This window comes from Streptomyces sp. NPDC040405 (assembly GCF_055595765.1).
On sequence record NZ_JBVIVI010000003.1, the window covers coordinates 818,900 to 875,249 of the forward strand.

General features: G+C 72.8%; 49 protein-coding genes (2 of these 49 cut by a window edge). 28 read left to right on the top strand and 21 right to left on the bottom strand.

Annotated elements, in window-relative coordinates; all coding sequences use genetic code 11:
* Together ACZ59A_RS17195 and ACZ59A_RS17200 are read left to right on the top strand one after the other, a co-directional pair.
* On the top strand, positions 1-454 hold the end of the coding sequence (locus ACZ59A_RS17195) for an NAD(P)/FAD-dependent oxidoreductase (protein ID WP_470959391.1). It extends 929 nt beyond the left edge of the window; only the last 454 of its 1,383 coding nucleotides appear in the window; its start codon lies beyond the left edge, outside the window; the stop codon is at positions 452-454.
* A 97-nt stretch (positions 455-551) separates the two neighbouring features.
* Positions 552-2,138, top strand: coding sequence for a PucR family transcriptional regulator (locus tag ACZ59A_RS17200; protein WP_470959394.1), 1,587 nt, complete (start codon positions 552-554; stop codon positions 2,136-2,138).
* Between the two features lie 12 nt (positions 2,139-2,150).
* Here the strand turns inward: ACZ59A_RS17200 and ACZ59A_RS17205 are convergent, their stop codons facing one another.
* Positions 2,151-3,116, bottom strand: a complete 966-nt coding sequence (locus tag ACZ59A_RS17205; RefSeq protein ID WP_470959397.1) for a D-2-hydroxyacid dehydrogenase family protein — start codon at positions 3,114-3,116, stop codon at positions 2,151-2,153.
* A gap of 73 nt (positions 3,117-3,189) precedes the next feature.
* On the opposite strand from ACZ59A_RS17205, the gene ACZ59A_RS17210 reads away from it, so the two are divergent.
* Positions 3,190-4,209 carry a ketopantoate reductase family protein gene (locus ACZ59A_RS17210; protein WP_470959400.1) on the top strand — a complete coding sequence of 340 codons (1,020 nt, stop codon included), beginning with the start codon at positions 3,190-3,192 and terminating at the stop codon, positions 4,207-4,209.
* Here the strand turns inward: ACZ59A_RS17210 and ACZ59A_RS17215 are convergent.
* Positions 4,172-5,014 (bottom strand): alpha/beta fold hydrolase, encoded by an 843-nt coding sequence (locus tag ACZ59A_RS17215; RefSeq protein WP_470959403.1) that lies wholly within the window; start codon positions 5,012-5,014, stop codon positions 4,172-4,174. The two genes, ACZ59A_RS17210 and ACZ59A_RS17215, sit on opposite strands and share 38 nt — an antisense overlap.
* Before the next feature lie 273 nt (positions 5,015-5,287).
* Here ACZ59A_RS17215 and ACZ59A_RS17220 point away from each other — a divergent pair, with 273 nt between their 5' ends.
* Positions 5,288-6,103, top strand: coding sequence for a prephenate dehydrogenase (locus ACZ59A_RS17220; protein WP_470959406.1), 816 nt, complete (start codon positions 5,288-5,290; stop codon positions 6,101-6,103).
* 182 nt (positions 6,104-6,285) lie between these two features.
* Here ACZ59A_RS17220 and ACZ59A_RS17225 read toward each other — a convergent pair whose 3' ends face one another.
* Entirely contained in the window at positions 6,286-7,440 is a 1,155-nt protein-coding gene (locus ACZ59A_RS17225) for an MGDG synthase family glycosyltransferase (protein ID WP_470959409.1), read from the bottom strand.
* Between the two features lie 134 nt (positions 7,441-7,574).
* On the opposite strand from ACZ59A_RS17225, the gene ACZ59A_RS17230 reads away from it, so the two are divergent.
* The 4 genes from ACZ59A_RS17230 to ACZ59A_RS17245 all read left to right on the top strand — a co-directional run bounded on the left by ACZ59A_RS17230 (position 7,575) and on the right by ACZ59A_RS17245 (position 12,895).
* A complete protein-coding gene (locus ACZ59A_RS17230) occupies positions 7,575-8,393 on the top strand; it encodes an SDR family NAD(P)-dependent oxidoreductase (RefSeq protein WP_470959412.1) in 819 nt (272 codons plus the stop codon).
* A gap of 13 nt (positions 8,394-8,406) precedes the next feature.
* Positions 8,407-9,351: a DMT family transporter gene (locus ACZ59A_RS17235; RefSeq protein ID WP_470959415.1), complete on the top strand. Its 945-nt coding sequence runs from the start codon at positions 8,407-8,409 to the stop codon at positions 9,349-9,351.
* Positions 9,348-10,097 (top strand): polysaccharide deacetylase family protein, encoded by a 750-nt coding sequence (locus ACZ59A_RS17240; RefSeq protein WP_470959418.1) that lies wholly within the window; start codon positions 9,348-9,350, stop codon positions 10,095-10,097. The genes ACZ59A_RS17235 and ACZ59A_RS17240 overlap by 4 nt, the downstream gene beginning before the upstream one ends.
* Positions 10,098-10,375: 278 nt before the next feature.
* On the top strand, positions 10,376-12,895 hold the full coding sequence (locus ACZ59A_RS17245; protein WP_470959698.1) for a YfhO family protein: 2,520 nt from the start codon (positions 10,376-10,378) through the stop codon (positions 12,893-12,895).
* 15 nt (positions 12,896-12,910) lie between these two features.
* Here the strand turns inward: ACZ59A_RS17245 and ACZ59A_RS17250 are convergent, their stop codons facing one another.
* A complete protein-coding gene (locus tag ACZ59A_RS17250) occupies positions 12,911-13,861 on the bottom strand; it encodes an anti-sigma factor RsbA family regulatory protein (RefSeq protein WP_470959421.1) in 951 nt (316 codons plus the stop codon).
* A gap of 150 nt (positions 13,862-14,011) precedes the next feature.
* On the opposite strand from ACZ59A_RS17250, the gene ACZ59A_RS17255 reads away from it, so the two are divergent.
* The 3 genes from ACZ59A_RS17255 (at position 14,012) to ACZ59A_RS17265 (ending at position 16,223) form a co-directional block, all read left to right on the top strand.
* Positions 14,012-14,893 (top strand): alpha/beta fold hydrolase, encoded by an 882-nt coding sequence (locus ACZ59A_RS17255; RefSeq protein ID WP_470959424.1) that lies wholly within the window; start codon positions 14,012-14,014, stop codon positions 14,891-14,893.
* Positions 14,894-15,010: 117 nt separating this feature from the next.
* The gene (locus ACZ59A_RS17260; protein ID WP_470959427.1) at positions 15,011-15,334 is read left to right on the top strand and encodes a hypothetical protein; all 324 of its coding nucleotides are present in this window, start codon (positions 15,011-15,013) and stop codon (positions 15,332-15,334) included.
* Positions 15,335-15,386: 52 nt separating this feature from the next.
* Positions 15,387-16,223 (top strand): SAM-dependent methyltransferase, encoded by an 837-nt coding sequence (locus ACZ59A_RS17265; RefSeq protein ID WP_470959430.1) that lies wholly within the window; start codon positions 15,387-15,389, stop codon positions 16,221-16,223.
* Between the two features lie 84 nt (positions 16,224-16,307).
* Here the strand turns inward: ACZ59A_RS17265 and ACZ59A_RS17270 are convergent, their stop codons facing one another.
* Both ACZ59A_RS17270 and ACZ59A_RS17275 read right to left on the bottom strand, forming a co-directional pair.
* Complete coding sequence (locus tag ACZ59A_RS17270; protein WP_470959432.1) at positions 16,308-19,082, bottom strand: AfsR/SARP family transcriptional regulator; 2,775 nt, start codon at positions 19,080-19,082, stop codon at positions 16,308-16,310.
* A gap of 230 nt (positions 19,083-19,312) precedes the next feature.
* Positions 19,313-20,254, bottom strand: coding sequence for a TauD/TfdA dioxygenase family protein (locus ACZ59A_RS17275; protein ID WP_470959700.1), 942 nt, complete (start codon positions 20,252-20,254; stop codon positions 19,313-19,315).
* Between the two features lie 415 nt (positions 20,255-20,669).
* On the opposite strand from ACZ59A_RS17275, the gene ACZ59A_RS17280 reads away from it, so the two are divergent.
* A complete protein-coding gene (locus ACZ59A_RS17280) occupies positions 20,670-21,338 on the top strand; it encodes a GNAT family N-acetyltransferase (protein WP_470959435.1) in 669 nt (222 codons plus the stop codon).
* A gap of 9 nt (positions 21,339-21,347) precedes the next feature.
* Here ACZ59A_RS17280 and ACZ59A_RS17285 read toward each other — a convergent pair whose 3' ends face one another.
* Positions 21,348-22,265: a LysR family transcriptional regulator gene (locus tag ACZ59A_RS17285; RefSeq protein ID WP_470959438.1), complete on the bottom strand. Its 918-nt coding sequence runs from the start codon at positions 22,263-22,265 to the stop codon at positions 21,348-21,350.
* Between the two features lie 118 nt (positions 22,266-22,383).
* Here ACZ59A_RS17285 and ACZ59A_RS17290 point away from each other — a divergent pair, with 118 nt between their 5' ends.
* Together ACZ59A_RS17290 and ACZ59A_RS17295 are read left to right on the top strand one after the other, a co-directional pair.
* Positions 22,384-22,767: a YybH family protein gene (locus ACZ59A_RS17290; protein ID WP_470959441.1), complete on the top strand. Its 384-nt coding sequence runs from the start codon at positions 22,384-22,386 to the stop codon at positions 22,765-22,767.
* Positions 22,764-23,957: an FAD-dependent monooxygenase gene (locus ACZ59A_RS17295; RefSeq protein WP_470959444.1), complete on the top strand. Its 1,194-nt coding sequence runs from the start codon at positions 22,764-22,766 to the stop codon at positions 23,955-23,957. Before ACZ59A_RS17290 ends, ACZ59A_RS17295 begins: the two co-directional genes overlap by 4 nt.
* 3 nt (positions 23,958-23,960) lie before the next feature.
* On the opposite strand, the gene ACZ59A_RS17300 is transcribed toward ACZ59A_RS17295, so the two are convergent.
* Both ACZ59A_RS17300 and ACZ59A_RS17305 read right to left on the bottom strand, forming a co-directional pair.
* Positions 23,961-24,620 (bottom strand): response regulator, encoded by a 660-nt coding sequence (locus ACZ59A_RS17300; protein WP_470959447.1) that lies wholly within the window; start codon positions 24,618-24,620, stop codon positions 23,961-23,963.
* A complete protein-coding gene (locus ACZ59A_RS17305) occupies positions 24,596-25,756 on the bottom strand; it encodes a sensor histidine kinase (RefSeq protein WP_470959450.1) in 1,161 nt (386 codons plus the stop codon). Before ACZ59A_RS17305 ends, ACZ59A_RS17300 begins: the two co-directional genes overlap by 25 nt.
* A gap of 110 nt (positions 25,757-25,866) precedes the next feature.
* On the opposite strand from ACZ59A_RS17305, the gene ACZ59A_RS17310 reads away from it, so the two are divergent.
* From ACZ59A_RS17310 to ACZ59A_RS17335, 6 genes are all read left to right on the top strand, one after another.
* Positions 25,867-26,625, top strand: a complete 759-nt coding sequence (locus tag ACZ59A_RS17310) for an ABC transporter ATP-binding protein (protein WP_470959453.1) — start codon at positions 25,867-25,869, stop codon at positions 26,623-26,625.
* A complete protein-coding gene (locus ACZ59A_RS17315) occupies positions 26,622-29,021 on the top strand; it encodes an ABC transporter permease (RefSeq protein ID WP_470959456.1) in 2,400 nt (799 codons plus the stop codon). Before ACZ59A_RS17310 ends, ACZ59A_RS17315 begins: the two co-directional genes overlap by 4 nt.
* Before the next feature lie 71 nt (positions 29,022-29,092).
* Complete coding sequence (locus tag ACZ59A_RS17320) at positions 29,093-30,235, top strand: inorganic phosphate transporter (RefSeq protein ID WP_470959459.1); 1,143 nt, start codon at positions 29,093-29,095, stop codon at positions 30,233-30,235.
* Between the two features lie 34 nt (positions 30,236-30,269).
* Complete coding sequence (locus ACZ59A_RS17325; protein WP_470959462.1) at positions 30,270-30,518, top strand: hypothetical protein; 249 nt, start codon at positions 30,270-30,272, stop codon at positions 30,516-30,518.
* Positions 30,519-30,607: 89 nt separating this feature from the next.
* Positions 30,608-31,453 carry a pentapeptide repeat-containing protein gene (locus tag ACZ59A_RS17330; RefSeq protein ID WP_470959465.1) on the top strand — a complete coding sequence of 282 codons (846 nt, stop codon included), beginning with the start codon at positions 30,608-30,610 and terminating at the stop codon, positions 31,451-31,453.
* A 54-nt stretch (positions 31,454-31,507) separates the two neighbouring features.
* A complete protein-coding gene (locus ACZ59A_RS17335) occupies positions 31,508-32,677 on the top strand; it encodes a damage-control phosphatase ARMT1 family protein (RefSeq protein ID WP_470959468.1) in 1,170 nt (389 codons plus the stop codon).
* A gap of 6 nt (positions 32,678-32,683) precedes the next feature.
* Here the strand turns inward: ACZ59A_RS17335 and ACZ59A_RS17340 are convergent, their stop codons facing one another.
* From ACZ59A_RS17340 to ACZ59A_RS17355, 4 genes are read right to left on the bottom strand one after another with little or no spacing between them, the layout of a single operon-like run.
* Positions 32,684-33,952 carry an alpha-L-fucosidase gene (locus tag ACZ59A_RS17340; protein ID WP_470959471.1) on the bottom strand — a complete coding sequence of 423 codons (1,269 nt, stop codon included), beginning with the start codon at positions 33,950-33,952 and terminating at the stop codon, positions 32,684-32,686.
* Positions 33,953-33,957: 5 nt separating this feature from the next.
* A complete protein-coding gene (locus ACZ59A_RS17345) occupies positions 33,958-37,062 on the bottom strand; it encodes an alpha-mannosidase (protein WP_470959474.1) in 3,105 nt (1,034 codons plus the stop codon).
* Between the two features lie 11 nt (positions 37,063-37,073).
* Positions 37,074-38,420 (bottom strand): 6-phospho-beta-glucosidase, encoded by a 1,347-nt coding sequence (locus ACZ59A_RS17350; RefSeq protein ID WP_470959477.1) that lies wholly within the window; start codon positions 38,418-38,420, stop codon positions 37,074-37,076.
* Positions 38,417-39,181: a DeoR/GlpR family DNA-binding transcription regulator gene (locus ACZ59A_RS17355; RefSeq protein ID WP_470959702.1), complete on the bottom strand. Its 765-nt coding sequence runs from the start codon at positions 39,179-39,181 to the stop codon at positions 38,417-38,419. Before ACZ59A_RS17355 ends, ACZ59A_RS17350 begins: the two co-directional genes overlap by 4 nt.
* Before the next feature lie 127 nt (positions 39,182-39,308).
* On the opposite strand from ACZ59A_RS17355, the gene ACZ59A_RS17360 reads away from it, so the two are divergent.
* Genes ACZ59A_RS17360 through ACZ59A_RS17375 form a run of 4 tightly spaced genes read left to right on the top strand, consistent with a single transcriptional unit; the run spans position 39,309 to position 45,388 of the window.
* Complete coding sequence (locus ACZ59A_RS17360) at positions 39,309-40,592, top strand: ABC transporter substrate-binding protein (protein ID WP_470959480.1); 1,284 nt, start codon at positions 39,309-39,311, stop codon at positions 40,590-40,592.
* Positions 40,589-41,560 (top strand): carbohydrate ABC transporter permease, encoded by a 972-nt coding sequence (locus ACZ59A_RS17365; protein WP_470959484.1) that lies wholly within the window; start codon positions 40,589-40,591, stop codon positions 41,558-41,560. The genes ACZ59A_RS17360 and ACZ59A_RS17365 overlap by 4 nt, the downstream gene beginning before the upstream one ends.
* A gap of 19 nt (positions 41,561-41,579) precedes the next feature.
* Positions 41,580-42,425: a carbohydrate ABC transporter permease gene (locus ACZ59A_RS17370; RefSeq protein ID WP_470959704.1), complete on the top strand. Its 846-nt coding sequence runs from the start codon at positions 41,580-41,582 to the stop codon at positions 42,423-42,425.
* Entirely contained in the window at positions 42,425-45,388 is a 2,964-nt protein-coding gene (locus ACZ59A_RS17375) for a glycoside hydrolase family 2 TIM barrel-domain containing protein (RefSeq protein WP_470959487.1), read from the top strand. Before ACZ59A_RS17370 ends, ACZ59A_RS17375 begins: the two co-directional genes overlap by 1 nt.
* A 63-nt stretch (positions 45,389-45,451) precedes the next feature.
* Here the strand turns inward: ACZ59A_RS17375 and ACZ59A_RS17380 are convergent, their stop codons facing one another.
* From ACZ59A_RS17380 to ACZ59A_RS17400, 5 genes are all read right to left on the bottom strand, one after another.
* Positions 45,452-46,420 carry a hypothetical protein gene (locus ACZ59A_RS17380; protein WP_470959489.1) on the bottom strand — a complete coding sequence of 323 codons (969 nt, stop codon included), beginning with the start codon at positions 46,418-46,420 and terminating at the stop codon, positions 45,452-45,454.
* A 105-nt stretch (positions 46,421-46,525) separates the two neighbouring features.
* On the bottom strand, positions 46,526-47,353 hold the full coding sequence (locus ACZ59A_RS17385; RefSeq protein WP_470959492.1) for a carbohydrate ABC transporter permease: 828 nt from the start codon (positions 47,351-47,353) through the stop codon (positions 46,526-46,528).
* Complete coding sequence (locus ACZ59A_RS17390; protein WP_468045726.1) at positions 47,350-48,252, bottom strand: carbohydrate ABC transporter permease; 903 nt, start codon at positions 48,250-48,252, stop codon at positions 47,350-47,352. Before ACZ59A_RS17390 ends, ACZ59A_RS17385 begins: the two co-directional genes overlap by 4 nt.
* A 10-nt stretch (positions 48,253-48,262) precedes the next feature.
* On the bottom strand, positions 48,263-49,543 hold the full coding sequence (locus ACZ59A_RS17395; protein WP_470959495.1) for an ABC transporter substrate-binding protein: 1,281 nt from the start codon (positions 49,541-49,543) through the stop codon (positions 48,263-48,265).
* Positions 49,544-49,567: 24 nt separating this feature from the next.
* Entirely contained in the window at positions 49,568-50,620 is a 1,053-nt protein-coding gene (locus ACZ59A_RS17400) for a LacI family DNA-binding transcriptional regulator (protein WP_470959498.1), read from the bottom strand.
* 191 nt (positions 50,621-50,811) lie between these two features.
* Here ACZ59A_RS17400 and ACZ59A_RS17405 point away from each other — a divergent pair, with 191 nt between their 5' ends.
* Both ACZ59A_RS17405 and ACZ59A_RS17410 read left to right on the top strand, forming a co-directional pair.
* Positions 50,812-51,513, top strand: a complete 702-nt coding sequence (locus tag ACZ59A_RS17405) for a pentapeptide repeat-containing protein (protein WP_470959501.1) — start codon at positions 50,812-50,814, stop codon at positions 51,511-51,513.
* A gap of 8 nt (positions 51,514-51,521) precedes the next feature.
* Positions 51,522-52,772, top strand: coding sequence for an MFS transporter (locus ACZ59A_RS17410; RefSeq protein ID WP_470959503.1), 1,251 nt, complete (start codon positions 51,522-51,524; stop codon positions 52,770-52,772).
* A gap of 60 nt (positions 52,773-52,832) precedes the next feature.
* On the opposite strand, the gene ACZ59A_RS17415 is transcribed toward ACZ59A_RS17410, so the two are convergent.
* On the bottom strand, positions 52,833-53,594 hold the full coding sequence (locus tag ACZ59A_RS17415; RefSeq protein ID WP_470959706.1) for an ArsR/SmtB family transcription factor: 762 nt from the start codon (positions 53,592-53,594) through the stop codon (positions 52,833-52,835).
* A gap of 96 nt (positions 53,595-53,690) precedes the next feature.
* A complete protein-coding gene (locus tag ACZ59A_RS17420) occupies positions 53,691-54,197 on the bottom strand; it encodes a mycothiol transferase (protein WP_470959505.1) in 507 nt (168 codons plus the stop codon).
* A 68-nt stretch (positions 54,198-54,265) separates the two neighbouring features.
* On the opposite strand from ACZ59A_RS17420, the gene ACZ59A_RS17425 reads away from it, so the two are divergent.
* Positions 54,266-55,027, top strand: coding sequence for a hypothetical protein (locus ACZ59A_RS17425; protein ID WP_470959507.1), 762 nt, complete (start codon positions 54,266-54,268; stop codon positions 55,025-55,027).
* Positions 55,028-55,108: 81 nt separating this feature from the next.
* On the opposite strand, the gene ACZ59A_RS17430 is transcribed toward ACZ59A_RS17425, so the two are convergent.
* The gene (locus tag ACZ59A_RS17430; RefSeq protein ID WP_470959509.1) at positions 55,109-55,909 is read right to left on the bottom strand and encodes a maleylpyruvate isomerase family mycothiol-dependent enzyme; all 801 of its coding nucleotides are present in this window, start codon (positions 55,907-55,909) and stop codon (positions 55,109-55,111) included.
* 215 nt (positions 55,910-56,124) lie between these two features.
* Here ACZ59A_RS17430 and ACZ59A_RS17435 point away from each other — a divergent pair, with 215 nt between their 5' ends.
* Positions 56,125-56,350: the 5' portion of a LysR family transcriptional regulator gene (locus ACZ59A_RS17435; protein WP_470959511.1), read on the top strand. The gene runs 710 nt beyond the window's last position; only the first 226 of its 936 coding nucleotides appear in the window; the start codon lies at positions 56,125-56,127; its stop codon lies off the right edge, out of view.

A 56,350-nucleotide genomic window follows, 5' to 3' on the forward strand; every position in this document is an offset into this window, starting at 1 on the left:
CGGCTCCCGCACCGACGACTCGGGCCGGGTCAGCGACCGTACGATCGGCGAGCTCACCCAGACCCTCCAGCGGATGCTGCCGCAGACCGCCGGTGTCCGGGTCGACCACGCCTGGTGCGGGGTCCTCGCCGTCCCCCGCGACTGGTCGGCCACCGTCGGCCTCGACCGGGCCACCGGGATCGGCTGGGCAGGCGGCTACGTCGGCCACGGCGTGACCTCCACCAACCTGGCCGCCCGCACCCTCACCGACCTGGTGCTGAAGCGGGACACCCGGCTGACCCGGCTGCCGTGGACCGGCCACCGCCCGGGCACCTGGGAGCCGGAGCCGTTCCGCTGGCTCGGGGTCCGCGGACTGTACGTCGCCTACCGGCTGGCGGACCGGCACGAGGCGGGCGGCCGCACCCGTACGTCGCCCATCGCCACCGTCGCCGACCTCATTGCCCGGCGACCCTGAGATCCTGGAGTCCCGGCGCCCCGCCTCCCCGCGCGCCGCCGGGGCTCCAGAGATCCGCCCGCCACGGCGGGCACAGTGCAGGGAGGAACCGGGCCGGATGGCATCGCTCACCGTCGCCGACGTACTGCGGCTGCCCGTCATCGCCGCGGGACTGCCCCGGGTCATGGCGGGCGAGGACCGGCTGAACCGTCCCGTCCGCTGGGTCCACGTCACCGAGCTGCTGGACCCGGCGTCGTTCCTCGAGGGCGGCGAGCTGGTGCTCACCACCGGCATGCCCCAGCCCAACGACCCCACCCGGCTGCGCGGCTACGCCGACCAGCTCGCCGACGTCGGCGCGGCCGGTCTGGTCGTGGAGCTGGGCCGCCGCTACCAGCAGGTGCCCCCGGACCTGGTGGCCGCCTGCCGGGCCCGGGACCTCCCGCTGATCGTGCTCTCCCACGGCATCCGGTTCATCGAGGTCACCCAGACCGTCCACGCGCTGATCCTGGACGCGCAGGGTGAACTGCTGCGCCGCTCCCACCAGGTCCATGAGCTCTTCACCGACCTGACCCTGCGCGGCGCCCGGCCCGAAGAGCTGGTCCAGGTCGCGGCCGACCTGATGGGACGGTCGGTGGTGCTGGAGAACCTGGTGCACCACGCCGTGATCGCCTGTACGGCGGGCCGCCCCGGCGGCCAGATACTGGAGGCGTGGCAGCGCCGCTCCCGCGCCACCCCGACCCCCGACCACGCGGCGCCCAGCGGGTCCGAAGGCTGGCTGGTGGCCCCCGTCGAACACGACGGACAGCGCTGGGGGCGCCTCGTCGCGCTGCCCGACCAGACCGGCCCCGCCTCCGGTCCCGAGCACATCCTGATCCTCCGGCGCGCCGCGACCGCCCTCACCCTGGCCCGGATGACCGGCCACACCCAGTGGGACCGGGAGGCCCGCGCGTCGGCCCTGCTGGAGCTGCGCCACGGTGGCCACCTCGGCCGCACCGAGTCCCGCATCCGGATCGAGGCCCTCGGCCTGCCGACCGTCGGCCACCTCTACATCGCCCTGGCTCTTCGCCACCGGCCCGATGCTGCCGACCGCGCCGACCTGGACAGCCGGGTCGGCGAGGACCTGCGCGGCGCCGGAATCCACGCGCTGGTCGGCAGGCTCTCCCCGGACCGCACCGGCGTCCTGCTCACCCTGCCGCTCGCCGCCGCGTGGCAGCCCGTCGTGGAGCGCATCGGCCGGATCACCGAGGAGACGCTCGGCGAGGAAGCCGTCCTCGCGGTCGGCCCCGGCGTGACCGCGCTCGACCAGGTGGCGCGGTCGTTCCACCAGGCCGAGGAGGTCGCGGACGCCATCGGCCCCGGCACGCCGCGACGGCCGTTCCACGTGTCCGCGGACCTCGGGCTGCCCGAGCTGCTGTACACGCTGCGCGACGACGTCCGGGTCCAGAACTATGTGGAACGGGAGCTGGGCCGGCTGATGCAGCACGACGAACGGCACGGCGGCGACCTGCTGGCCATCCTGCGCCAGTACCTCGACGCCGCGGGCAACAAGTCGGTCGCCGCCAAACAGGCCGGGCTGTCCCGGCAGGCCTTCTACCAGCGCCTGCACACCATCGAGCGGCTGGTCGGCGGCAGTCTGGAGTCCGGCGCCCAGCGCTCGCGGCTCCATGTCGCCGTCATGGCCCTGGACACCCTGACCGAATCCTGAACCCCGCCCCGGCTACGGCGCGATGAGGACGCGGACCGGCTCGCCCGCGAGGTAGGCCCGGATGTCCTCCACCGCGCCGCCGTAGTAGCCCTCGTAGTTGCGCCGGGTCACATAGCCCAGATGCGGGGTGCCCAGCAGATTCGGCAGCGTCCGGAACGGATGCTCCGGACCCAGCGGCTCCTCGTCGAACACATCGACCCCCGCGCCCGCGATCCAGCCGCCCCGCAGGGCGTCCGCGAGGGCCGCCTGATCCACGATGGCCGCGCGGGAGGTGTTCACCAGGTACGCGGTCGGGCGCATCCGCCGCAGCTCCGGCGCGCCGAGCAACCCCCGGGTGCGGTCGCCGAGCACCAGATGCACCGTGACCACATCGCTGGTCTCCAGCAACTCTTCCTTGGAGGAGACGAACCCGACGCCCTCCGCCGCCGCCCGCTCGGCGTCAAGGTTCTGGCTCCAGGCGGCCACGTCCATGCCGAACGCCTGGCCGATCCGGGCCACCTTGGTGCCGATCTTGCCCAGGCCCAGCAGGCCGAGCCGACGGCCGTGCAGATCCATGCCGACCGTGCTCTGCCACGGCCCGCCGTCCCGCAGCGCCGTGCTCTCCCGCACCAGGTGGCGGGCCAGACCGAGGATCAGCGCCCAGGTCAGCTCGACGGGCGGCTCGGAGGAGCTGGCCGTGCCGCACACCGTGACCCCGTGCCGCGCGGCCGCCTCCAGATCGACGGACGCGTTGCGCATCCCGGTGGTGATGAGCAGCCGGAGCCGGGGCAGCCGGGCGAACAGCTCCGCGGGGAACGGGGTGCGTTCCCGCATGATGACCACGATCTCGCAGTCCCCGATCGCCTCGACCAGCGCGTCCCGGTCGGTGAAATAGCGCGTATACGACACCACGTCCACCGCGTCCCGGACACCGGACCAGTCGGCCGAGGACAGGGCCACGTCCTGGTAGTCGTCGAGCACGGCACAGCGCAGTTTCATCGTATCCCCTCGGGCTCTTCCAACAGGTCGGTGCGGGTACGTTGTTTCTACCACCCACGGGGAAAGGGTCCTGGTGCGATACCTCATCATCGGAGCGGGCGCGGTCGGCGGCACGATCGGCGCCCGGCTCCATCTCGCAGGCCATGACGTCGTCCTGGTGGCGCGCGGCGCACACTACGAGGCGCTGCGCGACCACGGACTGCGCTTCACGTCACCCGAGTCCACCCATGAGATCCCGGCGCCCGCCGTCACCGGGCCCGAGGATGTCGAACTGGGCCCCGACGATGTGCTCGTCCTCGCCGTGAAGACCCAGGACAGCGCGGCGGCGCTGGACGCCTGGGCGCCGCGCCCGGTCACCGGCGGCGGCACCGCGGGGGAGCGGCTGCCGCTGCTCTGCGCCCAGAACGGGGTGGAGAACGAGCGGTTGGCGCTGCGGAGCTTCCGCCGGGTCTACGGCGTCTGCGTCTGGATGCCCTCCACCTATCTGGAGCCGGGGCTCGTCGCCGCGCCGTGCGCCCCGTACACCGGGATCCTCAGCATGGGCCGCTATCCGTCCGGGGAGGACGACACCATCCGGCGGGTGGCCGCGGACCTGGAGGAGTCCGTGTTCCTCGCGCCGGTCGTACCGGACGTCATGCGCTGGAAGTACGCCAAGCTCATCAACAACCTCGCCAACGCCGTCGAGGCGATCTGCGGGCCGCTCACCGGGGACGAGGCCCAGGCCCTCGGCGCCCGGGCGAAGGCCGAGGGGGTCGCGGTCCTCGACGCCGCGGGCATCGCCCACGCCGACGCCGCCGAACAGGCCGCACTCCGCTCCGGAAAGGTGGAGATGCGCCCCGCCGACGGCGTGGAGCGCGGCGGCGGCTCCTCGTGGCAGAGCCTGACCCGGGGGACCGGCACGATCGAGGCGGACTATCTCAACGGGGAGATCGTGCTGCTGGGGCGCGAACACGGCGTCCCGACACCGGTCAACGAGACGCTGGGACGGGTCGCGGGCCTCTGCGCCCGGGAGCGCCGCGCACCGGGCAGCATGAGCCCCGCCCGGCTCACCGCCCTCATCGACGCGACAGCGTCCTCCTCAACACCTCGGTGAACTCCGCCGGGTGCTCACCGATCCCCGTGTGACCGCCGGGGAAGTCCACGACCTCGGTGCCCAGCCGCTCGGCGAGTGCCACCGCCGGGCGGTACAGCAGCAGCCCGTGCGACTCCCGGCCGCCCGCCGGTACCAGCCGCTCCGATACGGCCGCCAGCGCGGCCAGGTCCGGGACGTGGCCGGTGAACGGGCACAGGATGTGCTCCAGGTAGTAGGGGAAGTTGGCCATCATCCGGTCCACCACCTCGGCCGGAAGCGGCGGGGGCTCCGCCCCGCGATCCCGCGGCGCGGCTCCCTCCGCCGGGCCGGTGCCCGCGGCCATCACCGCCACCGCCGCCGCGATTCCCTCGCGGCGGTACGCCTCGCGCACCTCGGCGAAGAACGCCCGCTGCTCCTCGGCGTCGGGCAGCAGTTCCACCAGGGGCGGCTCGTGTGCGATCGCCAGCCGTACCCGTTCCGGATGGCGGGCCAGCAACTCCACCGCGACGATGGCGCCCGCGCTGCAGCCGAACACGTATGCCGGTTCGCCGTCCGGCGCCACCGCGTCGAGCAGCAGGGACGCGTCCTCGCCGTGCACCTCGACCCGCTGGTCCGCGGGCGGGCCGTCGAGGGTACTGCGAGAGGCACCGCGCCGGTCGTAGGACACCACCGTGTACCGGTCGGCGAGGGCCGCTGCCGCATGGTCGTAGGAAGCGGCGTCACCGGCCCCGCCCGGGATCATCAGCAGCACCGGGCCGCTGCCGCGCACCTCGTAATACAGCGTGGCACCGGGCACCTTCAGAGTGCCGGTCTTCGGTTCGGTCATGGTGTGCACGGTATCCAGGTGGCATGGGGCGCGCGCGGTGTTTTTCGCGCCTGATGCGTCGTCATCACGACGCGCGCCACCACTCCTGAGGATGACACGGGCGGTCTGACAAGGGGGTTCGTGCCACCTGACTTCACGGAAAGTTGGCTGCTCCGTAGCCGTCAAGGCGGTCCTGGTTGTTTTGCGTGGTGGCACACAGGGCACCGCACACACCTAACAGCAGGCATAATCGCAGCAACGATGGGCGCAGACGCCCAGAAAGGGGACGAAGTGATGGTGAACTCGCTGAGTGCCGACAACAGTGTGGGCTCGACGATCGAGGCACTGAAGGCCGAGCTTCCGGAGCTGGAGAAGCAACAGGAGGCCCTGAAGGGTGATTTGGACGCCGTGACCCAGCGGCTGGAGGTGGTCAGCACCGCTCTGAGCAGCCTTCAGGCCCTCTCGGGAGCCGCCACGCTCCCGCAGGCGGGCAACGGCGACATCGCGGAGGCGAAGCCCGCCGCGAACACCGCGGCCACTGCCACGGCCACCGAGGCCGAGGCGAAGCCGGCCGCCGAGGCGGCCCCGGCCACCCGGACACCGGCCACCACGCGCAAGGCCGCCATCGGCCGTCAGCGCAGCAAGGCCAAGTCCACCACCGGCGGCCGGGCCGCGAAGACGGCCGCGAAGACCGCCACCAAGACCGCCACCAAGGCGGCGGCCAAGAAGACCGCCGCGAAGAAGCCCGCCAAGAAGGCCGCGGCGGCCAAGGACACGGCCAAGCCCGTCGCCAAGGCCACCACCAAGGCGGCCAAGGCCACCGAGAAGAGCGCCCAGACGAGCGAGAAGGCCACCGCCAAGGCCACCGAGAAGACGGCCAAGGCGGCGGGCACCTCCTCCGAGCGCTCCACCGGGCTCGGCGAGTCGGTGCTCGGCGCCCTCAAGAAGGCGGGCCGTCCGATGCGCGCGTCCGAGGTCAACGAGGCCCTGGGCCGCGACGAGACGCGCACCAACGTGAACTCGGTGCGCAACACGCTGGAGCGGCTGCGCACGACGGACCGGGCCAAGCGCTCCGGGCGTGGCCTGTACGAGGCCGCGGCCACCAGCTGACCGCAGCTCTCCCGTCAGTGTGCTGCCAGCTCAGGGGTAGCGGGGGCGGAAGTGGCGTTTGGGGAGGGTGGACCCGGAGGTGCCGGCGGCTGTGCACGCGCCGGATCAGCGGTCCACCCACTCCGTCACGAGAGCAGGCGTCACGAGAGAGGCGTCACGAGAAGTCCGTCTCGACAGAGGCGTCACGAGAAGGGCGTCATGACGTCCGGACCGCCGTCGGCCGCCATCTCGGCCAGCCGGGCGGCGATGTCGGCGGGGTCGGTGGCGAACAGCCGTCGGCCCGCGGCGATACGGCGTGTCCGCAGCGCCGAGGGCGCGGTGAGCGCGTCGAGCAGGCGCAGCAGATCCCATGAGTCCGCCGCGTGGTCCGTCAGGCCGAGGGCGGCCATCCGGCGGACGCCCTCGTGCCCATGGCCAGGGATGGGGCGGTAGCCCACCACCGGGACTCCAGTGGCCAGTGCTTCCAGCGCGGTCTGTCCGGCCGCGTTGTCCACCAGCGCCCGCGCGGCGGCCAGCAGTCCGGGCAGATCCGGTTCCCAGCCGAGGGCGGCCACCCGCGGCCACCGGGACAGCCGGTGCCGCAGCCGTTCGTCCCGGCCGCACAGCGCCACCGGCAGATAGCCCGCGGCGGACAGCAGCCGTGCGGTGGCCGCCAGGTGCGTACCGGCGCCCCAGGCCCCGGCGGACAGGACCACCGGTGGTCTGCCGGGGGCGTACTGGTCGAAGCGGCGCCGCCAGCCCGCCGCCCCGGGCGCCGGGCCGAGAAAGCGCCCCGCCACCAGCGGGCCGGTGGCCACCGCGGGCCGGCCGAGGGATTGCCGCACCCGTTCGGCGGCCTCCTCGGTGACACACAGGTGCAGATCGTTGCCCGGGTGCAGCCACTGGCGGTGCACCGCGAAATCGGTGACCACCACCGCGCTCGGCACCGTCAGCGCCCCACGGGCCCGCAACCGGCCGGTGAGCTGCGCGGCGAGGTGGAAGACGGGCACCACCGCGGTCGGCCGCAGCCGCTCCGTCAGCGCTAGCAGCCGGTCCTCGGCGAGCGCCGCCAGCGGGGCGGTGCCGGGCCGTGGCCCGCTGCCGGGGCGGCGGCCGGGGCCGGGCCGGAAGAACGCCCGGTAGATGCCCGCGTAGACCACCGGGGCCCGGCGGACCGCCGTCCGGTAGAACGCGCGCAGCCCCGGGCCGATCCCGGCGGGCAGCAGCTCCAGCACATCCACCCGGTCCGCCCGGTACCCCGCGCGCTCCAGCCTGCGCACCAGCTCCCCGGCCACCGCGTCATGACCGGCGCCCATGCTCGCGCTCACCACGAGGAAACGCTGCGACGGCAGGCGCATGCTCACCTCCGATGGTGCGAGGCGCGGCCGCTCATGGCTCACTGGAAGTATCCGCTCCGCGTGCCGTCAACCGCGCGCTCGACGGCCGGTGGCGTGCCGACGCCGCCCGGTCAGCAGCGAGACAGGAAGATGCCATGGCCCGCCCTCTGCCGGACGCACAGCCGCAAACCGGTGCCGCGCGCACCTCGGCCGGTCCCGCCGCCACCGGGGGCGGAGTGGCGCTGGTGACCGGCGCGTCCTCGGGTATCGGCGCCGCCGTCGCGCACCGGTTCGCGGCGGGCGGCGGATGGCGGCTGCTGGTCAGCGGCCGCCACCGGGAACGTCTCGACCGGGTGGCCGCGCACACCTCGGCCATCGCCCTGCCCGCCGATCTGGCCACCCCCGAGGGCGGCCGTGGCCTGGTCGAGGACGCCCTCCGTACCGCCGGGCGGGTGGATCTGCTGGTCGCCGGGGCGGGCATCGGCTGGGCGGGTCCCTTCAGCGCGATGCCGCCCGCCGCCATCGACCGGGTGGTGGGGGTCGATCTGCTCGCCACCATGCGGCTGGTGCGGCTGGTCCTGCCGCACATGCTGGCCGAGCGGCGCGGCCACATCGTGCTCATCGGATCGGTCGCCGGCAGCGTCGGAGTGCGGGGCGAGGCGGTGTACTCCGCGGCCAAGGCGGCGCTCGGCGTCTTCGCCGACGCACTCCGCGACGAGCTGCGCCGGGGCGGCGTACGCATCACCCATGTCGTCCCCGGCGTGGTGGACACCCCGTTCTTCGCCCGCCGCGGCGTCCCGTACACCCGCCGGATGCCGCGCCCGCTGCCGCCCGAGCGGGTCGCCGACGCCGTGTGGGACGCCGTCGCGCGCGGCCGGGACGAGGTCTACGTACCGGCCTGGCTGCGGCTGCCCGCGCTGGTGCGCTGCGCGGCCCCGGGGCTGTACCACCGGCTGGCCGCCCGCTTCGGGTGAGGGTGGGGGTGACATGGGCGCCCTGACCGTCCTCCTCGCGCTGCTGTCCGCCCTGGGCAACGGCGCCGCGTCCGTGCTCCAGCGGCGCGCCGCGATGGACCAGGAGCGGGAGCTTCCGGGATCCGGCCATGGCGGGGTGGGGCAGGCGCTGCGGCATCTGCTGCGGCTGCTGCGGCGCCCGTACTGGCTGGCCGGGGGCGCGGCGATGGTGGTCTCGGCGGTGGCCCAGGTGGGGGCGCTGGCGGTCGGGCGGCTCTCCGTCGTCCAGCCGCTGCTGGTGAGCGAGCTGCTGTTCACCCTGGTGGTGGGGAGTCTGGTGTTCCGCCGACGGCCCGGCGGCCGGACCTGGCTGGCGTTCGCGATGCTCGCCGCCGGGCTCGCGCTCTTCCTCGTCGCGGCCGATCCCTCGCACGGCCATGGCACGGCCCGGAACGGGCTCTGGCTGCCCGCCGGGGTGGTGCTGGTGCTCGTCGTGGGCGCCCTGACCCTGGTGGCGCGGGCGCTGCGGGGCGCGGCGCGGGCCGCGGTGCTCGGCTGCGCGACCGCCGTCGGCTTCGCCTGCACGGCGGCCCTCATCAAGGAGTTCACCGGGCGCTTCGGCGAGGGTGTGGCCGCGGTGTTCACCAGCTGGCCGCTGTACGCGGTGTGCCTCGTCGGGCTGTTCAGCTTCCTGCTGCTCCAGTCCACCCTGCGCGCGGGCACCCTGGCCGCCTCCCAGCCCGCGCTGACCCTCGGGGACGCGCTGGTGAGCATCGCGCTGGGCTGGGTGCTGTTCGGCGAACGCGTCGAACTGGGGCTGCGTCTGCTGCCCGAGGCGGTCGGCATCGCCCTGATGGCGGCCGGGATCGTCGGCCTCGCCCGGTCGCCCGCCATGGCCGAGGGCTGGGACGCGGACGCCACCGGCACGGCGGTACGGCCGACGGTGCGGCGGGTCCCGGACGGCGGGAGCCCGCCATGACCGCCGGGCGGCGGACCGGTGTGCTGGCCCGGAACGCGGCCGTGCTGGCCGCGGCGGCGCATCTGGTCCCGGCCGGAACCTGGCTGCCGGGGCCCCGGCGCCTCCTCTTCCCGGCCCTCGCCGGGCAGGGCCGGTCCGACCACATCGCCCTCACCTTCGACGACGGCCCCGACCCCCACTCCACCCCGCGCTTCCTGGACTGCCTGGACGAGCTGGCGGTGACCGCCACGTTCTTCGTCCTGGGTGAGAGCGTGATGCGCTATCCCCGCACGACCCGCGAGATCGCGTTCCGCGGCCATGAACTCGCCGTCCACGGCTGGACCCACAACCGCCCCTGGCTGCCGCGGCCGGTGCGGGACGTCGCCGAGGTCAGATGCGCCGCCCAGGCAGTGCGGCTGGCCACCGGCGCCGAACCGCTGTGGTACCGGCCCCCGTACGGCGTCCTGACCGGCAGCCGCTGGCTCGCGGCCGTACGCGCCGGGCTGCGGCCCATCCTGTGGTCGGCCTGGGGGCACGACTGGTCCCCGAACGCCACCCCGGCCTCGGTGCTCGCCACGCTGCGCGGCGGCCTCCGGGGCGGCGCCACGGTCCTGCTGCACGACTCCGACCGGTCCTCGTCCCCCGGCTGCTGGCGCGTCACCCTGGCCGCCCTGCCGCATCTGGTGACCGCGTGCCGCACCGCGGGGCTGGAGGTGGGCCCGCTGGCCGACCACGGAGTGCCCCGGCTCCCGGCATCGGCGACGTAAACCGCGGAAAGACGAGGCAGTGACTCCGGAAGCCAGGTCTAGTGAATCCCTGCTTCCTGGTGCGCCGACACAACCTCCCGCGCATTTCGCCCGTCAAACCGATCACAGCTCCGCACACACCGACCACGCCCATTCCGTTGTCCGGACAAGTAATCGACGTGACGCAGAAATTCGATATCGGTCAGCCCCTCCGGGAGCCATCCGAATTATCAGGACCCCGCGTTCCGCGGCCCTCGCGCATCCGTATCCGGGCCGCCGCCCTCGCCTCGTTCCTCACCATGGTGGCGCTCTGCCTCGGTGACACCGTGGCGGGGGTTCATCCGTTCGGGCCGCGCGCCCGGGCCGTCGGCGACCTGGGCAATCAGTTCATCCCCTTCCACGCCCGGCTGTGGGATCTGCTGCACGGCCGCGGCGACGGCGGGCTGTTCCTCAACTGGAGTTCCGGCTTCGGCGCCTCCTTCCTGCCCGACCTCGGCACCTATGCCAGCAGCCCGTTCGCGCTGCTCGTCGCCGTCTTCCCGCGCGACGAGATCGACCTGGCGGTGTACGTCATCACGCTGCTGAAGACGGCCACGGCGGGCGCGGTGATGGCCGTCACCCTGCTGAGGCTCCAACCGGGGCGCTGGTGGGCCGCGGGGGCGCTGGGCGCGTCGTACGCGCTGTGCGGCTGGTCCGTGGCGGAAGCCTCGTACCACCCCATGTGGCTGGACGGACTCATCGCGCTGCCCCTGCTGTGCCTGGTCGGGGAACAGGTCCTGAGGGGGGAACGGGCCCTGGCCGGGCGGCGGTTCGTCACGGCCACGCTGGTGGTCGCCGTCGTCTGGACCGCCAACTTTCCCACCGCCTACCTGGCCACCCTCGGCGCCGCGCTGATCCTGCTCACCCGGGCCCTGATCAGCCGGATGCCGCTGGGGATCCGCCCCGTGGCCCGGCTGACGGCGGCCTGCGGGCTCGGCGTCGGCCTCGCCGCGCCGCTGGTCTCCGTCGTCCACTTCGGCACCCGGCACGCCCACCCGGGCCGGGCGGGGGAGTTCACGCCCGAGCCCTGGACGGACATCTTCGCCCGGATGCTGCCCGGCACGTACGACTTCGGCAGCCCGGCGCTGTACGTCGACACCGTGGCGCTGCTGCTCGCCCTGACGCTGCCGTTCAACCCGGCCGTGCCCCGGCGGCTGCGCGCGGGCTGGACCCTGCTGATCGCGGCGATGGCCGTGTCCATGCGGTGGGCGCCCACCCAGCTGGCCTGGCACGCCTTCGCCGCGCCCGACGGCAGCCAGTACCAGCAGGGTTTCGTGCTGTGCGGGCTGCTGGTGATCGCCGCCTGGCTCTCCGGCGCGCACGGCGTGCCGATCCTGCGGGCCCTGCTGCCCGCGGGCGGGCTGCTGGCGCTCATCGCGGTGGCGGCGCGCTCCGGGGAGCAGATCCGCTGGTGGACGTATCCGCTGCTGCTCGCCGGGGTCGCCGCGGTGGCGGCCGCGGTGCTGCTGCACGGCCTCGCCGCCCGGCTCGGCCGTCCGCTGCCCGCCGTGCTCGCCGTCGTCGTGCTCATTGGTGCCCAAGTGGGCCAGTCCGCCGCCACCATGGCCGTCGCCGACCGGCTCCGGCCGCGCCACTTCGACGGCTACACCCCCTGGGGCGAACGCCAGGAGCGCCAGCGCAAGATGATCGCCGAGGCGGACGGCTGGCCCCGCTACCGCACCGAACCGGGCCGCGAGCAGACCGTCGGCAACGACCCGCTGCTGGTCGGCGGCCAGGGCGCGGGGTACGACAGCAGCCTCACCTCCGATGTGCTCGGCCGCACGCTCACCGCCCTCGGCGGCGGCACCACCTCACGCGGCCGCGCGGTGCGGAGCCCGGACAACCCGGTCACCGACGCGATCTTCTCGGTCGGCGCCCGGGTGCGCTCCTCGGCCGACCCGCACCAGGACCGGTACGCGGCCGAGCACCCCACGGTCACCGTCGACCGGCAGCAGGCGCCGCCCCTGGTCACCGTCCGTCCCGGCGCCGGGCCCGCGCCCCGGTACGGCGCCTCGCCTTTCCGCAACCAGGAACTCCTGCTCGGCGCCCGGGTGTACACCCTCCCGCGCGGCATCGCGGTGCGCGGTACGGACGGCAGGCCCGCCGCGCGCGGCCCCGCCCGCGGCCACCGGCTGCCCGCGTCCCCGGACGCGGCCCGGCTCACCGCCACCTGCCCGGGCGGCAGCGAGGTGTTCCTGTGGGCCCCGCACTACCGGGGCAAAGCCCTCATGCGCGGCGCCGGGCGGCCCCCGTCCGGGTTCCGCGGCGACCGGCCGGTCACCGGGCGCGCGGCCATGCGGCCGCTGGGCACGGCCCCGCGCTCCGGCCAGGTGGAGGTGTCGCTCACCGCCCGTAAGGCCGGGGTGATCCCGCACGACGCCATCGGCTGCCTGGACACCGCGCGGCTGCGCGCCGCCGTCGACCGGCTGACGGCCCGCGGCGCCACCGGCGTACGCGTCTCCGGCGGCTCCCTGCGCGCCGAACTCCCGCCCGGCTCCCGGGGCCTGGCCGTGATCGCCGCCCCGCGCATCGCGGGCTGGCGGTGCGCGGCGGGGGACGGCCCGGACCGGCCCGCCGCCGCGTACCTGGGACTCATCGCGGTGCCCCTCGACGGCGGCGCCACCTCGGTCAGCTGTACCTTCCGCCCGCCCGGTCTGCGCCTCGGCGCGGCCACGGGAGCCGCCGCGCTGCTGGCCCTGACCGCGTTCGCCGTGTTCGGGGCGCTGCGCGCCCGCCGGGAGGGCCGCCCTGCCCGGACAGGCGGCGCTACCGGGCCATGAACGCGAATTCTCTGGTCACAGACCGATGCGCAGCCTGATCAGGGTGCCGTCCGCGTCCGCCTGCATCTGGACGACATCGCACAGCATCCGGACGCCCCACAGCCCGAACCCGGTGTCCGCCCCCTCCGGCGGGGTGAATCCCCACAGGGCGTCCGGGTACCAGTGGCCGGGCCCGGCGATCTCGCAGACCAGATCGCCGTCCTGGGTCCACACCCGCAGCTCCGCCGGGGCGCTGCCATGACGGACGGCGGTGCTCGCCACCTCCGTGACGGCGGCGACCATGTTGCGCAGGGACTCCTGGCTCATGCCGTGCCGGACGGCCCGCTCGGCGATGAAGACGCGCGCGGCGTCGAGGTCGGCCGTGTCGACCGGCAGCCGCTCGGCCCTCGCCGGAGCGGGCGTCAGCGCCCGGCGGTCGCAGGTGGCGCTGAACGGGCCGGGGGCGGTGTAGTCCACGCTCTGCTCGGGCCCCTGACCGTCGATGATCTCGGGGTGGGTGCGGCGCGCGTACGTCAGGATCTCGGGGTGCAGCACCCGGCGGTCGTAACAGCAGATGGCGCGGGCACCGGAGTGGGCGAACGCCGCGTTCACGATCGACTCGTAGCGCGCCCACTCCACGACCTCCAGCGGAGTGCGGCCCTGCCATACCGGTTCGGCTATCACCCGGACCCGGCGCGGCGACTCGGCCTTCACGAAGGAGTCGTACGCGGCGATGGTCTTCACCGGGTGCTGGTACCAGCTGAGCGCGTCCTCGAACTGCACCGCCGGGGCGTCCTGTCCGAGGGCGTCCCGCAGCGCCGCGATGTTCGACTTGGCCGCCACCACGGCCACCGCGTCGTCGGCCTCCAGGCCCTCGCGCAAGAAGGGCACGCAGACGTCGACCACTTCCTCCTCGTCGCGGTAGAGGAACCCGCGGTGCACCATGGCCTCATGGTGCTCCGCGACGGAGCTGGGCGGGCTGGTCATGGGGGCCTCCCTCGGGCCGGGCGGGGCGGACGGCACAGCGCGCAGTCTGCCACCCTCGCGGCCACCGCGCAGCCGGATCATCGGGGGGTGAGGAAATCCCCCGATGCCACGCGTGGACGTGTTCCTGACGGTGAATTAGCATCGCTGAGCGTGACACAGGTCAAGAGCATCACCGCAAATGGACTTGAGTTCGGCTATCTCGAAGCGGGCCCGGCGGACGCCCCACTGGCGCTCTGTCTGCACGGCTTCCCCGACACCGCACATTCCTGGCGCCACCTGCTCCCCGCCCTCGCGGACGCGGGCTATCACGCCGTCGCCCCCTTCATGCGGGGATACGCACCCACCGGCATACCCGACGACGGCGCCTACCAGGCCGGAGCGATCGCCTCCGACGCCAACGCCCTGCACGAGGCTTTCGGCGCCGACGGCGACGCGGTGCTCATCGGCCACGACTGGGGCGCCATCGCCGCCTACGGCGCCACCGCCCACGCCCCCGAGCGCTGGCGGCGGGCCGTGACGATGTCCGTGCCTCCGCTGGGCGGCGTGCTGGCCGACTTCTTCAACTTCGACTACGGCCAGTTCAAGCGCTCCTTCTACATCTTCCTCTTCCAGACCCCGCTGGCCGAAGCGGGCGCCGCGGCCCACGACATGGCGCTCATCGACGGCCTGTGGCGCGACTGGTCGCCCGGCTACCACGACTCCGCGCAGGACATCGCGCACGTCAAGGAGAGCCTGAAGGACCCGGCCCACCTCGCCGCCGCGATCGGCTACTACAAGGCCCTGTTCGACCCGGCCCGCCAGGTCCCGGCGTACGCGGCGGAGCAGGAGGCGATCACCGCCACCGGTGAGCGGCCGATCCTCTTCCTGCACGGCACCGACGACGGCTGCATCGGCTCCGACGTGGTCGGCAGCGCCAAGGACCACCTCCCGGCGGGCTCCCGGGTGGAACTGGTCGACGGCGCGGGCCACTTCCTGCATCTGGAGCAGCCCGAGCGGATCAACCGCGAGGTGCTGGCCTGGCTCGCCGAGTAGGCCGGTATAGCGCCGTCGCATACCGCTTTACCGCCGCTATACCGCCGGTAATGCGCCCTCCCCGATGCTGGACGCATCGCCAAGCCCCGCCGGTAGAGATGCGTCTGGAGAGGGCCAGTGAACGTCGACCAGCAGCAGCAACCGCACATCGAGGACGAACCCCTCTACGCCTGGAGCACCTTTCAGCTCTCCGGTGGGGTGGAGGGGTCCGGCCCGAGCGGCACCTGTCGGGCGGAGCGGACCGCGCGCGCCTGCCTCGAAGCGGCGCTCCATGCCGCGGTGGTCCACTCCCACGCGTATTCCTGGGGCCAGCTCAGCCGGGTGTCCGCGGACGTGGACCTGCCGTTCCACCTCTGGTCACGGGCCCCGGTCGCCTGGGCGGAACCGGGACCCAGTGACACGGTCACCTGGCGTCCAGGACCGGCGCCGCATCCGCGGTGACGGATCCGGCAAGCGGCAGGGCGATGCAGCGCTAGTGGCAGGGGAATCTCGGATGAACAGCAGCGGGCCCGGCATCGGGCTCACCACGGTGGAGTGGCAGCCGGTCGACCACGATCGCCACCCCGGCCATCGGGCGAACCCGGCGCGGGTCTACAACTATCTCGTGGGCGGCAAGGACAACTACCTCGCCGACTACGAGCAGGCCCAGCGGTTTCTGCGGATCGCGCCGGAGATCCGCGACACCGCCCTGTCCAACCGCCGGTTCGTGCAGCGGGCGATGGCCGAACTCGCCGACGAGGGCATCAGCCAGTTCCTGGACATCGGCTCGGGCCTGCCCACCACCCCGAACGTGCATGAGATCGCCCAGGCGGTGAACCCCCGGGCCCGCGTGGTCTACGTCGACAACGACCCCATCGTGGCCAGCCACGGACAGGCCCGGCTCGCGGTCCCCGGCACCACGATGATCAGTGGCGATCTGCGCGAGCCCGAGAAGATCCTGGCCCATGACGAGGTGCGCCGGCTGCTCGACCCCGAACAGCCGGTGGGGATCGTGCTCACCTTCATCCTCGACTACCTCGAGGACAAGGACGATCCGTACGGCGTCGTCGCCCGGCTCATGGAGTGGGCCGCCCCCGGCAGCTGTCTGATCGTCTCGCATGTCACCGGCGACTTCACCGACGAGACGCCCGACGACCGGGACTGGGCCCCGCTCAGCCTCAGCCCGGTGACCGCGGGCCCGCGAGACTACAGCGGAATCATGGGCTTCTTCCATGGGCTCGAGGTGCTCGAACCGGGTCTGGTGCAGCTGGCCGCCTGGCGCCCGGGCATCGGCGCCGAGCACGACCCGAGCCGGGTGTGGGCGTACGGCGGGGTGGCGCGCAAGCCGTAACCCACGGCGGGTGGCGTGCCTGCCGTGACCGCGTACGTCCTCACCCCACCGCCCGCCGCCCGCCACCAGGGCCCCGGCCCCGCCTCAGTGCGGGCCGGGGCCGATCTGCAGCGTCATGCAGGCGGGGAAGAGCCCGCTCCAGGTGTGCCCGCGCCAGCTCTCGTACGTACCCGGCCGCTGCCACACCGGCAGCGCCTCGTCCAGGTGCGCCCGGCCCTCGGGGAACTTCCCCTGCTCCATGTACGTGATGCCGATCTCGTACATCGCGAACCCCTGATGGTGGACGTCGCCGGTCCGCCGGGCCTGCTCCAGGCTCTCCTTGAAGCACGTCAGGGCGTCCTCGGAGCTGCCGAGACCGCGGTGGGCGCGGCCCAGGTTGCCCAGGCCGATCACCTCGGCGGCCAGGTCCCCGGTGTCCCGGGCCAGGGCGAGCTGACGCCGCTGCACGGCGATGGCCTCCTCGAACAGGCCCAGTTCGGACAGCGCGTCTGCCAGGTTGCACAGCGATCGCTGCTCGCCCCGCTGATGGCCGATGGCGCGCCAGATCTCCAGCGCCGACTCCAGAGTCGTCCGCATCTCCTCGTAGCGGTGGCGCAGCCAGTGCGCACCCGCGAGATGATCCAGCGCCCACGCCTGGCTCTCCAGATCGCCCAGCCGCCGGGCGGCGCCGATGGCCAGCTCGTTGACCGTCCGCAGATCCTGGGCGTGCGCCCGCGGATACAGAAACCACTGCAGCGCCTGGGCCAGCCGGATCCCGAGCCGGGCGAGCGCGTCGGACTGGGTGACGGCGTGGGCGACGGCGGCCACCAGATTGCCCGCCTCGGCCTTCAGCCACGCCTCCGCCTCGTCGCGGTCCCGCAGCGGGATCACGGTGCCCTCGACCGGATGGCGGGGCCAGGGCCGGTGCGGGTCGAGCAGGGTGACCGCCCGCTGGGTGGTGGCCACGTAAGCCGACATCATCCGCTCCAGCGCCGCGCCGGGCTCGCCCTCGGGCTCCTCCTGCTCGGCGCGCTCCGAGGCGAACAGCCGGAGCAGATCGTGCATGTGGTACCGGATGGAGTCCGGGCTCTCCAGCAGCTGCGCGTCGACCAGCCGCTCCAGCGCGTTCTCGGTGCGGTCGGCCGGATGGTCCAGCAGCGCGGCCGCCACCGGCAGGCTCACGTCCTGCCCGGGCACCGCGCTGAGCAGCCGGAAGGCGCGTACCGCGTCCGCGTCGTCGGAGCGGCCGCCGAGCCGGAAGGCGTCGTAGCTCACCTGGAAGCTGGTGCGTACGGCCAGATCGCCGAAGCGCAGCTCGTCCAGTCGGCCGCGGGCGTCGGTCAGCTTGGCCACCAGGGTGCGCAGCGGCCAGGCCGGGCGGGCGGCCAGCCGGGCGCCCGCGATCCGCAGCGCCAGCGGCAGCCGGCCGCACAGCCGGGTGATGGCCTCGGCCTCCTCGCGCTCGGCCCGCACCCGCTCCACTCCGACGATGCGCTCCAGCAGCGCCACGGCCTGGTCGTGGGGGAGGACGTCCAGATGCAGATGGGTGGCGCCCTCCAGCGTGGTCAGCATCTCGCGGCTGGTGACCAGCGCGGCGCAGTCGGGCCCGGCGGGCAGCAGCGGACGGATCTGGTCCACGGAGGCGGCGTTGTCGAGGATGACCAGCAGCCGCCGCCCCGCCACCAGCGAGCGGAACTGGGCCGCCGCCTCGTCGGTGTCGCCCGGCACGCTCGACCCGTCCACGCCCAGGGCACGCAGGAACCGCCCGAGGACTTCGGCCGGTTCGAGGGGCGAGAGCCCGGCGGTGGTGCCGTGCAGATCGACGTAGAGCTGGCCGTCGGGGAACCGCTCGGCGAGCTGATGCGCGGCGTGGATGGCCAGCGTGGACTTGCCCACGCCGCCGGTGCCGTCGATGGCCGCGATCACCACGGGACGCCCGGATCCGCCGCCGTCGCCGTCCTCGCCGCTCTCCTCCAGGAGGGCCTGGATCACCGCCACCTCACCATGGCGTCCGGTGAACGCCGGGCTGGCGGGCGGCAGTTGGCGCGGTCCGCGGGCGGCCGGGCGCGCGGCCGCGGGTCGCTCTTCCGTGCGGGGGGCCGGAGGCGCCAGCAGGGAGGTGTCGGCGGTGAGGATCCGCTGCTGGAGCCGCTGCAGCGGCGGGATCGGCTCGACGCCCAGGTCCTCGGCCAGCAGCCGGTGCAGATCGCGGTAGGCCGCCAGGGCGTCGGCCTGCCGCCCGGACCGGTAGAGGGCCAGCATCAGGCGGCCGCGCAGCCCCTCGCGGTACGGATGCTCGGCGGTCAGCGCCTCCAGCTCGCCCAGGACGTCGGCGTGCCGCCCGCACCGCAGATCGGCGTCGATACGGGCGTCCACGGCCTGGAGCCGGAGTTCGCCCAGCCGCGTGGTCTCCGCCTCCACGGACGGGGTCGGGGGCACGTCCGCGAACGGCGTGCCCCGCCACAGCACCAGCGCCTCGCGCAGCCGCTCGGCGGCGTCCTCCGGAGACTCGGACTCCCGGTCGAGAGCGCGCCGCCCCTCCTCTACCAGCTGCTCGAACCGGTGCGCGTCGAAGTCGGCCGTCTCCACCGCCAGCCGGTAGCCGTGCGCCTTGTAGCCCTGCTTGTCGGTGATCAGAGCCCGGCCGGACGCGTCGCCCAGGCTCTGCCGGAGGCGGGAGACATACGTCTGCAGCAACTTGGCCGCGCTCTGCGGCGCCTGCCCCTCGCCCCACAGCTCGTCCAGAAGCCGTTCGGCCGGGACGGTCCGGTTGGCGTGGCACAGCAGCACCGCGAGCAGCATCCGCCACTTCGCCGGGCCGAGGGGCGCCCATTGGGCACCGTCCCACAGCTCGAGCGCACCAAGGACCCGGTATCGCACCCGTAACCTCCGAGGCCCCTGCCACAGCCCGGCCTCTGTCTCGTGGCCCGCGCGAGGGCCGTCAACTCATTGCCCCGGTAACGGTATACCTCAGCTTTGGCCATGGCTGCGCCGATTCCCCGCTTCCTGATCAGTCCCGAGCAGCGGGGCATTATTCCCGGTCGGCGGGGCACGCGAGGTGAACCCCGCCGCCCGGAAGGGCCCGGCCCGGACCCGTCAGAACGGGCCCGTCAGAACGGGCGGTCCCCCTCGATGGCCACCCGCTCGGCCACCCGCGGATGCGGCGCGTAGTCGTTCACCGCGTAGTGCTGGGTGGCGCGGTTGTCCCAGAACGCCACATCGCCCGGCTGCCACCGGAAGCGCACCTGGTACTCCGGGACCTGCGCCTGACGGCACAGATAGGCCAGCAGCCGGTCGCTCTCCTCCCGGTCCAGGCCGGTGATCCGGGTGGTGAACGAGGTGTTCACGAAGAGCATCCGCCGCCCGGTCTCCGGGTGAGTGCGCACCACCGGGTGCTCGACGGGCGGGAACACGTCCTGGAACGGGGCGAGCCGCTCGGGGCCGTAGAAGCGGGAGAAACCGGGGATGAAGTCGTGCACAGCCGTGGCGCCGTCGATGCGGTCCCGCACCTCCTGCGGCAGGTTGTCGTACGCGGCGGCCATGTCCGCCCACATGGTGTCCCCGCCGACGGGCGGGACCTCGCGCAGCTGGAGCACGGCGCCGAGCGCGGGCCGCTCCCGGAACGTGACGTCGGCGTGCCACACGTTCTCGAAGGTGGGGGTGGCGCCCTCGCTCTTGTCGAAGCGGGCCACGTCCTGGCTCGATCCGGCGGCGAGCAGGGGGTTCGTCTCCAGCTCTCCCCAGTGCCGGGCGAGGTCGCGCTGTTGGGCGGAGGTGAGGTGCGCACCGCGGAAGAAGAGCACCTTCCACTCCAGCAGGGCGCGGTTCAACTCCTCCCGCAGCCCCGGCTCCAGCGGCCGGGAGAGGTCGGCCCCGCGGATCTCGGCCCCGATGGTGCGCCCCTGGGGCACCAGCTCGAAGCGCTCGTACGGGCGCTCCTGCCACCCCTCGGGCAACCGGCGCAGCGTACGCGCCCCCTCGTACAGGCCGCCCGCCGGGATGCGCGCGTCGCGCAGCACCGGAGTGTTCGGCGGGGTGTCGATGACGGTCATGGCGTTCTCCTCATACGTGATGCGGCTTCCAGCGGCGGCAGCGGAGCCGCTGGAACGGATGGCGGAGAAGCCCTCGCGCCGCGCACGGGAGACCCGGCGGGATGCGGTGCGGATCATCGCGAAAGTGCGCTCGACGGCGTCAGCGGGTCCGGGTGTGTCAGGAAGCAGTCCGGGCGCGGGCCGGGCGGCACGGGACGGTTGTCGCGAGGGCCGGGGAAGGCCGACTAGAGGCCCGAGCGCTCACAGCCGGTCCGATCCGGGGCGCGAAGGTGTCCCGTCGTGTCGAACCGGTTCCTGATCATGGCGCCATTGTGGGATCCGCCGCCGACCGCTGTCAATGGCGTCTCACGCCCGGAGACGGCCCGACTGGGTAATGTGTGTCATGCCGTTGAGCCTCTTACGCAATGGGGGACGTATGGACACGGAAAAGGTGGACCGGGAGCTGGTGCGCGCCTGGGCCGAGGGCTGGGCGATCTCCCGTCTGGCGTCGCCGCCGGTCGAGGGGGAATGGGGGTTCACCTCCCATGGCGCGCTGCCGAAGCAGTTCACCCGGCATGTGCTGCCCGAGGCCGACGAGGAGTTGGTCGTCGAGCTGATGGCGGCGCGCACGGCGCCCGGCACCCGGCTCAAGGTGCTGCTGCCACCGGAGACCGTGCGGCCCTGGCTGCTCCCGGGATGGACCTTGGGCGATCCCGGATTCCTGATGTCGGCCCCGCTGAGGCCGGTTTCCGCGCCGGTGCCGCCCGATGGTTACCGGCTGCGCACCTGGGCGCGGGGCGGTCTCGTCCGCGCGCTCGTGGTCGAGGCCGAGGGGATCTTCGCCGCCCGGGGGCAGGTCGCGATCCCGCCGGGTGCCGACATCGCCGTCGTGGACCAGGTCGAGACCGCCGCCGACCAGCGTCGCAGGGGCCTGGGCGGCCTGGTCATGCGGACCCTGGCGAACGCGGCGGCCGAGGCGGGCGCGTCCACCGGGGTGCTCGGCGCGTCGGCCGACGGCCGGGGGCTGTACACCTCGCTCGGCTGGCGTACCGATTCCCCGCTGACTGCCATCGTCTACCGGCCGGACGCCGCCCCCGCGGTGTGACCCGACGGCCTACGGTGCCGCCGGGCCACCCAGGGTGCGGCGGGCGCGCTCGATCAGGGCGGGGCAGGCGCGGGCGACCAGGGCACGTCCGGCCGGACCGCTGGGGCCGCCCGCCCGCCAGGCGAACACCAGCCGCCCGCGCAGGGCCGGGCGGGTGATCCGGACCGTCCGCAGCCGGTCCGCCCGCGCCTCGGCGAACGCACCGGGCAGGATCGCCGCGCCCAGTCCGCGCTCGGCGAGTTGGGCGAGCACTTCCGGATCGCTCGCCTCGAAGGCGATGTGCGGGGCGAACCCGGCGGCCGCGCACGCCTCGTCGAGCCGGGTGCGCAGCCCCGTGCCGGGCGGCAGGCTGATCAGTGCCCGCCCGCGCAGGGTGTCCAGCGAAATGGCGGACTGGACGGCCAGCTCATGGTCGTGACCGACCGCCGCGACGATCGGCTGGTCGGTGAGCACCTGCATCTCGATCCCGGGCGGCGTCTCCTTGCCGACGCTGACGATCGCGGCGTCGAGCCGTCCCGTCCGCAGGCCCTCCAGGAGCTGGTCCGAGTTGGCCTCGGACAAGGTGATCTCCACCGCCGGATGGGCGTCGTGGAACTCCGCCAGCAGGTCCGGCAGATCGACGGTATGCGAGGTCACCGTCCCCACGGCCACCTGCCCCCGGAGCAGCCCGGTCAGCTCGTCCACGGCCTGCCGCGCGCCCTCCACCGCGGCGAGCGCCGCCCGCGCGTACGGCAGGACGCCCTCGCCCGCCTCGGTCAGCCGCACCGAGCGGCCCGAGCGGTCCAGCAGCTCCTGGCCCAGCTCCCGCTCCAGCCGCCGGATCTGGGCGCTCACCCCGGGCTGGGCCACATGCTCCCGCTCGGCGGCCCGGGTGAAGTTCCGCTCCTCGGCCACCGCGACGAAATAAGCTAGCTGACGCAATTCCATGGGCAGAATTCTATAACCATTGCTTCTCATTGCCAGATCGAGCATCTCTTGGACTTCTGATCACGACAGCCGGAGAGTGGGGACAGAAGACCGGACACGAAAGACCGGAGGACCCGACATGACCGGGACGACACGTGAACGTGCCACCACCCCCGAGGACCTGACCCGGCTGTTCGTCGAGCGCGCCAACGCGGGCGACGCCGAGGGCATGGCCGAGCTGTACGCACCCGACGCGGTGCTCGCGTACCCGCCGGGATCCGCGACCGTGGGACGGGAGGGCATCCGCGCCGTGTGCCAGGCGCTGCTCGACCACACGACGGAGCCCTTCCGGCCGGAGGAGCCGCTGCCCACCGTCCGTTACGGCGACCTCGCCCTCACCTCGACCCCGTCCGGCGACAACACCGGCGGCCGGGTGCAGGTCGTCCGCCGTGAGCCGGACGGCACCTGGCTGCGCGTCATCGACCGCCCCGAGATCCGCCCCGCGGCCCGCGCCGAGTCATGAGCGTCCTCATCGCCGGAGCGGGCATCGGCGGGCTGACCGCCGCGCTCAGCCTGCACGCCGCGGGCATCGAGGCCACCGTCGTCGAGAGCGCCCGGGAGATCCGCCCGCTCGGCGTCGGCATCAACCTGCTGCCCCACGCCGTACGGGAGCTGACCGAACTCGGCCTCGGCGACGGCCTCGCCGGCCTCGGCGTGGCCACCGCCGAGAACGTCTACGCCGACCGGCACGGCCACCAGATCTTCAGCGAGCCGCGCGGCATGGCACAGGGCTACCGCTGGCCGCAGTACTCGATCCACCGCGGGGAGCTGCAACTGCTGCTCCTCGCGGCGGTCCAGAGGCGGCTGGGCCCCGGCGCGGTCCGCACCGGAGCCCGGGTGACGGGCTTCGCGCAGGGCCCCGAGGAGGCGGACGGCGTCCGGGTGCGGGTGCTCGACCGTGCCACCAACACCGCCGCGGAACAGTACGCCGACGTGCTCATCGGCGCCGACGGCCTGCACTCGGCGATACGCGCCGGACTCCACCCGGATGACGGCCCGTTGCTGTGGTCGGGCATCCGCATGTGGCGCGGTACGACCAAGGCCGCGCCGTTCCTCACCGGCCGCTCGGCGGCCATTGTGAGCGACGGGGACGCCGAGCTGGTCGCGTACCCGATCGGCCGCGACCGGATCAACTGGGTGTGTCTGGTGCGAGTAGCCGAGCCGGGCCCGCTCACCGGGGACGCGGGCTGGAACCGCGCCGGGCGGGTGGCCGATGTGCTGCCGTACTACGCGCACTGGGCGCTGGGCTGGCTCGATGTGCCCGCCCTGCTGGCCGACAGCGGCGAGATCCTGGAATACCCGATGGCCGACCGGGACCCGCTGCCGTCCTGGGGACGCGGCCGCGTCACCCTCCTCGGCGACGCCGCGCATCCGATGTACCCGGTGGGTGCCAACGGCGCGTCCCAGGCCATCGTCGACGCCCGGGTCCTGGCGTACGAACTCTCCGCACCGGACGGGCCGCGGCCCGGGCTGGCCCGTTACGAGGCCGCCCGCCGCGAGGCGACGGCGGCCGTCGTACGGGCGAACCGGGCCATGCACCGGGACGGCGGGCGCGGCCCCCGGGAGCTGGCCCGGATCACCGACACCTATCGGCGCGCCACCGGAAGCGAGGTCGAGACCCTGAACACCCGGCCTTCCCTGACCCGCCGCTGAGCACTAGGCGCGCAGATAGGCGAGTACCGCCAGCACCCGCCGATGGTCGTCGGGCGCGTCCGGCGGCAGGTCGAGCTTCAGCAGGATGCCCGCGATGTGCTTGGCCACGGCCGCCTCGGTCACGACGAGACGGCGGGCGATCGCCGCGTTGGACCGGCCCTCCGCCATCAGGGCCAGCACCTCGCGCTCCCGCGGGGTCAGCCGGGCCAGCGGATCGCGGCGGCGGGCGAGGAGCTGGCGTACGACCTCGGGGTCGACGACGGTGGCGCCCGCCGCGACCCGGGTGACGGCGTCGGCGAACTCCTCGACGTCACCGATGCGTTCCTTGAGGAGATAGCCCATTCCCGCACCGGCGCGGCGGTTCTCCAGCAGCTCCTCGGCGAAGGTCTGCTCGACGTACTGGCTGAGTACGAGGACGGCCAGGCCCGGTTGCCCGGCCTGTAGCCTGCGGGCCGCCCGAAGCCCCTCGTCCGTGAAGCCGGGCGGCATCCGCACATCGGCGATGACCAGGTCCGGCCGGTGCTCCCGGGCCGCCGCCAGCAGCCCCGGGCCGTCACCGACGGCGGCCGGGACCCGGTGGCCGAACCGGCGCAGCAGATGGACCAGGCCCTCGCGCAGCAGGACGGCGTCCTCGGCGATCACGATACGGAGGGGCTGCTGCACGGACGGCACGGGATCTCCGCTCTCAGGAGGGTGGGTCCGCCGGGCGGGCTGGACAGCAGCATTCTGCCGTCCGCGGCGGCGATACGGTCGGCGAGGCCGATGAGCCCCGTACCGGGGCCGGGGGCGGCGCCGCCGACTCCGTCGTCCCCGATCTCGACGCACAGCACACCGTCGTGGACGCGGGCGGTGATCCGGCCGCGGCCGGCGCCGCTGTGCTTGGCCATGTTGCTCAAGCCCTCGGCGGCCACGAAGTACGCCGTGGACTCCACGGCGGGCGGCAGCCGCCCCGGAACGTCGACGTCCAGGTCGACGGGGACGGGGGAGCGGCCCGCGATGTCCCGTACGGCGGCGGGCAGTCCGCGCTCGGTGAGGACCTGCGGATGGACCCCGCGGATCAGCTCCCGCAGCTCGGCCAGCGCCTCCTTGGCCAGGCCGTGCGCCTCCCCGACCTCCTTCGCGGCTTCGCTGCCGGGCGGCAGGGCGAGGGCGGCCAGGCCCAGCTTCATGGTGAGCGCCACCAGCCGCTGCTGGGCCCCGTCGTGCAGATCGCGCTCGATGCGGCGGCGTTCGGTCTCGAAGGCGTCGACCAGCCGGGCCCGGGAGCGCACCACCTCGCGCAGTTCGTGGTCCCGGGGAGCGAGCACGGCCCGGGCGACGGTGGCGCGCGCCGTGGCCCACGCACCGATGGGCCAGGCGGACGCGGGCAGCAGCAGGGCGCCCGCGACCGGACCGGCGACGGTCTGCCAGGGGGTGGCGGTCGGCTGGAAGGGGGTCAGGAGCAGCGCACCGGGGATGCCCAGGGAGACCAGGACGACGGCGAGGTCGGCCCAGCCGACCGCCAGGACGGAGACCGCGCCGTAGCCGACCGTCCGCCAGGTGTCCGGCGTGCGCGGCAGACCGGGTACGACGAGGGCGAGCCGACGATGTTCGAACGGGCCCGCGAGCGCGACCGCGAAGGCCACGATCAGGAGTCCGCACACCACCCGGGTCACCAGCCCGACGGGCGCCGTGAGCAGGCCGCCCAGCCCCACGTAGACGACGGCCGCGAACAGCCCGCCGGACAGCAGATAGCCCACCGCCCGCCCCATCAGGGCGAAGGGGCGGGTGAGGACGCGGGGCACGGTGCGGGGGATCACGGGGTCCGACGGTAGCCGGGCCGCGGCCCGCCCGCGGTAGTGCCAGATGGAGTATCCGTACTCGCCCTGGCGCCCATGTGCCGGGCCCCGCGGCCGGGTTGGCTGGATCCATGACCACGACACCCACCGTCCGGGCCACCGTCCCGGTCGAACTGCGCTCGGTTACCCGGCGCCACGGCACCGGCGAACACGCCGTCACCGCCCTCGACGGAGTGACGACCGGTTTCGCGGCGGGCACCATGACCGCCGTCATGGGCCCCTCCGGCTCCGGTAAGTCCACCCTGCTGCACTGCGCGGCGGGCATCGAACGGCCCACGTCCGGAGAGGTGCTGATCGACGGCACGGAGCTGGGCGGGCTCGACGAGAACGCGCTGACGCTGCTGCGCCGGGACCGGGTCGGCTTCGTCTTCCAGTCCTTCAACCTCGTATCGGCGCTGACCGCGGCGGAGAACGCCGAACTGCCGCTGCGCCTGGCCGGGCGCCGCCCCGCCGCGGACGAGGTGGCCGCCGCACTGGCCCGGGTGGGCCTCGCGGACCGGGCCGGGCACCGGCCGGGCGAACTGTCGGGCGGACAGCGGCAGCGGGTCGCGATCGCCCGGGCGCTGATCACGCGGCCCGCCGTCCTCTTCGCCGACGAGCCGACCGGGGCGCTCGACACGCGGACCTCCCGGACGGTGCTGCGGATGCTGCGCGAACTGGTCGACGCCCACGGCCAGACGGTGGTCATGGTCACCCACGATCCGGTGGCGGCCGCGTACGCGGACCGGGTGGTGCTGCTCGCGGACGGGCGGGTCGCCGATGAACTGCCGGGCGGGGACGGCGCCGAAGCGGTCGCGGCGCGGACGGCCGCCCTGGAGGTGCGGCGATGATCGCCACGGCGACGGTGCGCGAGCGCTGGACCTCCTTCCTGGGCGCCTTCGTGACCACGGCGATGGGCGTTGCGGTGATCACACTGAGCGCCCTGATCCTGCTGTCCGGCGGCCCGGGAGTGCCCGAGCGGCTGGCGGGAGCGCCGGTGCTGGTACGCAGCCCCGAAGGGGCCCGCACCAGCGGGGTGTTCGCGCAGAACCCGCCGTGGGCCCCGGAGCGGGCCGAGCGGCTGCGGAGCGTACTGGCGGACCTTCCCGGCGTGGCGGACGCGGTCGCCGACCGGTCCTTCTACGCGCAGGCGGCCGGTAGCCGGCAGCGGGCGGGGGAGCGGCAGGGGCACGGCTGGCCGAGTGCGGCGCTCGCCTCGTACGGGCTCGGCGCGGGCGGCCCACCGGCGGGTGACGACGACATCGTCGTGGACCGCGCCCTCGGACACGCTCCCGGCGACCGGATCACGGTGCTCACCGCACCCGGACCCCGGCGCTTCACGGTGTCCGGGACGATGGACGGCCCCGGCTACTGGACCACCGGCCACCGGGCCGCCGAACTCGCGGGCGGGGTCAGGGTCATCGGCCTGGTCCTGAAGCCCGGCGCCGACGCCGGGGCGGTCGCGGGCGCCGCGCGGCAGGCCGTCGGCGGGGCGGGCGAGGTGCTGCGCGGCGCCTCCCGCGACGAACTGGCCCCGCCCCAGGACGAGATGACCCGGTGGATCGGCGCTCAGGTCCTCACCGCCATGACCGCGCTCTCCGCCTTCGTCACCGTCCTCGTCGTGTCCTCGGGCTTCGCCTTCACCGTCGCCCAGCGCCGACGCGACCTCGGCCTGCTGCGCACCATCGGCGCCACCCCGCGGCAACTGCGGCGCCTGCTGTACGGGGAGGCGCTGACGGTGGGCGCCATCGGCGGCGCGGCGGGCGCGCCGCTGGGGGCGGTGCTCGCGCCCGCGCTGGCCGGGGTGTTCATCGACGCGGGGTTCCAGCCCGCCGGGTTCGAGGTCCGGACGCGGCCCTGGGTGCCTGTCGCGGCCTTCGCGCTGGGCCTGGTGGTGGCGCTGGCCGGGGTGTGGTCGGCGTCGCGGCGGGCGGCACGGATCGCCCCGCTGGAGGCGATGCGTGAGGCGGTGGTGGACAGCCGCGCGATGACCCGGCGCCGGTGGGCCACCGGCTCGGTGGCCGCGGCGCTGGGGGCGGCGTGTGCGGCGGGCACCGCGTTCGCGGGCCCCGACGTCATGGTGCTGTTGTGTCTGGGCGCTGCGATGGGGCTGACCGTCGGCCTCACCCTGCTGATTCCGGCGCTGGTCGGCCCGGTGGCCGGGGCGCTGACCCGGCCGCTGGCCCGCCGCCCGGGGGCCGTTGCCCTGCTGGTGCGCGCGAACATGGTCACCGCCGTACGCCGCACTTCTGCCACGGTCGCTCCGGTGCTGGCCACCGTCGCGTTCGCCGTGCTGATCACCAGCGCCGTGCAGACCACCGCGGCCGCCGGTGTCGCCGGGCGGGCCGCGGCGGTGCGGGCCGAGGCGGCGGTCGTACCGCGCGGCACACCGGGCCTTTCGGACGCCGCGGTCGCCGGGGTGAGGGGGACGCCGCTGCTGTCGACCACGGTCTACGGCGGCCATGGCGCCCCGGCGCTGTCGGCGGCCGGGGTGTCGCCCGGCTTCACCCGGGTCTACGGCACGCCCGCGCCGCGGGCCCGGACGGTCGTCGTCACCCGGGCCGTGGCCGCGGCCCACGGCTGGCATTCGGGGCAGCAGGCCGCGCTGACCTTCGAGGACGGCCGTACGGTAGGAATGCGGGTCCTCGCGGTGGCGGACGACTCCCTGCCGTACCAGCTCTTCCTCCCACGCGCGCTGGTACGCGCCCACGATCCGTCGGCGCTGGCCGATGTCGTCTACCGCACCGGTGGCCCACCGGCCCGGCCCGCGCCCGGACTGGGCGCGCACGAGGTGACGGTGGCGGAGTACGCGGCCGCGGCCGACGCCGAGGACGACCGGTTGGTCCGGATCTTCACCCTGATCCTGACCGCCATGACCTCCGGATACACCGCGATAGCCGTCGCTGCCACGCTGCTCGCCGCCACCGCGGACCGGACCCGCGACCTGCGCACTCTGCGGCTGTCCGGCGCGACCCGCCGACAGGTGCTGCTGGCCGTCGCGGGCGAGACGGTCTGCGTCGTGGCCCTCGGCGCCGCCCTGGGGATGGCGGTGGCCGCGCCCGTGCTGCTCGGCATGGTCCATGGGCTGGGCAACGCCCTCGGCGTCCCGGTCGCGCTGGTGGTGGCCTGGCCGTGGGCGGCGGCAGCGGTCGGCGGATGTCTGCTGCTGGGGGTGGTGGCGGCGGTGCTTCCGGCGCGGGCGGCACTGCGGGGGCGTGCGTTGGCGGGTGGCTCAACTCGCGCTTAGCGTGGGAGAGGCAGCGAATTCGCGGACGGTTCGGTGCGGCGGCGCGCGGAACCCCGGCGCGGGAGGTCCGGATGGGGTCCGTTTCCTTCCTGCTCATCGTAGTGATCATCACGGCGCTGGCCTTCGACTTCACCAACGGTTTCCATGACACGGCCAACTCCATGGCCACCTCCATCGCCACCGGGGCGCTGTCCCCCCGGGTCGCCGTCACCGTCGCCGGAGTGCTGAACCTGGCCGGTGCGTTTCTGTCCACCGAAGTGGCCAAGACGATCTCCAACGGCATCGTGGAGGACGGCCGGGTCTCCCTGGCGATGATCTTCGCGGGGCTGGTGGGGGCGATTCTGTGGAATCTGGTCACCTGGCTCGTCGGGCTGCCCTCCAGCTCCTCGCACGCCCTCTTCGGCGGGCTGATCGGGGCGGTGTGGGTGGGGGCCGGGGGATCCGCGGTGCGGTTCGCGGAGATCCTCCAAAAGATCGTGATTCCGGCGGTCGCCTCCCCGGTCGTAGCCTGCGTCGTGGCCACGTTCGCCACGTATCTCGCCTATGTGATCACCCGCCGCGCGGCGGGAGGGGCGGTCCGCAAGGGGTTCCGCGCGGGCCAGGTCGGCTCGGCCTCCCTGGTGGCGCTGGCCCACGGCACCAACGACGCGCAGAAGACGATGGGCGTCATCACGCTGTCCCTGATCTCCGCCGGGGTGCTCGACCACGGCACCGGACCGCCGTGGTGGGTGGTGCTGAGCGCGGGGCTGGCGATCTCCCTGGGGACGTACGCCGGGGGGTGGCGGATCATCCGGACCATGGGCCGCGGGCTGACCGACATCCAGACCCCGCAGGGGTTCGCGGCCGAGACCAGCGCCACCGCGGTCATCCTGGCCTCCTCCCACATGGGGTTCGCGCTGTCCACCACGCAGGTCTGCACGGGCAGCATCCTGGGCGCCGGGCTCGGCCGCAAGCTGGCCCAGGTGCGCTGGGGGATCGCCGGGCGGATCGCGGTGTCCTGGCTGCTCACCCTGCCCGCGGCGGCGGCCGTGGGCGGCGTCGCGGCCTGGGTCGCGGACCGGGGCGACGCGGGCGTGGCCCTGGTGGCGAGCATCGCGGTGGTGGCGGCCGCGGGCTTCTACGCGCTCTCCCGCCGCCGCCCGGTGAACTCGGGCAACGTCAACGAGCTGCCCGCCGCCGAGCGCCCGGAGCAGACCGTGCGCCCGGCGGCCTGACCCCGGAACCGGACCGGTGAAGGAGGTGGGCGCGATGGACGTCGAGTGGGGCACCCTCGGAGGGGTTTTCGGAGTCAGCCTGGGGATCACCGTCGTGGTGGTCGTGATGTTCTCGCTCGGCATCGCCGCCTGGGCCCGCGCCGGGGGCGGGCCCCACCTCGACGGGGCCCCGCGGCGAGGCCGCCGGGGCCGGGGGAGGGCGGCCGCGGCCGTCGCGGTGGTGTGCTTCGCCGCCTGCCTGGCGGTCGCCGCGTACGGCATCGACCTGATCGTCCCGGGCTGACGGGACCGCCGCGGCCCTGAGATCATGGGAGTTCGCCACAGCACCGCCGAGACCGGGGTGGTGCGCGAACCCCTCATGGAGAACACACGGTGTCTGCCGGAGCCGAGCCCCCCATACCCGATGCGGTCCGCCCCGATCTGCGGGCCGACTGCGGCAGCTGTTTCGGGCTGTGCTGCGTCGCCCTGCCCTTCGCGGCCTCGGCCGACTTCGCCGTCGACAAGGCGGCCGGGCAGCCCTGCCACAACCTGGAGACCGACTTCCGCTGCGGCATCCACTCCCGGCTGCGCGAGAAGGGCTTCGCGGGCTGCACCGTCTTCGACTGCTTCGGCGCCGGGCAGAAGGTCTCCCACACCACCTTCGAGGGCCGCGACTGGCGGGCGCACCCACGGACCGCGTCCGCCATGTTCTCCGTCTTCCCCGTGATGCGGCAGCTCCACGAACTCCTGTGGTACCTCACCGAGGCCCTCGGCTTCCCCGCGGCCCGCCCGCTCCACGACCAGCTGCGCCGGGCGCTGCGTACCACCGAAGCGCTGACCCGGGGCAGCGCCGACGAACTCCTCGCGCTGGACGTGGCCGCCCACCGGGACGAGGTCAACGCGCTGCTGCTGCGCACGAGCGAACTGGCACGGGCCGGGGCCCGAAGCGGGGGCCGGGGCAAGGCGAAGAACCTCCGGGGAGCCGATCTCATCGGGGCCCGCCTCCGGGGCGCCGATCTGCGCGGCGCCAGCCTCCGCGGGGCCCTCCTCATCGCGGCCGACCTCACCGGCGCCGACCTGAACACCGCCGATCTCATCGGGGCCGACCTCCGCGACGCGGACCTCGGCGGCGCCGATCTGACCGGCGCCCTCTTCCTCACCCAGGCCCAGCTGAACGCCGCCCGGGGCGACACGGCCACCCGGCTGCCGTCCGCCCTCACCCGGCCCGCGCACTGGTGACCGCGCACGGGTAACCCCGCACGTCGCGCGGCCCGGTGTGAAACCCTGGCTGCCATGTCCGAAACCGTCGACGCGCCCGTGATCCTCGGTGACGAGCCCGGATCGTTCGCCCGGAGTGTGCTGGCCGAGCGGCATCCGGCGCTCATCGAGAAGGTACGGGACGCCTTCCCGTACGGCCCCGAACAGCACCGGGCGCTCGACGCCCTGCGCCGCGACCACGCCGAGGGCGTCATCACCCCGCTCGACCCGGGCGCACCCGACCACGACCGCTGGCAGGACTGGGGGCAGGAGCATTTCGGCCGCTCCTGGTTCGAGGCGCCCTTCCTCTGGATCGAGAGCTACTTCTACCGTCGCCTGCTGGGAGCCGTCGGCTACTTCGCACCCGGCCCCTGGCAGGGCATCGACCCGTTCCGGCCCTTCAAACAGGCCGAGCTGGACACCCCCGAGGCAGCCCGGGAACTGACCGCTCTCGACCACCTCCTGGACCGGCCCGCCGACGAGGCCGCGGACGCGCTGCTGCACGGCTCGCTCTGGGGCAACCGCGCGGACCTCGGCTTCCGCCTCTCCTCCGGCGGCGCCGCGGCGTCCGCCGGGGCACCGCTGGTGGCCGACGACTCGGACGTCCTGTGGCGGCTGCTGCCCGCCGGGGCCCCGGCCACGCTGTGCCTGGTCGCCGACAACGCGGGCCGCGAACTCCTCCCCGACCTCGTCCTCATCGACCATCTGCTCCACCACCGGCGCGCCGAGCGGGTCGTCCTCCAGGTGAAGCCGTATCCGTACTACGTGTCCGACGCCACCACCTCCGACGTCGTGGACTGTCTGCGCCGTCTGACGCGCGCCGAGGGCGCCGCGGGCGAGGCCGGGACGCGGCTGTGGGCGGCCATGGCCGAGGGGCGGCTCACCGTCCGGGCGCACGACTTCTTCTGCGCGCCGCTGCCGTACGCCGAGATGCCGGACGATCTGCGGCGGGAGTTCGCGGACGCCACCCTCACCGTGCTGAAGGGCGATCTGAACTACCGCCGCCTCGTCGGCGACCGGATGTGGGCCCCGACCACCCCCTTCGCCGACCGCACCGCGTACTTCCCCGGCCCGGTGGCCGCCCTGCGCACCCTGAAGTCGGACGTCATCACCGGACTCGACGCGGACACCGAGGCCGCACTGGATGAGCGGGAGCGACACTGGCGCACCAGCGGCACCCATGCGCTGATCCAGGTACGGAGCTGACGCCCCTCAGCTGCGCCCGGAGCCCCGGTACAGCTCCAGCTCGCCGTCGAGTTCCACGGCGAGCACGGTCGCGTGGGCGTCCAGGTCGGCGGCCGCGGGCGGGTCGATCCACAGCACCCCCGGCGCCTCGTGGAGGCCGCCGATGACCCGGTGGCCCAGCCGGGTGCCGGTGCCGAGCACCCGCACCCCGCGGACCGGGGTGCGCAGGCCCCGTACGCCGATGGGGCCGCGCGGGATGTCGAAGACGGTCAGATAGAGGGTGCGGCGGTCGGCAGAGAGGGTGCTGGGGCCGTAGTGGTGTCCGGCGGGCAGGCCCGCCACCGTGCCGTACACGGCCTCCGCGTGGCGGGCGATCCAGTCGCCCATGCCCTCCAGCCGCTCGATCTGCTCGGCCGGGATCGTGCCGTCCTGCCGCGGGCCCACCGACAGCAGCAGATTGCCGCCCGCGCCGATGGTCTCGGTGAAGTAGCGGATCAGCTGCCCGGTCGACTTGTAGTTGTGGTCATGGTGCTGGAAACCCCAGGAGTCGTTGAGGGTCAGACACAGCTCCCAGGGTCCGTCCGGCGGCTCGATCGGCACGCCCTGCTCCGGTGTCGCGTAGTCGCCCTCGCTCAGCATGCGCGCGTTCAGCACGCAGTGGGGCACCTCCGCGCGGATCCGCGCGGCCAGCTCCCGGATCCGCCACTGCTCCTCGGTGCGCTCCCACTCCCCGTCGAACCAGAGCAGATCGGGGCGGAAGCGGGTGGTCAGCTCGTGCACCTGGGCGTCGCGATAGGCGAGGTAGCGCGCCCAGGCCGTCAGGTCCTCCTCTTCCTCGGGGACCTCGGCGTACGGATTGTTCTCCTGCTCCGGTGGCCTGCCCGCGTAGCGGGTGGAGGCGTAGTCGGGGTGGTTCCAGTCGCTGTGCGAGTAGTACAGCCCGGCCTTCAGCCCCTCCGCGCGCAGCGCGGCCACGTACGGGCCGACCAGATCGCGCCCCGCCGGAGTGTGCCGTACCACGTTCAGCTCGCCCTGGGCAGTGTCCCACAGGGCGACGCCGTCGTGGTGGCGGCTGGTGAGCACCGCGTAGCGGGCCCCGGCGCGGGCGAACAGCCGGGCCCATGCGGCGGGGTCGTAGGCCGAGGCGGTGAACCGGTCGAGCTGCGCCATGTACTGGTCGTGCGGGACATCGCCCTCGAAGAACGACCAGGACTCCTGCACACCGTCGACGGCGTAGATGCCCCAGTGGATGAAGATCCCGAACTTGGCGTCGGGGAACCACGGTCGCATGGCCACGTGGGTCAGCTCCTGGTGAACCGGAGGGTGAGGATCTGGAAGGGGCGCAGGGACACGGTGACGCTGCCGTCCTCGTGCGCGGTGACCGGCTGGGCGTCGGCGAGCGGCCGCTCCAGAAGGTCCACGACCGTGGCACCGGTGTGTGCGAAGCCCGGGCGGAGGGTGGTGCGGGTGCGGCCGCCGAGCGATTCGTAGAGCCGCACGACGACATCGCCGGAGCGGTCGTCGGCCGCCTTGACCGCCTCGACGGCGGCTGCCGGGCCGTCCGTGGTGACCAGCGGGGCGGGGGCGGTCCGGGCATCGGCCACCCGCAGGGGGAGGTTGAGCGCGTACCCCTCGGCGATCGCGTCCTGGACGGTGGCACCGGGGAGCAGGGCGTAGGTGAAGCGGTGCCTGCCCTGGTCCGCCTCGGGGTCGGGGACGCGCGGGGCGCGCACCAGGCTGAGCCGCACGGTGGTCGTGGTGCCGCCGTCCTCGCGGGTGGTGCGGGACACGTCGTGCCCGTACGTCGCGTCGTTCAGCACCGCTACCCCGTAGCCGGGCTCGCCCACATGCACCCACCGGTGGCCGTACACCTCGAACCTGGCCGCCTCCCAGCTGGTGTTGGTGTGCGTCGGGCGGTGGACGTGGCCGAACTGGATCTCGGCGGTGGAGCGGTCGGCGTGGATGTCGAACGGGAAGGCCGCCTTGAGGAGCTTCTCGGACTCGTGCCAGTCGATGTCGGTGTCGACGTCGACACGGCGGCTGCCCGCCCGGACCGTGATGGTCTGGACGATCCGCGAGCCCTTGCCGAAGGCGCGCTCGATACGCAGCGCACCGAGCAGCGGACCCTTCTCGGTGACGGTGACCGACTCGGCGTCGAGCAGGTCGGTGTAGCGCTGCTGGTAGTGCTTGTCGACGTCCCAGGCGTCCCAGCAGTTGGGGAGGTCGGTGTGGAGCCGGAGGAGGTTGCCCGGGGCGCCCGGGGCGAGGACCTCGCGATCGGCGGTCAGGTCGCGGAGGGAGGCGAGGGTGCCGTTCTCGGCCAGTTCGAGGCGGATGAGGCCGTTGTCGAGCACACGGTCGCCGACGACGACGGGGCCCGGGTCCGTGCCGATGGCGAGCGGGGCGCCGCCGGACGCGGGGACCTCGGTGTGCACGGCGACCCGGCCGTCGGAGAGCGGCTGCCCGTCGGCGGTGCCCGCGGGCACGGCGACGACCTCGGCGCGGGGGCGCGGGCTCGTGTTGTACACATGCGGCCGGGCGGGCTCTTCGCCTCCGCCCAGCGCCTTCAGGGCCGTGGACGTGATCTCCGTCAGCTCCGCCGCCACCCTCGCGTACTCCGCCTCCGCCTCCCGGTGCACCCAGGCGATGGACGAGCCCGGCAGGATGTCATGGAACTGGTGCAGCAGCACCGTCTTCCACAGCCGGTCGAGATCCTCGTACGGATACGCGTAACCGGGAGCCCGCAGCGCGGCCGCCGTCGCCCACAGCTCCGCCTCGCGCAGCAGATGCTCGCTGCGCCGGTTTCCCTGCTTGGTCCGGGCCTGGGAGGTGTACGTGGCGCGGTGCAGCTCCAGATACAGCTCCCCGGACCACACGGGGGCGTCCGGGTACTCGGCGCGCGCGGCGGCGAAGAAGTCGTCCGGGTGCTCGATGACGACCTTCGCCGACCCCTCCAGATCGGCCAGCCGCCGTGCCCGCTCCAGCATTTCGCGGGTGGGGCCGCCGCCCCCGTCGCCGTGTCCGAACGGCGCCAGCGAGCGCGTACCGCGCCCCTTGTCGGCGTAGTTGCGGACCGCGTGCGCCATCTCCTGGCCGGAGAACTCGGCGTTGTAGGTGTCCACCGGCGGGAAGTGGGTGAAGACGCGGGAGCCGTCGATCCCCTCCCACCAGAAGGTGTGGTGGGGGAGCTTGTTGGTCTGGTTCCAGGACAGCTTCTGGGTCAGGAACCACTCGTTTCCGGCGAGCCGCGCCAGCTGCGGGAAGCAGGCGTTGTAGCCGAAGGAGTCCGGCAGCCACACCCCCTTGGTCTCGATGCCGAACTCGTCCAGGAAGAAGCGCTTGCCGTGCACGAGCTGGCGGGCCATGGCCTCGCCACCGGGCAGGTTGCCGTCCGCCTCGACCCACATGCCGCCGACCGGTGCCCACTGACCGTCCCGTACCGCCTGCTGGATCCGCTCCCAGATCTGCGGATAGCCCTCCTTCACCCACGCGTACTGCTGCGCCTGCGAGCAGGCGAAGATGAACTCGGGGTACTCGGCGGCCAGCGCCGTGACGTTGGAGAAGGTGCGCGAGGTCTTGCGCTTGGTCTCGCGGATCGGCCACAGCCACGCCGAGTCGATGTGGGCGTGGCCCACGGCGGACATGGTGTGGGCGGAGGCGTGCGCGGGGCGCTGAAGGACACCGCGCAGCGCGTCGCGCACGGCGGCGGCGGTGCCGGACACGTCCTCCAGGTCGAGGCGGCCCAGCGCGCGGTCGATGGCGTGCGCGATCTCGTGGCGGCGCGGCTGGTGTACGTCCAGCTCCAGCATCAGTTCGCGGAGCACCGCGAGGTCCAGGGCCAGATGCCACACGTCCTCGTCCAGCACCGCGAGGTCGGCGCGGGCGAAGGTGTACAGCGGGGCGCGGCCCGCGGTGAGCTTGTCGCCCAGCGGGGTCGGGGCGGCGAAGTCGTTCGCGAGGATGTCGGGGTTGGAGGCGGCCTCGATGAGGTACGCGATCTGCTCGCCGCCCGCGGCCGGATCGGCCACGGGCACGTACTGGTTCTGCGGATTGACGGCCTTCAGCGGGCTGCCGTCCAGGGTGTGGACCAGCGCCTCGGCCTGGTTGCCCGGCCAGTCGCCGACGAAGCCCAGGTCGAAGACGGCCTCGACCCGCCGCCCCGCCCATCCGGCCGGTACCTCGCCCCGGACCCGGAACCAGGTGGTGCCCCACGGCGGCCCCCACGGAGTGCCGAGGGCGAACGGCTCGTACGGGGCGGCCACGGCCTCCGCGAACGGTACCGGTTCGTCCGGCACTTGCCACGCCTCGATGGTGAGCGGCACGGACGCGGCGTGCACGGCCGGTTCTATGCGCTGCTTCAGGACGCGCTCGACGCGCTCCTCGATACGGCGGCGTTCATCGTGCATGGCGGGGGTTCCTACTTCCGGTTCAGATACGCGAGGCCGGGGTGCGCGCTCGCGTAGCCGTCGACGAGACGGCGGGCGACGGTCACCGAGTCCACGAGCGGATGGAGGGCGAACGCCTTGGCCGCGGTGGCGCGCGAACCGCTCTCGGCGGCGGCCATGACCTCGCGTTCGACGGCCTTGACGGCGCACACCAGGCCGGTGGCGTGGTGGGGGAGGGGCGCGACGGAGACGGGGCGGGCGCCGTTGGCGTCGACCAGGCAGGGCACCTCGATGACCGCGTCCGTGTCCAGGACGCCCAGGGTGGTGCCGTTGCGCACGTTGAGGATCAGGGTCGCGCGCTCGTCGCGGGCGATGGCGCGCATCAGGGCGAGCGCCACCTGCTCGTAGCCGCCGGACTCCAGATCGTGGGTGTCGCGCTCACCGGCGCCCGCCGCCTCCCGGTTCTCCGCCATGTAGGTGGCCTCGCGCTCGGCGCGGGTGCGGTCCCAGGTGGTCAGCGGCGGGGCGGCGGGGTCGCGCATCGCCTCGTAGAACATCGCCTGCTGGTCGCGGAGGAACGCGCCGCGGGTCTGCTTGGCCTCCTGGTAGGCGCGCACCGCCTCGCGGTTGAAGTAGTAGTAGTGCAGATATTCGTTGGGTATCGCGCCGAGGGCGCGCAGCCACTCGTGGCCGAACAGCCTGCCCTCCTCGAACGAGCCGAGGGCGGTGTCGTCGGCGAGCAGCCGTGGCAGCTCGTCGCGCCCGTCGATCCTCAGGGCCCGCAGCCAGCCGAGGTGGTTGAGCCCGACGTAGTCGATCCACACCCGGTCCGGATCGGCGCCGAGGACACGGGCGACGCGTCGGCCGAGCCCCACCGGGGTGTCGCAGATGCCCATGACCCGGTCGCCGAGGTGGCGGGACATGGCCTCGGTGACGAGTCCCGCCGGGTTGGTGAAGTTGATGACCCAGGCGTCGGGCGCCAGCCGGGCGACGCGCCGCGCGATCTCCGTGGCGACGGGCACGGTGCGCAGCCCGTACGCGATGCCGCCGGCGCCGACCGTCTCCTGACCGAGTACGCCCTCGTCCAGGGCGATCCGCTCGTCGGCCGCCCGGCCCTCCAGACCGCCGACGCGGATCGCGGAGAAGACGAAGGCGGCCCCGCGCAGTGCCGTGTCCAGATCGGTGGTGACGGTCACGGCGGGGGCGTCCGGTATGCCGTCGGCCTGCTCGCCGAGCACCCGGGCGACGGCCGTGAGCCGGGCGGGGTCCAGGTCGTACAGGGCGACCTCGGTGACGCGGCCCTCCGCGTGATCGCCGAGCAGCGCCCCGTACACCAGCGGCACCCGGAATCCGCCGCCGCCGAGGATCGTGAGTTTCATATCCGTACCACTTCCACTCCGGCCTCCTCGAACGCGGCGATGGCCGGTCCGGACGAGGGGGCGTTGGTCACCACGGCGTTGGTCACCACGGCGTCGAGGTCGCCGGGGTCGCACACCTTGGCCATCCCGGTGCCGGGGAACTTGGCCGCGTCGGCGAGGAGCACCACCCGGTCGCAGGCCGCGATCATGGCCCGCTTGACCGGGACCTCGACGACCGTGGTGTCCATGACCTGACCGCCGGGGCGGACGCCGCTGGTGCCCAGGAAGAGCCAGTCGGCGTGCAGCTGGCGCAGGTTGTCCTCGGTGAGGAAGCCGACCAGCGAGCGGTACTCGCGCCGGAGCACCCCGCCGAGCAGCACCAGCTCGATGCCGGTGTCGTCGGCCAGCTCCTCGTAGACCACCAGATTGCTGGTGATCACGGTCAGTCTGCGGCCGTGCAGCTGCCGGGCGAAGCGGTAGGCGGTGGTGCCGATGTCCAGCAGCACGGTCTGCCCGTCCTCGACCAGCTCGGCGGCCCGGACCGCTATGGCGTCCTTCTCCGTCACCCGTACCTCGGCGACCTCGGCGAAGGGCTGGTCGCCCTCCTCCACGACCGCGCCGCCGTGCACCCGGGTGAGCAGCCCCTCCTCCTCCAGCTTCAGCAGATCGCGGCGGATTGTCGCGGCGCTCACGTTCAGCTGGGCGGAGAGGTCCGCCACAGCGGCCGGTCCACCGGAACGCAGCGCCCGCAAGATCATCTGATGTCGTCGCTCAGCCAGCACGCTGTGCACAGTACTCGTCATTCTCAATCATTTCTATGCCTGCTTCTGCTCAACTATTGCTCTTTCTGATTGAGGGGCGCACGATCCTGTGTCACACCTTGCACACTTTTGAAGGGCGGTGGGAGCGGTGCACCTCTCCCGGAGAGGGCTGCTGCGCGCGGGGCTGGCCACCACGGCGGCTGCGACGCTCGGCGGCACCACAGCGGGCTGCTCGGTACCGAGCGGTTCCACGGGCCGCGACATGACCTTCTGGTACTGGTCCGGCGGACTGAGCGACAAGGTCGTCGCCGATGCCGAGAAACGCTTCACGCGCGTCTCGCTGAAGCCGGCCCAGATCGGCGGTTACTTCAAGTCCAAGCTGCTGACCACAATGGCCGGCCGGTCCTACGTCCCCGACATCACCGGCCTCAAGGGCGAGGACATGGCCTCGTACTTGCCGAACGCCGGACAGTTCATCGATCTGCGCACCCTCGGCGCGGACCGGCTCAAGGACCGGTACCTGCCCTGGAAATGGGCGGAGGGCTGCACCCCCGACGGCCGCATGGTCGGCTTCCCCATCGACACCGGCCCGGTCGCCCACTACTACATGCCCGCCGTGTTCGACCGGGCCGGACTGCCCACGGCCCCCGCCGAGGTCGCCAGGGAGATGGACACCTGGGACGCGTACTTCGCGGCGGGCGAGCGGCTGAAGCGGAAGATCCACGGCGCGTATCTGCTCATCGACGCGCTCACGGTCTACCAGTACATGCTCGCGCAGGGCACCCTGCGGTACGTCGACAAGGACCGGCACTTCATCGGCGACCACGCCCATGTGCGCCGGGCCTGGGGCAAGGCCATCGAGGCGTACGAGCGCGGCCTGTGCTCGAAGTACCAGTCCGGCACGCCGGACTCCAACGCGGCCATCGAGAAGGGCCTGCTGCCCAGCCAGCTCGGCGCCTCTTGGTCGGCCGGGGACCTCAAGCTGACCGTGCCCAAGACCAGCGGCAAGTGGCGGGTGGCGGCCATGCCCGGCGGCTCCGCCAACAACGGCGGCTCATTCCTCGCCATCACCAAGTACTGCCGGGAGCCCGAGCGGGCCTATCAGATCATCACCTGGCTGCTGAACGCCGACAACCAGGCCCGCGGCTTCACGGACGCCACCCTCTTCCCCTCCACCCCCGCCTCGTACCGGCTGAAGGCGATGCGCGCGCCGGACCCGTTCTTCGGCGGCCAGGTCACCATCGATGTCTTCGGCCCGGCGGCCGAGAAGGTCCCGGTCGCCTATCACAGCCCCTACGACTACGCGCTCGACCAAGTGGTCTCCGACGAACTGCGCAATGTGAACGCGCTCGACAAGAACCCCGCCCGGGCCTGGAAGGACGCCATGAGCAAGTGCCGACGCATAGCGGAGCACATGGGGGTGCTGGTATGACCGCCGTGCCCGGGCTCGGTGCCCCGCCCGCCGCCCGCGGCGGCACGAAGGCCGCCCACGCGCGACACAAGCCCCGGTCCGTCTTCGGATACTGGCGGCTCTACCTCGCGATCTCCCCGTTCTATCTGCTCTTCCTCGGCTTCGGCCTGATCCCGGTGGGGTACTCCCTCTACCTCTCGTTCCACCGCTGGGACGGGCTGGGCCCTATGGAATACGCGGGTCTTTCGCAGTACCGCTATCTGCTGGGGGACGCCCAGTTCTGGCACTCCCTCACCAACACCCTGATCATCTGGGCCATGGCCACCCTGCCGATGCTCTTCCTCGCGCTGGTGACCGCCGTGATGCTCAACTCCGCGGTGCGCTTCAAGCAGTTCTACCGCTTCGCCTACTTCCTGCCGAACGTCACCTCCGTCGTCGCCGTCGCGATCATCTTCTCCTCGGTCTTCTCCACCAACTTCGGTCTCGCCAACGCCGTGCTGGAGGGGCTCGGACTGGACCAGGTGGCCTGGCTGAACTCCGCCTGGGGCATCAAGATCGCCATCGCCATGCTGATGACCTGGCAGTGGACCGGTTACAACGCGCTCATCTTCCTCGCCGGGCTCCAGACCATCCCCGGCGAGCTGTACGAGGCGGCCCGGGTGGACGGCGCGGGACCGGTACAGACCTTCTTCCGGATCACCGTGCCGATGATGCGGCCGATCATCCTCTTTGCGCTCATCGTCTCGACCGTCACCGGCCTCCAGAGCTTCACCGAACCCCAGGTGCTGCTGGCCAACACCAACAACACCTCGACCTTCGCGGGCGGCCCCGGCAACTCCGGCCAGACGATGGTCCTCTACTTCTTCCAGCAGAGCTTCGACAACAACGACTTCGGCTACGGAGCCGCCATCGCCTGGGGCATCTTCCTCGTCGTCGCGCTCTTCTCGATCATCAACTGGCGCCTGGTGCAGCGCAAGGACAAGGCGTAGGGAGACCGTCATGCAGGGTATGAAAGGCGTGAAGGGCATGAAGGGCACACGCGCCCGAGGGCTGACCCTCCACATTTCGCTCATCGCCGGGGTGCTGGTCTCCCTCTTCCCCTTCTACTGGACCATCGTCATGTCGACCCGCACGTCGACCGAGATCTTCCAGTTCCCGCCGAAGCTGCTGCCGGGCACCCACTTCCTGGAGAACGTCCGCCATCTCTTCCAGAACATCGACTTCTTCGGCTCGATGGCCAACACCCTGATCGTCGCGGCCTCCGTGACCTTCCTGGTGCTCTTCTTCGACTCGCTCGCGGCCTTCGTCTTCGCCAAGTACGAATTCCCCGGCCGCCGACTGCTGTTCGTCCTGATGATGGGCATCTTCATGGTGCCCGCCCAGCTCCAGGCCATCCCGCAGTTCGTCATCATGGCGAAGCTGGGCTGGATCGGCTCCCTCACCTCCCTGGTCGTACCGGCCGCGGCCAACGCCTTCGGCATCTTCTGGATGCGCCAGTACATGAAGGGCGCCATCCACGACGAGCTGATGGACTCCTCCCGGCTCGACGGCTGCGGCTTCCTGCGGCAGTACTGGCATGTGGCCCTGCCCGTGGTCCGGCCGGGCCTCGCCTTCCTCGGCATCTTCACCTTCATGGGCCAGTGGAACGACTACGCCTGGCCGCTGATCGCGCTGATCAACCCCGACCATGTGACGCTCCAGGTCGCGCTGTCCCAGCTCAACAGCGTCCATGGCACCACCGACTACGGCATGGTGATGGCCGGGGCGCTGCTCGCGCTGCTCCCGCTGCTCGTGGTGTTCTTCATCGGCGCCCGGCAGATCCTGTCGGACCTCGGCAAGGGAGCCATCCGCTGATGACGGCGCACCCTTACCTCTGGGGCGAGCTGCGGCCCTGGGAGTCCCCCGAGCTGACGTCCTGGCGCCGGCTGCCGATGCACGCGGTCGACCGGGTGCCGGGCAGCCTCTCCCTGGACGGGCCCTGGCGCTTCCAGCTGCTGCCCACACCCGCCACCGCGCCCGCCGACACCTGGACCCGGCTGGAGGTACCCGGCCCCTGGACCACCCAGGACACCGGCGACATCCCGCGCTACACCAACTGGCGGATGCCCTGGCCCGCTTACCCGCCCCACACGCCCGCCGACAACCCCACCGGAGTGCATGAGCGGGAGGTCCACATCCCGGCCGAATGGGCGGGCCGCCGCATCGTCCTGCGGGTCGGCGCCGCCGAGAGCGTGCTGCTCGCCGAGGTGGGCGGGCGGCCGGTGGGCATCGGCAAGGACTCCCACCTCGCGAGCGAGTTCGACATCAGCCACGCGGTACGCCCCGGGGCGACCGACACCGTACGGCTGACCGTGGTCAAGTGGTCCGACGCCACGCACATCGAGGACCAGGACCAGTGGTGGCACGGCGGCATCACCCGGCCGGTCCTCCTCTACGCCACCGACCCCCTGCACCTGGCCGATGTGCGGATCACCGCCCCGGCGGACGGACAGCTGCGGGTCGATGTCCAGGTGCGCTCGACCGACGGCGCGCTGCCCGCCGGGTGGCGGGTCTCGGCCCACCTCGACGGGGTCGGGGACGTGCCCGTCGACGAGGAGTACGCCGCCTGGTGCGCTGCGGAGGAGCGGGTCTCGGACTTCCTCGGCGAGGCGCGGCTGCGGGCGGCCGTCCCCGGGGTCCGCACCTGGTCCGCCGAGACGCCCGAGCTGTACGGGCTCACCGTGACGCTGCACCGCCCAGACGGGACGACCGCCGACACCTCGCACCACCGCGTGGGTTTCCGCACCGTCGCGGTCGTGGGCAGGGATCTGCTGGTCAATGGCCAACGGGTGTTCATACGCGGCGTCAACCGGCATGACTTCCACCCGCTCACCGGGCGCACGGTCACCCCCGCCGAGATGCGCGCCGACCTGGAGACCATCAAACGCTTCGGCTTCAACGCCGTCCGCACCTCGCACTACCCCAACGACCCGGCCCTCCTCGACCTCGCCGATGAACTCGGCCTCTACCTGGTGGACGAGGCGAACATCGAGAGCCACGACCACGCCCACGAGATCGCCGACGATCCGCGCTACCTGGCCGCCTTCACCGACCGGGTCGCGCGCATGGCGCTGCGGGACAAGAACCACCCGAGCGTCATCATCTGGTCGCTGGGCAACGAGAGCGACTACGGCGCCAACCACGACGCCGCCGCGGGCTGGCTGCGCCGCTACGACCCCACCCGTCCGCTCCAGTACGAGGGCGCGGCCAAGACCGGCTGGGCCTCGCCGGATGTCGCGAGCGACATCTGCTGCCCGATGTACGCCTCGCTGGACGAGATCACCGCGCACGCCACCTCCGGCGAGCAGACCAAACCGCTCATCCTGTGCGAGTACTCGCACGCCATGGGCAACAGCAACGGCACCCTCGCCGACCACTGGGCCGCTATCGAGACCACCCCCGGGCTCCAGGGCGGCTTCATCTGGGAGTTCTGGGACCACGGACTGCTCCAGCGCACCACCGGACGGACCGCGGGCCGCCCGGCGGGCCGCGCCGGCGAGGGGGCGTACGCACACGGGGTGGCCGCCGAGGGCTACCGCTGGGCGTACGGCGGCGACTTCGGCGACACCCCGCACGACGGCGCGTTCTGCGCGGACGGACTGGTCTTCCCCGACCGCACTCCGAAGCCCGCCCTGTACGAACACCGCGAACTCGCGGCGCCGCTGCGGCTGTCGCGCGAGCCGGACGGCTCGGTGCGCCTCACCAACGCCCAGCACTTCCGCGATCTGTCCTGGCTGACCGCCGAGTGGCGGCTGTCCCTGGAGGACGCGGGCACCCGCACCGCCCCGGCCGACCTGCCCGCCACCCTGCCGCCCGGCGCGTCGGCCCGTATCGCCCCGCCGCCCGATCTGGTGGACCGGCTGCCCGCGGATGGCGGCGAGGCATGGCTCACCCTGCGGGTCACCACCCGGGGCGAGATGCCGTGGGCGCCGCGCGGCACCGAGGTGTGCATCCCGCAGATCCGGCTCCGTGAGCGGCCCGCGCCCCCGGCCGTGACCGCCTCCGGCCCGGCCGTCCCGGTCGACGCCGAGGGGCTGCTGCGCCATCCGCTGCTGACCTCCCCGCCGGTGCTCAGCCTGTGGCGCGCGCCCACCGACAACGATCTGCTGGGCGGCGCCGCCGACCACTGGCACACGCTGGGTCTCGACCGGCTGGAACGCACACCGCGTTCGGTCGACCGCGACGGCGCCCGGACCCTGGTGCGCAGCGCGTATCCGACCGCCGCGGGCACCGTCGAACATCTCCAGGTCTTCACCCCGCTGCCCGAGGGCGGCCTGCTGGTGGAGGAGACGGCCGACCTCCCCGAGGGGCTGACCGACGCCGCGCGCGTGGGCACGGTCTTCGAGACGGTCTGCGGCCTCGACCATATGGAGTGGTACGGCCAGGGCCCCTGGGAGACGTACCCGGACAGGTGTGCGGGCGGCCCGGTCGGCCATCACAGCGTCCGGGTGGACCGGCTGTTCACCCCGTACCTCCGGCCGCAGGAGAGCGGCGGGCGGCACGGGGTGCGGGGCTTCTCGCTTCTGTCGTCGGACGCGGGCGGCGGGCTGGCCGTACGGCTGGACGCCCCGCGGCAGGTGTCGGTCACCCGCCACCGGGCGGCCGATCTGGCCGCCGCCACCCACCACGACGAGCTGGTGCCCCGGCCCCGGTGTGTGGTGCACCTCGACGCCGCGCACCGCGGTCTGGGCACGGCGTCCTGCGGCCCGGACACCCTGCCCCGCTATGCGCTGGGGGCGGGGACGTACCGCTGGTCATGGACCCTCCACCGGCGGTGACACTCGGGTCCCGCCGGTGGAGCCACCGGGCGCCGGATCAACTGAACGGCCCGGCCGGGCCGTTCAGTTGATCCGGATGCCCACCGAGTACGCCGTGATCGTGGCCGGGTCGGAGATCCGGTGGTCCTTGGCGGCGGCGCTGAAACTCGGCGTCTGGCCGGTCGCCGGTTCCAGCTTCCACAGCAGGTTGCCCGCGCCCCGCCAGTGCACGTCCGCGCCGCCGCCGGTCAGCGCGAACCCGGGCTCGACCGATGCCACGGCGGCCGGGTGCGGGGACTGGCCGGAGTCGGACCGCAGGAAGCTGTTCGATACGGTCCCGACGGGCAGCCGGCGCCGCAGCCCGATCGCGAACGCCCGGATGTTGGCCGGATCGGACACCTGGTGGTCCTTCGACCGCGCCTTCCAGGAGGTCTCCGTCGACGGGAAGGACGCGGTGGCGAGATTGCCGCCACCGTGCCAGTCCACCCGGAATCCGCCGCCGACCAGACAAAAGTCAGTGGACGACGGAACTCCGGCCTCGGCCTCCGGATGCGGGGCCACCCCGCTGTCGGCGCGCGACACGTACACCGAGCGCAGCAGCTCGTCCCGGCTCATCCCGGCGATCTTCAGACCGATGACATACGAGGTCAGCTCGTGGGCCTGGGCTTCGATATGGTCCTTCGAACTCACGGTCCAGCCCGAGAGGTCGTCGGTGGGGTACGAGGCGGTCAGCAGGGCCCCGTTCGGGTACTCGGCCGCCGTGGCACCACCGCCGATGGCGATCATGTCGCCGTCGCCGACCAGCACGGTCTCATCGATCCAGTGCTGCTGGGGCGGGCTCCCCCGGTGGGAGAACACCGACACGGTCACCAGCCCCGAGGCGTCATGGAAGGTGTTCAGCCGGGTCCCCACGGAACTGGTGATCCTTCTCGTGCCCCGTACGGCCGCCGCCCCTCCGGACACGGCGGCGGCCGTGCCGCTGCCCATGGCACCCACCACGGTGGCGCCCGCCACGACCCCGGCCGCCCTCAGAATGTCCCTGCGCCTTTGCATATCGATCAACCCGCCTTCGCTCGACATGTCCTGACTTGATGTCAGTATGAGCAGAAAGCTAGCCGCGTCCTAAAGCCAGGCATATGCCCCGGTCGGCCAATTCCCTCAGGACTTGACGCTCCCGGCGGTGAGCCCGCCCACGATGAACCGCTGGAGCATCGCGAACACGCACACCACCGGCACACTGACGATCGTGGCGGCCGCCATCAGCGGCCCCCAGGCGGTGCCGGTCTGGCCGACGAACGTGTTGAGCAGCACCGTCACCGGCTGGACCTCGGGGTCGCTGTTCACGGTGATACCGAACACGAATTCTCCCCAGCCGAGCAGGAAGGAGAAGGCGCCGACCGCGATCAGCCCCGGCCGCATGACCGGCAGCACGATCCGCCACAGCACCCCCGGCAGCCCGCAGCCGTCCACCAGCGCCGCCTCCTCGATCTCGGCGGGCATGGCGCGCACCAGCGGCCGCAGCACGATCACCGCGAAGGGCAGTGTGAGGGTGGTGTCCGCGATCACCAGCCCCAGCAGCGTGTTGTTCAGCCCGGCGTCCCGGAGCACGATGAACAGCGGGGCGGCCAGCACGATGCTCGGCAGCAGCTGCGCCACCAGCAGCGACAGCACCATGGCCGCCGAGCCGCGCATCCGGATGCGCGCCACGGCGTAGGTGAGCGGCACCGCGAGCACCAGGGTCAGCGCCACCACGCCCAGCGAAATGGCCACGCTGTTGAGCAGCGCCTGCCCGAGCATCGGCTTGTCCAGCGCCCGTGCGTAGCTCTCGCCGCTCGGCGGGGACGGAAACCACTGCGGCGGCGAGCTGAGCACCTCGTCGGGACGTTTCAGCGAGGTGGCGATCATCCAGTACAGCGGCAGCAGGAAGAAGGCGGTGATGACGCCCGCGACCAGGGTGAGCAGCCAGGGGCGGCGGGTGCGGGTCATGCGGCGGCTCCTTCCTTGCGCAGCCTGCGTACGTACGCCACGGCCACCAGCAGCGGTACGAGCAGCAGCAGGGTGCCCGCCGCCGCGCCCCGGCCGAGCTGGAAGAGCTTGAACGCAGACTGATAGACATAGAGGGGGAGGACGGTCGTGGAGTCGACGGGGCCGCCGCCGGTCAGCACGAAGACCAGGTCGAAGACCTTGAAGGTGTACACCAGACCGAGCAGCAGCACCGCCGCCGCCACCGGCCGCATCAGCGGCAGGGTGAGATGGCGCAGCCGCTGCCAGGGCCCCGCGCCGTCGATGGCCGCCGCCTCGTAGAGGCTGGGGTCGATGGACTGGAGCCCGACCAGGAGCAGCAGCATGTTGAAGGGCACGCCCACCCACACATTGGCGGCGATGACCCCGGGCAGCGCGGTGCCCGGGTCGGTCAGCCAGTTGTGCGCCAGCGCGTCCAGCCCGACGGTGTGCAGCAGTTCGTTGTACGCGCCCGAGTCGGCGTCCAGCATCCAGCGGAACAGGGTGCCGCTGACGATGGGCGGCAGCAGCCACGCCACCAGCATCAGCCCCCGGAACAGCCCGGCCAGCGGGAACCGCCGTACGAACAGCAGCGCCAGCGCGAAGCCGATGGTGAACTGGAAGACCAGCGAACCGGCCGTGAACAGCAGGGAGACCCGGGCGGCGTGCCAGAAGGCGCCCTCGGAGACCACCGCGTCGTAGTTGGCGGTGCCGTTGAACGCCCAGTCGCCGGTCACCAGATCGCCGATCTCGACCTGGTGGACCGAGGTCCAGAGGTTGTAGACGAGCGGGAACAGCATGGTCGCGCCGAGGAAGAGCAGCGCGGGCGCCGACATGCCGTATCCGGCCCGGGTACGGCGGGTCCGCAGGCTCTGCGTGGTCATCGCGGCCCCGCTACTTCGACAGCTTGGGCATGATGGCGGCGGCCGCCTTCTTCGCGGCGGCCCCGGGGGAGGAGCTGCCGGTCAGGGTGGCCTGCAACGCCTCGGCCATGGCCTGGGACATCTGCGGATAGTGCTCGCCGTACGCACGCGGCCGGGCGTTGCCGAACTCCTGGACGAACACCTTCAGGGTGGGGTCGGTGGCCCAGTCGCCGCTGTCCGCCATGTCGCTGCGCGCGGGCAGCAGCCCCACCGACCCCAGATAGGCGGCCAGCGGCTTCTTCCGCTGGCTGTACTCGATGGCCCGCCACGCCTGGTCGGCCTTGCCGCTGGTCTTGAGGATCACCCAGTTCTCCCCGCCCAGGCAGCTCGCGGGCTCCTTGTCGACGGGAATGGGCACCACCCCCCACTTCACCTTGGACTGCTGCTTGAGGCCGGGCAGTTGCCACGGCCCGTTGATCTGCATGGCCGCGCGGCCGGAGGTGAATTGGATGTTGACGTCCTGCTGGGTCCAGCCCACGCACTGCTTGGACAGCGCGCCCGCCTTCACCAGCTCCCCCAGGTAGGCCAGCGCGGTGGCGCCGCCGGTGGCGAACGTGTCCAGATCGCCGCCCGCCGACCACAGGAAGGGCAGCAGCTGGAAGACTCCCTCCTCGGTCTTGACCGCGCTCATCGCCAGCCCGAAGGTGCTGCCCCGGGTCAGCTTGCGGGCCGCCGCCGACAGCTCCTCCCACGTCTTCGGCGGCGTGACGCCCGCCTTCTCCAGCAGCTCGGTGTTGTAGTAGAGCGCCAGGCAGTTGGCGTTGTTGGGGACCGAGTAGGTCTTGCCGCCGATGACCCCGCTGCTCCACGGGCCCTTGTAGTACGCGTCGGCCTGGCCCCACTCCTTCACCCGGTCGGTGAGGTCGGTGAGCAGCCCCTGCGGGGCGAGGGAGTTCATCGAGGTGTTGTCGATGACCGCCAGGTCCGGCAGATCGCCGGAGGCCGCTCCCTTGATGATCGCGGGCTCCAGCTCGGCGAACGGAAAGGTCCGGCGGGTGATCTTCAGCCCGGGGATGCTCTTCTCCATGTCGGCGATCAGCGCCTTGATGCCCGGCTGGCGGGCGTCCTCGACGAGGTAGTCCCACCAGACGAGGTTCTTCGCCGAAGACCCGCCGCCCCCGCCGCCGCAGGCGGTGAGCGGGCCTGCCAGCCCCGCGGCGAGCAGCCCGGAGCCCGATATCCGCAGGAAGGAGCGGCGGTCCAGAGGGCCCCGCCCGGTGGTAGCCGGGGGCCTGTTGGCTCGGTTGGCCATGTGCGTCTCCGAGGGGTGAGTCGGTCAGTTGCGATGCGGTGCCGGCCCCGTGCTGGCGCGCGGGGTGAGCGGAGGGGTGAGCAGATGCTGCCGGGGCGCCGCGGCCGGGGCGTCCAGCCGCTCCAGCAGCAGTTCCACGGCCAGTCGGCCCATCAGATCGGAGGGCACGTCGGCGCCGGTCATCATCGGGGTGACGGCCTCCGCCCAGCGGGCCGCCGCCACCCCGGTCACCGAGAAGTCGCCGGGTACGGAGCGCCCCGCGAGGGCGAGCCCGCGGTACAGGCCCACCAGTGCCGCCTCGTTGAGCGTCACGACCGCGGTGGTGCGCGGGTCCCGGTCGAGGAGCCGCGCCACCACGGCCTGGCCCGAGGCGGCGTCGTCACCGCAGTGGTGGACCTCGCCGGTGAGCCCGAGTTCCGAGGTGGCCCGCAGAAAGCCGGTGCGCCCCCGGTGCGCGGGCACGTACCCGGCGTCGAACAGCTCCCGGGGCCGTCCCACCAGCGCGAGGTGGCGATGGCCGAGCCGCCCGAGATGGGTCACGCAGGCGGCGGTCAGCTCCGCGAAGTCCAGATCGACCCAGGACAGCTTGTCCGTGTGCTCGGTGTGGCCCATGGACACGAACGGGAAGCCCGAGCGGACCATGCCCGCCACCCGCGAGTCCGGCGCCCGGATCTCCATCAGCAGCGCGCCGTCGACCCGCCGTTCGCCGACCAGCCGGCGGAAGGAGTCGTCGCCGTCGCCGTCGCTGCGCGAGAGCAGGATGTCGTGGTCGTGCGCGGCGGCGGCGTCGACCACGCTGTTGATGAAGTCCAGCTGCATATCGGTGTAGCGGCGGCTGACGGTCGGAAAGACCAGCCCGAGGGTGCGGGTGCGGCCATGGGCCAGCGCGCGGGCGCTGGCGTTCGGCTGGAAGCCCCGGTCCTCGATGACCTGCTGGATGCGCCGCCGGGTGCGGTCGGAGATCGGCCGCTTGCCGCTGAGCGCGTAACTGACCGTGCTGCGCGACACCCCGGCGAGACGGGCGATCTCGCCGATGGTGACGGACGGGTGCTGCTGGTCGAACCGGTTCGACACCACTGACGCGTACCTCTCGGGAGATCCATGCGTTCGAAATATCGAAGGGTTGCCGGAGACCCGAACCGGCTTGCCTGAACGTAGGAGTGGCCCACACCACATGTCAACGGTGGGGAAGGCAGAAGTTAATGGCACCATCGATCTCGCACACCGCGCGCCCGGGCCGGTGGTGCCCCCGGAAATGAGGTTTCGCCATGTCATCCCCGCGTCAGCTCGCCGATCTGCCGTACGCGAGCCATCTGCGCCCGTTCGACGGCACCTTGACGGTGGACGGGGACTACGACACCGTCCACTTCGACGGCGGGGAGTACGAGGGGGCCGACGCCGGTCAGGCCCGCTTCCTCGAATCCGCCTTCTCCGCCGTGACCTTCACCGGAGGCCGCTACCGCGGGGCCCGCTTCAACGACGTCTGGCTGGACGGAGTGCGCTGGGTGGGCTCCGACCTGGCCGACGGCGACTGGCTGGACGGCGAGCTGATCGGCTGCGTACTCGCCGGACTGGAGATGTTCGGCACGGTCATGCACCGCGTGACCTTCCACCGCTGCAAGTTCGAATCGGTCAATCTGCGCACCGCCGAGCTGCGGGAGGTCACCTTCGCGGACTGTCTCCTGCGGGACACCGACCTCGGAGGCGCGAAGCTGACGGACGTGGCGTTCCCCGGATCGACGCTGGAGGGGGTGCGCTGCGGCAACGCGCGCATGACCCGGGTCGATCTGCGCGACGCCGCCCGGCTGGGCATCACCGAGGGGATCGACGCGCTGCGCGGGGCGGCCATCACCGGCAGTCAACTCCTCGAACTGGCACCGCAGTTCGCCCAGGCCCTCGGCGTCACGGTGCAGGAGAGCGGCACCGCCCTGACGCCCCGCACCGCCAAGCGCCGACGTCGGGGGGCCTGATGGAAAGCGTGGCCACGAAACCGGCTCCGTTATGGGCCCAGCGTGATTTCACCGTCTTCTGGTGCGGGCAGACCCTGTCCGAACTGGGCAACGCCTTCGCCCTGGTGGCGCTGCCGCTGCTGGTGCTGAACGCCACCGGCTCGGTCGCCCAGATGGGGCTGCTGACGGCCGTCGCGGGCGTCGCGTCGATCGCCACCGGGCTGTTCGCGGGCATCCTGGTCGACCGGCTGCCCCGGCGGCAGTTGATGATCGTGTGCGATCTGGCCCGGGTGGTGCTCTTCGCCCTCGTTCCCCTCAGCTGGGCCATCGCCGGGCCGCAGGTCTGGCTGCTCTATGTGGTGATGGCGGCCGCCGCGGTCTTCGACATGGTCTTCAAGGTCACCTACGTCGCCGCCGTCCCCAATCTGGTGGACCCCGAGCGGATCATCGAGGCCAACGGGCGGCTGACGACGACAAACGCGCTCGCCTTCATCGTGGGACCGATGCTGGCGGGCGGACTGTCCGGGCTGCTCGGGCCGACGGCGGCCATCGCGGTCAACGCGGCGGGCTTCGCCGCCTCCGCCCTCGCGCTCTCGCTGATCAGATTCCGGAAGGCGGCGGCGCGGGACGCCACCCCGTCCGCCGGAGCCGCCACCGGGTGGCGGGGAGCGAAGGGGGAGTTCCTGGCGGGCTTCGTCTTCCTGTGGCGGACGCCCGTGCTGCGCTGGCTCACCGTGCTGCTCACCGGAGTCTCGCTGATCGGTCTGGGCATGACCGACGTGTTCATCTACCAGATACGGGAGGGGCTGGACGCGGGCGACCGGACGGTCGGCGTCGTGATGGGGGTGGCGGGCGGCGGAACCGTACTGGCCGCCGTGCTCGTACCCGTGCTGCGGCGGGCCTGGGGGTTCGGCGTGTGCTGGCTGGGCTCGTACACGGTGTGCGGGCTGGCGCTGTGGGCGCTGTCCGGGGCCGCCACCGTGCTGGAGACGGCGGTGGCGGTGGTGTGCTACCAGTTCGGCATGGCGCTCGCGGGAATCTCCTCGATGTCCCTGCGCCAGGCGGTGACCCCGGACCATCTGCTCGGCCGGGTCACCTCCGCCTTCTGGACCCTGCACAACTCGCTCGGCCCGCTGGGCGCCGCCGGGCTCACCGCGCTGGTGGCGCGGTTCGGGGTGCGCGGGCCGTTGCTGGGTGCCGCGGCCCTGTTTCTGCTCATCGTGGCGGTCGGGGTGTGCACCCCGATCCGGCAGCGCGCCCCCGGGGTGGCCGCCGGATGACGGCGGCGCCCCCCGGGGTACGTGTCGGCGCGGATACCGGAGCGGGTAGCAGCGCGGGGATCAGCGCCCCACCGTCCAGGGCTCCCGCGGCAGCGGACTCCCGGTCTCCAGCAGGGACTTGAGGTTGGACAGCACCGCCGCCCAGCCACCGGCCGCCTGCTCGCGCTCGGCCTCGTCGGCCAGGTTCTCATGGGTCACGGTGAGCCGGACGATCTCCTCGTACGGCTCGATCTCGAAGGTGACCCGGGACGGGCCGCCGACGGGTTCCGTGCCGGGGGCCGCCCAGGTGGTCACCAGGCGCTCGGGCGGCACGCTCTCCACGACGGTGCCCACGACGTCGGCGATGCCGCTGCCATCCGTACGCCGGTGTTCCCAGGCCGAGCCGGGCTGCCAGTCGGACACATTGCTGTGGCCCCAGTACGCGGCCGTGACGTCGGCGTCGGTCAGCGCGTGCCAGACCTTCTCCGGGCTGCTTTCGATGTAGATGACGTAGTGGTACGTCGGCCTCTCGGCCATGGCGTCCTCCGCTTGTCGTTTCACCGCGCCGAGCGCTCTCAGGCGGGGGCGCTCGAACTTGTCGATCCACCGTTCCTGCACTTCATAGAGGGGAACGGGGTTGAGGTAATGCAGTTTTTCCCGCCCCCGGCGCACGACGCCGACCAGGTTGGCGTCCTCCAGGACGGCCAGGTGCTGCGTCGCCGACTGCCGTGTCATCGCCAGGCGCTCGCACAGCTCGCCGAGCGTCTGACCGCCCCGCTCGTGCAGGCGGTCCAGCAGATACCGCCGGGTCTGGTCGGCCAGCGCCTTGAAGACCTTGTCCATCTCCGAACTCACGCTTCACGTTATGCAGGCAAACACCTGCATGTCAATGCTCGCTGAAACCGGCCCGCCGGGTCCGCCGGACCGCTCAGCGCCTGCTCAGCGTCTGCCGAGCGCGCCCCGGATATAGGCTGCCTGCCCCACGTGCTGCATGTCGTCCTCGATGACGCTGATCAGCCGCACCCCGAGGGTCACCGGCGGGGTCCACGCCTCGTCCACGATCCGGTCCAGATCGGCGTTGCGCAGCTCCGTTACGTACTCGACCGTCCGCGCGTGCACGGCGTCGTGGTACCCGATGAGCAGGCCGGCCGGTGCCCGGACCTTGGCCACGTCCCGGCCGCGGTGGCCGTAGCCGGTGGCCGCCGGGGAGAACGGCAGCCCGAACCGCTCGTACCAGCCGTCGGCTGTCCAGGTCTGTTCGGTTCCGGCGGCGTCGGAGACGTGGTCGTCCTGGACGCGGGTCAGATGCCACACCAGCCAGGCGAGGGAATTCGCGCCGCTGTCCAGACGCACGGCCAGGTCGTCCGTGGTGAGCCCCCCGACCGCCCCGTGCACGGCCTCCCGCACCCGGCCGAAGGCGTCGGCCAGCAGATCCGCGCTCTTCATGCGTGGCTCCCTCGCTCATCGTCCCCGCCCCGTCATGGTGGCATCCGTACACCTTTTATGCTCGGTGCGTGACATCAACAGGGAACCAGGCACTCGCCGACATACTCGACCGACAGGCCGCCCGTACCGAAGGGGAACAACTGCTCAACGCCATCGTCGACTTCGGGGTATATGTGCCCGTGGACGCGAACGGCTCCGTGATGTTCGTCGGCATGGAGGGAAGCGGCCCGAGCCTGCCCGGATACACCAGCGAGGAGTGCTGCCGGGAGCTGCTCCAGGAGGCCGCCGGAGCGGTGCACTGCGATGTGTCGCGGCTGCTGGACATCGAACAGCAGACCAAGGTGGCGACCCTTTCGGTGTTCTCGCCCGCGGGCTATGCCGGGATTCCCATGTCGCTGCTGCACCAGATCCTCGAGCAGCGCGGCCAGCGGCTCCCGGAGGACCGTACGCTCACCCTCGCCCGGTCCACCCATCCGCGCGCGGTGGCCCTGCGCGACGCCCTGCGCGACCGGCTGCTGGACTTCCCCGAGATCCACGCGGTGTGGATCGCACACGCCCGGTGGAACGAGACCGGCATGGAGCAGCTGATGCTGCACATGGCCGTCGGTTCACAGGCGCCCGAGGGCATCGCCGACCGGCTGATGAAGGCGCTGCTCGCGAACCAGCCCGCGATCGACGGCGAGGAACCCGCCATCGCCCTGCGGGTGGTGGATCCGGTCGCCGAGGCGGAGGCGATCAGGCAGCTCGACACCCTGGGCCTCGACACCGTGCGCGTCGACCCCGCCACCCGGCGGACCGAGGTCATCTCCCAGGAGTACGACCAGCAGTAGGGGACACCCGCGTGGTCACACCGGCAGCAGTAGGGGACACCCGCGTGGTCACACCGGCAGCAGTAGGGGACACCCGCGTGGTCACACCGGCGGGACGAGGGTGAAGTAGCGGTCGGCCATCGCCGGATCGCCCCGCATCCGGTCCAGCCGGTCGGCCGGGATCCGCTGCCACAGGAAGAGCATCAGGTCCGAGGCCGTTCCGGTCAGTTCGAGGTCGTACGGCCCGGCGGTGTCCCCGTCGAGCCGTACCTCGCCGCCCTCGAAGGACACCGTCCAGCCGCCCGGGCCGTCCGTCCGCCGCAGCCGGAACCGCTCGCCCGCGCCCGGTGGTGCCTCCTTCCAGGCGCGCCGGGCCGGGGCCATGACCTCGAACGTCTGGGCGATGGCGTCCGCCGCGAGCGCGGTCTCGACGGGCCCGGGCACCCCGAGCGCACTCTCGGCGTCCCAGCGGTGCAGCGCCGCCTCGATGGTCTGCATCCGCCACCAGAATCCGGCGCTCCGCTCCCGCGACCAGGTCCACACCCGCTGGTCCGGATCGCCGTGACGGATGTGCGCCTCCAGCGCGCGGGCCCCGTCGGCGAACCACTCGACCAGACCCGGCGGCACCGGCCCCCGGTGCGGCCCGCCCTCCGGCACCGGCCAGCCCGCGCGGTCCTCGGGGAGGGCGAACACCGCCACGTCCGTGACGTCCGGCGGCTCCGTCAGCCCGCCCTCGACGATCCGGGTGACGAAGCGGTGCACACCCCCCAGATGCAGCACCAGATCGGCCATCGACCAGTCGGGACACGAGGGTACGAGGGGCGAGGTGCCCGCGTCGGCGGCCCGGCGGGCGGCGGCCTCGAAGGCCAGAATCTCGCGGTGGAACGCGGCGGCGAAGTCCATGCGGTCACTCTGCCCGCCCCGCGAGGAAGGGCAACACCGCCGCGGCCACCCCGTCCGGCACCTCCTCGGCGAGGTCGTGCCCGGCGTCGAATTCGGGACGAGGTGGCGCCAGTGGTAGCCCGTCTTGGGCACACCGTGCAGCTCGGCGCCCGGGGCGTTATCCACGGCCATATCTCGCGACCGGCACGCCAATATCTCCTCGATATCATCGCCCTGTGGAAGCACGACATCTGCGGTACGCCCTGGCCCTGGCCGACCACCAGCACTTCGGGCGGGCGGCCGCCTCCCTCGGGATCGCCCAGCCCCCGCTGTCCCAGCAGATCGCCGCGCTGGAACGGGAGCTGGACGCGCGGCTGTTCGACCGCACGGCGCGCGGGGTGTTCCCGACGGCCGCGGGCGAAGCGTTCCTGGCCAGGGCGCGCCGGGCGCTGGCCGAGATGA

What these genes read in the sequence shown, in the direction of transcription:
- ACZ59A_RS17250 (WP_470959421.1), bottom strand. Translation starts at nt 13,861, where the DNA reads ATGACCAGCCCGCCCAGCTCCGTCGCGGAGCACCATGAGGCCATGGTG.
- ACZ59A_RS17345 (WP_470959474.1), bottom strand. Translation starts at nt 37,062, where the DNA reads ATGCACGATGAACGCCGCCGTATCGAGGAGCGCGTCGAGCGCGTCCTG.
- ACZ59A_RS17320 (WP_470959459.1), top strand. Translation starts at nt 29,093, where the DNA reads ATGGGGTCCGTTTCCTTCCTGCTCATCGTAGTGATCATCACGGCGCTG.
- ACZ59A_RS17335 (WP_470959468.1), top strand. Translation starts at nt 31,508, where the DNA reads ATGTCCGAAACCGTCGACGCGCCCGTGATCCTCGGTGACGAGCCCGGA.
- ACZ59A_RS17205 (WP_470959397.1), bottom strand. Translation starts at nt 3,116, where the DNA reads ATGAAACTGCGCTGTGCCGTGCTCGACGACTACCAGGACGTGGCCCTG.
- ACZ59A_RS17225 (WP_470959409.1), bottom strand. Translation starts at nt 7,440, where the DNA reads ATGCGCCTGCCGTCGCAGCGTTTCCTCGTGGTGAGCGCGAGCATGGGC.
- ACZ59A_RS17405 (WP_470959501.1), top strand. Translation starts at nt 50,812, where the DNA reads ATGTCATCCCCGCGTCAGCTCGCCGATCTGCCGTACGCGAGCCATCTG.
- ACZ59A_RS17325 (WP_470959462.1), top strand. Translation starts at nt 30,270, where the DNA reads ATGGACGTCGAGTGGGGCACCCTCGGAGGGGTTTTCGGAGTCAGCCTG.
- ACZ59A_RS17370 (WP_470959704.1), top strand. Translation starts at nt 41,580, where the DNA reads ATGAAAGGCGTGAAGGGCATGAAGGGCACACGCGCCCGAGGGCTGACC.
- ACZ59A_RS17245 (WP_470959698.1), top strand. Translation starts at nt 10,376, where the DNA reads ATGGTGGCGCTCTGCCTCGGTGACACCGTGGCGGGGGTTCATCCGTTC.
- ACZ59A_RS17310 (WP_470959453.1), top strand. Translation starts at nt 25,867, where the DNA reads ATGACCACGACACCCACCGTCCGGGCCACCGTCCCGGTCGAACTGCGC.
- ACZ59A_RS17415 (WP_470959706.1), bottom strand. Translation starts at nt 53,594, where the DNA reads ATGGACAAGGTCTTCAAGGCGCTGGCCGACCAGACCCGGCGGTATCTG.
- ACZ59A_RS17350 (WP_470959477.1), bottom strand. Translation starts at nt 38,420, where the DNA reads ATGAAACTCACGATCCTCGGCGGCGGCGGATTCCGGGTGCCGCTGGTG.
- ACZ59A_RS17230 (WP_470959412.1), top strand. Translation starts at nt 7,575, where the DNA reads ATGGCCCGCCCTCTGCCGGACGCACAGCCGCAAACCGGTGCCGCGCGC.
- ACZ59A_RS17215 (WP_470959403.1), bottom strand. Translation starts at nt 5,014, where the DNA reads ATGACCGAACCGAAGACCGGCACTCTGAAGGTGCCCGGTGCCACGCTG.
- ACZ59A_RS17430 (WP_470959509.1), bottom strand. Translation starts at nt 55,909, where the DNA reads ATGGACTTCGCCGCCGCGTTCCACCGCGAGATTCTGGCCTTCGAGGCC.
- ACZ59A_RS17235 (WP_470959415.1), top strand. Translation starts at nt 8,407, where the DNA reads ATGGGCGCCCTGACCGTCCTCCTCGCGCTGCTGTCCGCCCTGGGCAAC.
- ACZ59A_RS17385 (WP_470959492.1), bottom strand. Translation starts at nt 47,353, where the DNA reads ATGACCCGCACCCGCCGCCCCTGGCTGCTCACCCTGGTCGCGGGCGTC.
- ACZ59A_RS17315 (WP_470959456.1), top strand. Translation starts at nt 26,622, where the DNA reads ATGATCGCCACGGCGACGGTGCGCGAGCGCTGGACCTCCTTCCTGGGC.
- ACZ59A_RS17275 (WP_470959700.1), bottom strand. Translation starts at nt 20,254, where the DNA reads ATGACCGTCATCGACACCCCGCCGAACACTCCGGTGCTGCGCGACGCG.
- ACZ59A_RS17295 (WP_470959444.1), top strand. Translation starts at nt 22,764, where the DNA reads ATGAGCGTCCTCATCGCCGGAGCGGGCATCGGCGGGCTGACCGCCGCG.
- ACZ59A_RS17380 (WP_470959489.1), bottom strand. Translation starts at nt 46,420, where the DNA reads ATGCAAAGGCGCAGGGACATTCTGAGGGCGGCCGGGGTCGTGGCGGGC.
- ACZ59A_RS17280 (WP_470959435.1), top strand. Translation starts at nt 20,670, where the DNA reads ATGGACACGGAAAAGGTGGACCGGGAGCTGGTGCGCGCCTGGGCCGAG.
- ACZ59A_RS17265 (WP_470959430.1), top strand. Translation starts at nt 15,387, where the DNA reads ATGAACAGCAGCGGGCCCGGCATCGGGCTCACCACGGTGGAGTGGCAG.
- ACZ59A_RS17390 (WP_468045726.1), bottom strand. Translation starts at nt 48,252, where the DNA reads ATGACCACGCAGAGCCTGCGGACCCGCCGTACCCGGGCCGGATACGGC.
- ACZ59A_RS17285 (WP_470959438.1), bottom strand. Translation starts at nt 22,265, where the DNA reads ATGGAATTGCGTCAGCTAGCTTATTTCGTCGCGGTGGCCGAGGAGCGG.
- ACZ59A_RS17395 (WP_470959495.1), bottom strand. Translation starts at nt 49,543, where the DNA reads ATGGCCAACCGAGCCAACAGGCCCCCGGCTACCACCGGGCGGGGCCCT.
- ACZ59A_RS17420 (WP_470959505.1), bottom strand. Translation starts at nt 54,197, where the DNA reads ATGAAGAGCGCGGATCTGCTGGCCGACGCCTTCGGCCGGGTGCGGGAG.
- ACZ59A_RS17240 (WP_470959418.1), top strand. Translation starts at nt 9,348, where the DNA reads ATGACCGCCGGGCGGCGGACCGGTGTGCTGGCCCGGAACGCGGCCGTG.
- ACZ59A_RS17200 (WP_470959394.1), top strand. Translation starts at nt 552, where the DNA reads ATGGCATCGCTCACCGTCGCCGACGTACTGCGGCTGCCCGTCATCGCC.
- ACZ59A_RS17290 (WP_470959441.1), top strand. Translation starts at nt 22,384, where the DNA reads ATGACCGGGACGACACGTGAACGTGCCACCACCCCCGAGGACCTGACC.
- ACZ59A_RS17365 (WP_470959484.1), top strand. Translation starts at nt 40,589, where the DNA reads ATGACCGCCGTGCCCGGGCTCGGTGCCCCGCCCGCCGCCCGCGGCGGC.
- ACZ59A_RS17220 (WP_470959406.1), top strand. Translation starts at nt 5,288, where the DNA reads ATGGTGAACTCGCTGAGTGCCGACAACAGTGTGGGCTCGACGATCGAG.
- ACZ59A_RS17375 (WP_470959487.1), top strand. Translation starts at nt 42,425, where the DNA reads ATGACGGCGCACCCTTACCTCTGGGGCGAGCTGCGGCCCTGGGAGTCC.